The 57,671-nt window shown below is 63.7% G+C and carries 48 protein-coding genes and 1 other RNA gene (1 of these 49 running past the window's edge); 26 read left to right on the top strand and 23 right to left on the bottom strand.

What is annotated here, in order from left to right; translation table 11 throughout:
- Window positions 1-2,839, top strand: partial view of an autotransporter domain-containing protein gene (locus HFRIS_RS17160; RefSeq protein ID WP_161625983.1) — the 3' portion only. Its footprint begins 932 nt before the window's first position; 2,839 of the gene's 3,771 nt are visible here — the last part of the coding sequence; its start codon lies beyond the left edge, outside the window; the stop codon is at window positions 2,837-2,839.
- 25 nt (window positions 2,840-2,864) lie between these two features.
- Here HFRIS_RS17160 and HFRIS_RS17155 read toward each other — a convergent pair whose 3' ends face one another.
- From HFRIS_RS17155 to HFRIS_RS17150, 4 genes are all read right to left on the bottom strand, one after another.
- On the bottom strand, window positions 2,865-3,629 hold the full coding sequence (locus tag HFRIS_RS17155; RefSeq protein WP_006464692.1) for an SOS response-associated peptidase: 765 nt from the start codon (window positions 3,627-3,629) through the stop codon (window positions 2,865-2,867).
- Window positions 3,630-3,633: 4 nt separating this feature from the next.
- Window positions 3,634-3,792: a hypothetical protein gene (locus HFRIS_RS25605; RefSeq protein ID WP_166758255.1), complete on the bottom strand. Its 159-nt coding sequence runs from the start codon at window positions 3,790-3,792 to the stop codon at window positions 3,634-3,636.
- A gap of 235 nt (window positions 3,793-4,027) precedes the next feature.
- A complete protein-coding gene (locus HFRIS_RS25960; protein ID WP_255411918.1) occupies window positions 4,028-4,150 on the bottom strand; it encodes a hypothetical protein in 123 nt (40 codons plus the stop codon).
- A gap of 245 nt (window positions 4,151-4,395) precedes the next feature.
- Window positions 4,396-5,778, bottom strand: coding sequence for an iron-containing redox enzyme family protein (locus HFRIS_RS17150; RefSeq protein WP_039876190.1), 1,383 nt, complete (start codon window positions 5,776-5,778; stop codon window positions 4,396-4,398).
- A gap of 259 nt (window positions 5,779-6,037) precedes the next feature.
- Between HFRIS_RS17150 and HFRIS_RS17145 the strand changes: the two genes are divergently transcribed.
- Entirely contained in the window at window positions 6,038-6,286 is a 249-nt protein-coding gene (locus HFRIS_RS17145) for a DUF3297 family protein (RefSeq protein WP_006464690.1), read from the top strand.
- A gap of 188 nt (window positions 6,287-6,474) precedes the next feature.
- Here the strand turns inward: HFRIS_RS17145 and HFRIS_RS17140 are convergent, their stop codons facing one another.
- The 3 genes from HFRIS_RS17140 to HFRIS_RS17130 all read right to left on the bottom strand — a co-directional run bounded on the left by HFRIS_RS17140 (window position 6,475) and on the right by HFRIS_RS17130 (window position 9,426).
- On the bottom strand, window positions 6,475-6,855 hold the full coding sequence (locus tag HFRIS_RS17140; RefSeq protein ID WP_006464689.1) for a helix-turn-helix domain-containing protein: 381 nt from the start codon (window positions 6,853-6,855) through the stop codon (window positions 6,475-6,477).
- Between the two features lie 4 nt (window positions 6,856-6,859).
- Window positions 6,860-8,383, bottom strand: a complete 1,524-nt coding sequence (locus tag HFRIS_RS17135; protein ID WP_006464688.1) for a methyl-accepting chemotaxis protein — start codon at window positions 8,381-8,383, stop codon at window positions 6,860-6,862.
- Between the two features lie 233 nt (window positions 8,384-8,616).
- On the bottom strand, window positions 8,617-9,426 hold the full coding sequence (locus HFRIS_RS17130) for a substrate-binding periplasmic protein (protein WP_006464687.1): 810 nt from the start codon (window positions 9,424-9,426) through the stop codon (window positions 8,617-8,619).
- Window positions 9,427-10,057: 631 nt separating this feature from the next.
- On the opposite strand from HFRIS_RS17130, the gene HFRIS_RS17125 reads away from it, so the two are divergent.
- The 3 genes from HFRIS_RS17125 to HFRIS_RS17115 all read left to right on the top strand — a co-directional run bounded on the left by HFRIS_RS17125 (window position 10,058) and on the right by HFRIS_RS17115 (window position 13,203).
- The gene (locus tag HFRIS_RS17125; RefSeq protein WP_006464686.1) at window positions 10,058-10,384 is read left to right on the top strand and encodes a hypothetical protein; all 327 of its coding nucleotides are present in this window, start codon (window positions 10,058-10,060) and stop codon (window positions 10,382-10,384) included.
- A 215-nt stretch (window positions 10,385-10,599) separates the two neighbouring features.
- Complete coding sequence (gene rarD / locus HFRIS_RS17120) at window positions 10,600-11,511, top strand: EamA family transporter RarD (protein ID WP_006464685.1); 912 nt, start codon at window positions 10,600-10,602, stop codon at window positions 11,509-11,511.
- 111 nt (window positions 11,512-11,622) lie between these two features.
- Window positions 11,623-13,203 (top strand): sensor domain-containing diguanylate cyclase, encoded by a 1,581-nt coding sequence (locus HFRIS_RS17115; protein WP_051110933.1) that lies wholly within the window; start codon window positions 11,623-11,625, stop codon window positions 13,201-13,203.
- Window positions 13,204-13,229: 26 nt separating this feature from the next.
- Here HFRIS_RS17115 and HFRIS_RS17110 read toward each other — a convergent pair whose 3' ends face one another.
- On the bottom strand, window positions 13,230-14,231 hold the full coding sequence (locus HFRIS_RS17110; protein WP_006464683.1) for a class 1 fructose-bisphosphatase: 1,002 nt from the start codon (window positions 14,229-14,231) through the stop codon (window positions 13,230-13,232).
- 77 nt (window positions 14,232-14,308) lie between these two features.
- Window positions 14,309-17,005 (bottom strand): aminopeptidase N, encoded by a 2,697-nt coding sequence (gene pepN, locus HFRIS_RS17105; protein WP_006464682.1) that lies wholly within the window; start codon window positions 17,003-17,005, stop codon window positions 14,309-14,311.
- Between the two features lie 420 nt (window positions 17,006-17,425).
- Here pepN and HFRIS_RS17100 point away from each other — a divergent pair, with 420 nt between their 5' ends.
- Window positions 17,426-18,079, top strand: coding sequence for a DUF4136 domain-containing protein (locus HFRIS_RS17100; RefSeq protein ID WP_006464681.1), 654 nt, complete (start codon window positions 17,426-17,428; stop codon window positions 18,077-18,079).
- Here the strand turns inward: HFRIS_RS17100 and HFRIS_RS17095 are convergent.
- The 6 genes from HFRIS_RS17095 to HFRIS_RS17075 all read right to left on the bottom strand — a co-directional run bounded on the left by HFRIS_RS17095 (window position 18,076) and on the right by HFRIS_RS17075 (window position 24,423).
- Window positions 18,076-19,014: a DMT family transporter gene (locus tag HFRIS_RS17095; RefSeq protein ID WP_006464680.1), complete on the bottom strand. Its 939-nt coding sequence runs from the start codon at window positions 19,012-19,014 to the stop codon at window positions 18,076-18,078. The genes HFRIS_RS17100 and HFRIS_RS17095 overlap by 4 nt on opposite strands.
- 90 nt (window positions 19,015-19,104) lie before the next feature.
- Window positions 19,105-20,337 carry an ABC transporter substrate-binding protein gene (locus HFRIS_RS17090; RefSeq protein WP_006464679.1) on the bottom strand — a complete coding sequence of 411 codons (1,233 nt, stop codon included), beginning with the start codon at window positions 20,335-20,337 and terminating at the stop codon, window positions 19,105-19,107.
- 167 nt (window positions 20,338-20,504) lie between these two features.
- The gene (locus tag HFRIS_RS25600; protein WP_006464678.1) at window positions 20,505-20,675 is read right to left on the bottom strand and encodes a hypothetical protein; all 171 of its coding nucleotides are present in this window, start codon (window positions 20,673-20,675) and stop codon (window positions 20,505-20,507) included.
- Window positions 20,676-20,719: 44 nt separating this feature from the next.
- The gene (locus HFRIS_RS17085) at window positions 20,720-21,694 is read right to left on the bottom strand and encodes a quinone oxidoreductase family protein (protein WP_006464677.1); all 975 of its coding nucleotides are present in this window, start codon (window positions 21,692-21,694) and stop codon (window positions 20,720-20,722) included.
- 70 nt (window positions 21,695-21,764) lie between these two features.
- Entirely contained in the window at window positions 21,765-22,679 is a 915-nt protein-coding gene (locus HFRIS_RS17080; protein WP_006464676.1) for a DMT family transporter, read from the bottom strand.
- A 58-nt stretch (window positions 22,680-22,737) separates the two neighbouring features.
- Window positions 22,738-24,423 (bottom strand): helicase HerA-like C-terminal domain-containing protein, encoded by a 1,686-nt coding sequence (locus tag HFRIS_RS17075; protein ID WP_006464675.1) that lies wholly within the window; start codon window positions 24,421-24,423, stop codon window positions 22,738-22,740.
- Between the two features lie 231 nt (window positions 24,424-24,654).
- On the opposite strand from HFRIS_RS17075, the gene HFRIS_RS17070 reads away from it, so the two are divergent.
- The 14 genes from HFRIS_RS17070 to HFRIS_RS17005 all read left to right on the top strand — a co-directional run bounded on the left by HFRIS_RS17070 (window position 24,655) and on the right by HFRIS_RS17005 (window position 39,155).
- Window positions 24,655-25,380, top strand: a complete 726-nt coding sequence (locus HFRIS_RS17070) for a YebC/PmpR family DNA-binding transcriptional regulator (RefSeq protein WP_006464674.1) — start codon at window positions 24,655-24,657, stop codon at window positions 25,378-25,380.
- A gap of 51 nt (window positions 25,381-25,431) precedes the next feature.
- A complete protein-coding gene (gene purD, locus HFRIS_RS17065; RefSeq protein ID WP_006464673.1) occupies window positions 25,432-26,700 on the top strand; it encodes a phosphoribosylamine--glycine ligase in 1,269 nt (422 codons plus the stop codon).
- Between the two features lie 155 nt (window positions 26,701-26,855).
- Window positions 26,856-27,686 (top strand): mechanosensitive ion channel family protein, encoded by an 831-nt coding sequence (locus tag HFRIS_RS17060; RefSeq protein WP_006464672.1) that lies wholly within the window; start codon window positions 26,856-26,858, stop codon window positions 27,684-27,686.
- Between the two features lie 133 nt (window positions 27,687-27,819).
- Entirely contained in the window at window positions 27,820-28,740 is a 921-nt protein-coding gene (gene hemF, locus HFRIS_RS17055) for an oxygen-dependent coproporphyrinogen oxidase (RefSeq protein ID WP_006464671.1), read from the top strand.
- Window positions 28,740-29,408: a nicotinate-nucleotide adenylyltransferase gene (locus HFRIS_RS17050; protein WP_006464670.1), complete on the top strand. Its 669-nt coding sequence runs from the start codon at window positions 28,740-28,742 to the stop codon at window positions 29,406-29,408. Before hemF ends, HFRIS_RS17050 begins: the two co-directional genes overlap by 1 nt.
- Window positions 29,408-30,220 carry a ribosome silencing factor gene (rsfS, locus tag HFRIS_RS17045; protein WP_006464669.1) on the top strand — a complete coding sequence of 271 codons (813 nt, stop codon included), beginning with the start codon at window positions 29,408-29,410 and terminating at the stop codon, window positions 30,218-30,220. Before HFRIS_RS17050 ends, rsfS begins: the two co-directional genes overlap by 1 nt.
- Complete coding sequence (gene rlmH / locus HFRIS_RS17040) at window positions 30,220-30,690, top strand: 23S rRNA (pseudouridine(1915)-N(3))-methyltransferase RlmH (RefSeq protein ID WP_006464668.1); 471 nt, start codon at window positions 30,220-30,222, stop codon at window positions 30,688-30,690. The genes rsfS and rlmH overlap by 1 nt, the downstream gene beginning before the upstream one ends.
- Before the next feature lie 56 nt (window positions 30,691-30,746).
- A complete protein-coding gene (locus HFRIS_RS17035) occupies window positions 30,747-31,361 on the top strand; it encodes a Maf family protein (protein WP_006464667.1) in 615 nt (204 codons plus the stop codon).
- Complete coding sequence (gene rng / locus HFRIS_RS17030) at window positions 31,358-32,821, top strand: ribonuclease G (protein ID WP_006464666.1); 1,464 nt, start codon at window positions 31,358-31,360, stop codon at window positions 32,819-32,821. The genes HFRIS_RS17035 and rng overlap by 4 nt, the downstream gene beginning before the upstream one ends.
- 143 nt (window positions 32,822-32,964) lie before the next feature.
- Window positions 32,965-34,191: an O-antigen ligase family protein gene (locus HFRIS_RS17025; protein ID WP_006464665.1), complete on the top strand. Its 1,227-nt coding sequence runs from the start codon at window positions 32,965-32,967 to the stop codon at window positions 34,189-34,191.
- 47 nt (window positions 34,192-34,238) lie between these two features.
- Entirely contained in the window at window positions 34,239-35,981 is a 1,743-nt protein-coding gene (gene msbA, locus HFRIS_RS17020) for a lipid A export permease/ATP-binding protein MsbA (protein WP_006464664.1), read from the top strand.
- 8 nt (window positions 35,982-35,989) lie between these two features.
- A complete protein-coding gene (locus HFRIS_RS17015; RefSeq protein WP_152486717.1) occupies window positions 35,990-37,087 on the top strand; it encodes a glycosyltransferase family 9 protein in 1,098 nt (365 codons plus the stop codon).
- Window positions 37,087-38,073: a UDP-glucose--(glucosyl) LPS alpha 1,3-glucosyltransferase WaaO gene (locus HFRIS_RS17010; protein WP_006464662.1), complete on the top strand. Its 987-nt coding sequence runs from the start codon at window positions 37,087-37,089 to the stop codon at window positions 38,071-38,073. Before HFRIS_RS17015 ends, HFRIS_RS17010 begins: the two co-directional genes overlap by 1 nt.
- Window positions 38,074-38,114: 41 nt before the next feature.
- The gene (locus HFRIS_RS17005) at window positions 38,115-39,155 is read left to right on the top strand and encodes a glycosyltransferase family 9 protein (protein WP_006464661.1); all 1,041 of its coding nucleotides are present in this window, start codon (window positions 38,115-38,117) and stop codon (window positions 39,153-39,155) included.
- A gap of 16 nt (window positions 39,156-39,171) precedes the next feature.
- Here the strand turns inward: HFRIS_RS17005 and HFRIS_RS17000 are convergent, their stop codons facing one another.
- Entirely contained in the window at window positions 39,172-40,425 is a 1,254-nt protein-coding gene (locus tag HFRIS_RS17000) for an O-antigen ligase family protein (RefSeq protein WP_006464660.1), read from the bottom strand.
- A gap of 38 nt (window positions 40,426-40,463) precedes the next feature.
- On the bottom strand, window positions 40,464-43,922 hold the full coding sequence (dnaE, locus tag HFRIS_RS16995) for a DNA polymerase III subunit alpha (protein ID WP_006464659.1): 3,459 nt from the start codon (window positions 43,920-43,922) through the stop codon (window positions 40,464-40,466).
- A 239-nt stretch (window positions 43,923-44,161) separates the two neighbouring features.
- Here dnaE and HFRIS_RS16990 point away from each other — a divergent pair, with 239 nt between their 5' ends.
- Window positions 44,162-45,052, top strand: a complete 891-nt coding sequence (locus HFRIS_RS16990; protein WP_006464658.1) for a sulfurtransferase — start codon at window positions 44,162-44,164, stop codon at window positions 45,050-45,052.
- Window positions 45,053-45,146: 94 nt separating this feature from the next.
- On the opposite strand, the gene HFRIS_RS16985 is transcribed toward HFRIS_RS16990, so the two are convergent.
- Both HFRIS_RS16985 and HFRIS_RS16980 read right to left on the bottom strand, forming a co-directional pair.
- Window positions 45,147-45,722, bottom strand: a complete 576-nt coding sequence (locus HFRIS_RS16985) for a flavodoxin family protein (protein ID WP_006464657.1) — start codon at window positions 45,720-45,722, stop codon at window positions 45,147-45,149.
- Between the two features lie 128 nt (window positions 45,723-45,850).
- A complete protein-coding gene (locus HFRIS_RS16980; RefSeq protein ID WP_006464656.1) occupies window positions 45,851-46,552 on the bottom strand; it encodes a pirin family protein in 702 nt (233 codons plus the stop codon).
- Window positions 46,553-46,701: 149 nt separating this feature from the next.
- Here HFRIS_RS16980 and HFRIS_RS16975 point away from each other — a divergent pair, with 149 nt between their 5' ends.
- Both HFRIS_RS16975 and gluQRS read left to right on the top strand, forming a co-directional pair.
- The gene (locus HFRIS_RS16975; protein ID WP_006464655.1) at window positions 46,702-47,640 is read left to right on the top strand and encodes a LysR family transcriptional regulator; all 939 of its coding nucleotides are present in this window, start codon (window positions 46,702-46,704) and stop codon (window positions 47,638-47,640) included.
- A complete protein-coding gene (gene gluQRS, locus HFRIS_RS16970; protein ID WP_006464654.1) occupies window positions 47,637-48,527 on the top strand; it encodes a tRNA glutamyl-Q(34) synthetase GluQRS in 891 nt (296 codons plus the stop codon). The genes HFRIS_RS16975 and gluQRS overlap by 4 nt, the downstream gene beginning before the upstream one ends.
- 9 nt (window positions 48,528-48,536) lie before the next feature.
- Here the strand turns inward: gluQRS and HFRIS_RS16965 are convergent, their stop codons facing one another.
- Together HFRIS_RS16965 and HFRIS_RS16960 are read right to left on the bottom strand one after the other, a co-directional pair.
- Window positions 48,537-50,018 (bottom strand): DEAD/DEAH box helicase, encoded by a 1,482-nt coding sequence (locus HFRIS_RS16965; protein WP_006464653.1) that lies wholly within the window; start codon window positions 50,016-50,018, stop codon window positions 48,537-48,539.
- Between the two features lie 323 nt (window positions 50,019-50,341).
- Entirely contained in the window at window positions 50,342-51,025 is a 684-nt protein-coding gene (locus HFRIS_RS16960; protein ID WP_006464652.1) for a fumarylacetoacetate hydrolase family protein, read from the bottom strand.
- A gap of 285 nt (window positions 51,026-51,310) precedes the next feature.
- On the opposite strand from HFRIS_RS16960, the gene HFRIS_RS16955 reads away from it, so the two are divergent.
- A complete protein-coding gene (locus HFRIS_RS16955; RefSeq protein WP_006464651.1) occupies window positions 51,311-53,128 on the top strand; it encodes a tetratricopeptide repeat protein in 1,818 nt (605 codons plus the stop codon).
- Window positions 53,129-53,290: 162 nt separating this feature from the next.
- Entirely contained in the window at window positions 53,291-54,298 is a 1,008-nt protein-coding gene (locus HFRIS_RS16950; protein WP_039876179.1) for a glucokinase, read from the top strand.
- Between the two features lie 110 nt (window positions 54,299-54,408).
- Here HFRIS_RS16950 and ffs read toward each other — a convergent pair.
- Both ffs and ubiD read right to left on the bottom strand, forming a co-directional pair.
- Window positions 54,409-54,507: signal recognition particle sRNA small type (ffs, locus tag HFRIS_RS24960), an RNA gene on the bottom strand.
- A gap of 140 nt (window positions 54,508-54,647) precedes the next feature.
- On the bottom strand, window positions 54,648-56,132 hold the full coding sequence (gene ubiD / locus HFRIS_RS16945; protein ID WP_006464646.1) for a 4-hydroxy-3-polyprenylbenzoate decarboxylase: 1,485 nt from the start codon (window positions 56,130-56,132) through the stop codon (window positions 54,648-54,650).
- Window positions 56,133-56,595: 463 nt separating this feature from the next.
- Here ubiD and HFRIS_RS16940 point away from each other — a divergent pair, with 463 nt between their 5' ends.
- Window positions 56,596-57,597 carry a lytic transglycosylase domain-containing protein gene (locus HFRIS_RS16940; protein ID WP_006464645.1) on the top strand — a complete coding sequence of 334 codons (1,002 nt, stop codon included), beginning with the start codon at window positions 56,596-56,598 and terminating at the stop codon, window positions 57,595-57,597.
- The last annotated feature ends 74 nt before the right edge of the window (window positions 57,598-57,671 follow it).

Genomic DNA, 57,671 nt, shown 5'->3' with positions numbered 1-57,671 from the left:
GCGCCAGGACACCTCCAACAGCAGCGTCAATGTCAGCGGCGCCGGTTCTTCGCTGGCGGCGGGCAACCTCACCGTGGGCGGTGACGCCGGCTCCGGTTCCACTGGCGGTACCGGATGGCTCACCGTCAGCGGTGGTGCCAATGCCACCGCCGCGGTCGTGCATCTGGGTGACATCACTGGCGCGCGCGGTACGCTCACGGTCAACAATGCCAACTTCACCGCCAGCGATCGCCTGTCGATCGGCTACGGCGACGGCGCCAGCGGCAACCTCAGTATCAGCAATGGCGGCGTAGTCACCGATACCGGCGCCCTGGTCGGCCACCTGGCCGGCAGCAGCGGCAATGTCACCGTGTCCGGCAGCGGCAGCAAGTGGATCAACACCGGCGTGCTCTACGTGGGCAACGTCGGCAATGGCAACCTGACCATCTCGGGAGGCGGCAACGTCACCAGCACCGATGGCTATGTGGGAACCGAAGCGGGGTCCAACAGCAGCGCCCTGGTCACTGGCAGCGGCTCGGTCTGGAACCACTCGGGAGACTTCTTTGTCGGCCACAACAATGGCGCCACGGGCAGCGTAGTCATCTCGGCCGGTGGCCGTATCAACGATGTGCAGGGCTTGCTGGGCGACCTCAATGGCGCCTCCGGCACCATGACGGTGACCGGGGCCGGCTCCACCTGGAGCAGCAGCTCGGACGTCAACGTCGGTCGTCTGGGCAACGGTACGCTGACCATCTCCGATGGCGGCCAGGTCACCGGCAACCGCAGCTATATCGCCAACAATGCCAACAGCAACGGCAGCGTGACGCTGACCGGTGCCAACTCGGCCTGGATCACCACCAATGCCTTGCATGTCGGGGCCGGTGGCAATGGCACCCTGACCATCAGCGACGGTGCGCGCGCTACCGCCTCGGTGATCCGCATCGCCACCAGCAGTGGTTCCACAGGTACCCTCAACGTCGGTGCCGCGCCTGGCAGCACGGCAGCCGCGCCCGGCCAGCTCGACACCACATCGCTGGCTTTCGGCGCCGGCAACGGTACGCTGAACCTGAACCACAATGCCAGCGGCAGCAGCAACTACACGCTGGCAGCGGCCATCTCGGGCAACGGCACGATCAACCAGCTGGCCGGCGAAACGGTCTTCAGCGGCAACTCGACCAGCTTCGCCGGCAGCACCAATGTCAATGGCGGCAAGCTCAGCGTCAATGGCGTGCTGGGCGGCACAGTGCGCGTCAACAGTGGCGGCACCCTCTCCGGCACCGGCACGGTGGGCAGCACCACGGTGGCCGCCGGTGGCACGCTGGCCACGGCCGGCACTTCGACGCTGACGGTCCAGGGCAATCTGAACCTGCAGGACGGCGCCACCACCCAGGTCAGCACCAGCGCCGACGGCAGCGGCGGCCTGATCCAGGTCAACGGCAATGCCGCCCTGGCCGGCAGCCTGTCCATCGCCGCCGGCAGCGGCGCCTATGCGCTGAGCACGCCCTATACCATCCTGTCGACCAGCGGCACCGTGAGCGGCAGCTTCAATGCCGTGCGCAGCGACTTCGCCTTTGTCTCGCCTACGGTCAGCTACATCGGCAATGCGGTGCAATTGACGATGGCGCGCAATGGCAACAGCTATGCCTCGGTCACCACCACCGGCAACCAGGCCAGCGTGGCCAATGCCCTGACCCAGGCCGGCCAGTTGGCAAGCCTGTCCAGCGCCATGCGCGCCAAGCTGGCGCTGATCGACGGCCTGTCGGCGGCGCAGGCGCGCAGCGCCTTCGAGAGCCTGGGGGGGCGCGCCTATCAGGGCCTGTCCACGCTGGGCCTGATGGGCCAATCGCTGCAGACCCTGGGTAACCGCAACATCGGCGGCGGGTCCGCCTTCTCCGGCGGCAGCGGTTTTGCGATGAGCCAGCTGCAACTGGCCTCCGCCGAGACGGATCGCTATGACTACCAGTACAGCGCCGCCACCATGACCGACAGCAGCAATGGCAGCAGCGGTCTGTGGCCCCTGCGTGTGCGCGAGGATGGCGGCGCCTGGGCGCAGGTTGCGGGCGGCCATGGCAATACCCGCTCCGACGGCAATGCCGCCGGCTACACCAGCAACAGCAATGGTCTGCTGATGGGGGTGGAACGGGTGCTGGATGATCGCTGGAGCATGGGCCTGGCCTATCACTACGACAATACCCGCCTGGCCTACAACACCGCCGGCGACAGCGCCAAGGTGGAAGGCCATCAGGTCGCCGTGTACGCGCAGTACCAGAGCGGTGACTGGCGCTTCAAGGGCATCGTCGGTTATGGCCGCAACCAGTACGCTACCCAGCGCAGCATCGTGATCGGCAATGATGTCTCGCGCGCGGCCGGTGACTACAACGGCGATGAACTCGGCCTGCATGCCGAGGCCAGCTATCGCATCGATCGCGGCAGCTACGTGTTCGAGCCGCTGGTCTCGCTGCAAGGCACGCTGCTGCGCCAGGATGCCTTCTCCGAAACCGGTGCCGGTGCGCTCGGCCTCAATGCCAGTGCACAGACTTCACGCTCGGCGGTGTCGATGGTAGGTGCCCGCTGGCACCTGCCCCTGCGCGAAGATGGCAAGCTGCAGAGCGAGCTGCGCGCCTTCTGGAGCCATCAATGGCTGGATGCCGGCGGTAGCCTCAATGCCTCCTTCCAGGGCGCGCCGGGCGTCAACTTCCAGGTCGCCGGCCTGCAACAGAAGCGCGACGGCCTGGTGCTGGGAGCGGGCCTATCCGGCAAGCTGGGCCAGGCGTCGAGCCTGTTCCTTGACTACAACCTGGGCCTGAACGACCTGCAGACCCAGCACGCCGTGGTGGCGGGCTGGCGTTATCGCTGGTAACTCCCTGGGCAGCAGTGCGAATCACTCAGAACAGGAAGCCGCTCTGCTGCCCGCCGGCCTGCGCCTTGGGCGCGGGCCACGCCTTCATCTGCGTGGCCGGATAGTTCAGCAGCATCGCCACTGCGCGCTCGGGCGTGCCGGCATTGAGCCATTGCTGATAGTGCGCGCGCGGGATGATGACCAGGTTGCGCTTTTCCTCTCCAGGCTTGTGAAAACGCTTCATCAACGGATGCTGGTCAGCGTTGATGGTGATCTGCGTAAACGAAAAAGCATAGCCGCCCTCGGCCTCTTCCCAGGCGCGCCAGAGGCCGGCCACGCAGAACGGTTGGTCGTCGGCCATGCCGATGGCCCAGCGCTGGGCGCGGCCGGATTCATAGTTCGGTTCATAGAAGCACTGCATCGGCAACAGGCAGGTATGGCCCTGGCGCCAGGGGCCGGCATAGCTGCGCTTCTCGCCGATGGTTTCGGCACGGGCATTCATGGTCGATATCTGCAGGCCGGGCTGCAGCTTGCGCCGGGGCATCATGCCGTAGGTACCGACGATGAGTTCGGGCTCCCCTTCCAGGCCGGCACGCACCATCGGCGCGGCATAGTCCTGCCAGGTCTCGTCGGGCCAGTCCGGGGTAGCGCTGGTATCGGCCCCGGTCAGGGTGGTGATCTCGGATCTGGGAGTGGGCTTGTAGTTGACGCACATGCGGGGTGGTTTCTCACGCTGAAGGCGGCTGATTGTGCCATAGCAGACCAGGTCCGGGGCGTGGGCCGGCACGCGGCCGGCCATGGCACCACCCATTGCCTCAGCTGAAGAGCCGGCCGATCAGGCGTCCGCCGACGTGCAGGATCATGGGCAGCGGCGACTCGTAGTCCATGGCACCGGTGAAGATGCTGTCGGCGCGGGCAGCGGTGGCAACCAGGGTCAGGATCAGGCCGGTGAAGAGGGTGCTGAAGATGCGCATGATGTTCTCCAATTCAATGTCAATGTGGTGACGGGTCGTCAATGTGGGGCTTTGCTGCCGATATGCATCCGGGCTTGCGTTTGCGTTTCGGCATGGGTGTATCTTGAGGCGACGCAGTTACACATCGATGTCAGGAGTTCACGCGTTTGTTTCAATTGACATCAGGCGGGGATATCCGGCCAGGCAAGAAAAAACCGGCCTCTCGGGCCGGTCTTTTCTGGGCGTATTGGAACGCTTACGCTGCCTTCTTGGCTTCCAGCGTGGCTTCTTCCAGCGCCATCAGCGCTTCAATGGCGGCAATGAGCATGCCGATGCGGTGGCGACGATAGACCAGGCGTTTTCTGGAACGGATGTTCATGATTTCTCCTACGACCGGCGCGGGGCCGATCCAATGACAGATGTGGGGTAGGCCGCGACTTGCGGCGCGGCGATCAGGCATGGTCCGCTGTGACCGTTGCCGCGTGGGAACGCTGACAACCTGACTTGAGCGGATCAAGGCCGGCAATTATAGCCGAGCCGGGGCGATGCCCGTCCGTTTCCTTGAGGACGACACTCCCGCTCGACGGGAATTGCGCATGCCATCCGTGCTTTCCTGCCACACCGTCATGCCACACATGCTGTCCGGTAGAGGGCGCTGAAGCGCCGTGTCGCTTCCAGTCCTGGCACGAAGTGATGGCGGCCAGGCGACATCTGCTCCACCAGCGCATCGAGCTGCTGGGTTGAGCCAACGACGCCGCGTGGCCCGCCCTGCGGCGCCATCGACTCCACCTGGCGCCCGCGTGCCAGCGCGCGATAACTGGGCTGGCGCTTGGCGTCACTCCAGCCTGTTTCTATCCATTCACGGATGGTTTGCTTTTCGTAATCGTCGAAGACACCGAACATCTGCCCACCCGGCGCATCGATGAGTCGCCAGAAGCGGCTTTCCTCTGCCGGCGCCGCCCGCACTATCCAGCTGGCCTTGGTCAATTCTTCCAGGAAACGCGCCATCCCGTCCGGCTGTTCCAGCCATTGGTTGACGGTCTTGCCACCGATGCGGCAGTAGTCGGAATGCATCATCCGGCCGAACTGCGCCTTTTCCTGCATCACGCTCACCACCTCCTGCTCAAGGTCGAAGGAATTGATCACATCCATCGTGCTCAGGCCCAGGTCGTTGAGCAGGTAGCCCCGCCGCACGCCCTGCAGGAACTGTTGCGGATCGGCTGCCTGTGTTGCTGCCTGGGCCACGGCGTCCGCGGCCTTGCGCGCATGTCCGCTGGCAGCATTGTCGATGGTGACGTGCAGGGTGAAATAGTAGGGATCGATCCCCAGTTCGTTGAGCTCGTAGGCGGTAATGAGCAGATGCAGGGGCAACTGTTCATAGCCCAGGTTGAAGCCGAACATCTCCGCTTCGTATTGCCCGCCGTGGTAGGCCAGCGCCAGCTGGAGCGCGCCCTGCACGTAATGAGGTTCGGACAGGGGCAGCGCCGGTTCTCCGCCATGGGCGGCCAGCAGGCTGCGGTACAGGCTGACGTGGTTCATGGCAGGGTCGCCATCACCCAGCTCTTCGAGATAGGTCAGGATCAACGGGCGGAACAGCGGGTCGCGCCAGCGTTCCAGAGCGCTGTAGAGCCAGGCGCCATCGACCAGCTTGGTCGGGGCCACGCGGCGCAGAAAATTGAGTGCATGCGCCTTGCCGCTGAAAAAGCGACGCGGCGCCCCAGCCTGACGCTTCTGAAGATAAGCGGCATAAGCCTGGCCGACATCAGCCGCGCGCCGCTCCATCCACCCAGCCAGCGCGTGGGCATCTTCCGGGAGATCACAAGGCAGCGCTTCGGCGGCCCGCAATTGCTGCTCCAGATATTGACGGGCCGACGCCAGCGCGTCTGCATCGGGAGCGGGCGCCAACAGCTTGCCATGCAGCAGGCTGGGCACAAGCTCATCGGCCTGTGGACGGTAGGCCCGGGCGGCCGATTCGGCGGCCTGCATTTCCTCGACAGTAGATCGCATACATCCTCGCGCAAGATCAGAGGCCCCAAGGATGCGATGCCAGGGGCGGCAGCGCTATCGGCGAGCGGCCAGCCTTGCTGTCGGAAAATGCCCTGCGGATAGTAGGACGACGTCACGCCTGCGCAGCGAGCTCCGTCAGTGGGAAGGAAGACCTGGGACTGGAAGGTGCGAGAGCAAGGCTTGGCACGACGGCAATACAGGCCTGCTTGCGGATATGAAATAATTGTCTTGCCCGTTTTTATATCCGATAATCGCGCCCATGAACGATACCGCACAACGCCCCGCCCTCCCCGACCGCCTCAGCGTCGATCCCCGCAGCCCGCATTACGATGCCGCCATCTTCGAGCACGACATCGGCATCAAGCTCAACGACAAGGAATTGAACAACGTCAGCGAATATTGCATCAGCGAAGGCTGGGTCAAGATTCCCGCCGGCCGCGCACTGGATCGCAAGGGCAATCCGATGATGTCCAAGCTCAAGGGGCGGGTCGAACCCTTCTATCGTTGAGATCGCTGATATCGTTGATATTGCCGATCACAGCCATTCCAGCTCAACAACACAAAGGCCCGCAACGCAACTGCGGGCTTTTTTGCTGGCTAGGCGAACCGCAAGATTAATCTCTGCTGCAGATGAATCAATGCCCGCGCATCGATTCCGTCGATTCGTCAATCTGGCGATCCGGGAAACAGGCGACGTCATGTCAGCGACCGCTGGCGCCACTCCTGTACCGTCGTTCCCGTGATGCGCTTGAACTGGCGCAGGAAATGGCTCTGGTCATGAAAACCCACGGCGATGGCCACATCCACCACCGTGCGTCCCGGCTCCGCCAGCAACACCTGCGCGCGCTGCAATCGCTGGCGCATCATCCACTGGCAAAGTGTGTAGCCGGTGCTGGCCTTGAAGACCCGGCTGAAGCAACTGGATGAAAGATGACACATCGCCGCCAGGGTGGACACGGTGATATTGCGCTGCAGGTTGGCATCGATATAGTCCAGCACCTGCTGCACCTGCTCGGGTGAAAGCTGGCGATAGGCCGGTGCGCCGGAGCTGCCAGAGGCGAGAGGACGGGAACCCACCGACTCAACCCGGCAGACGGAACACCGTCACCAGTTGCGCCAGCTGGGCCGCCTGGTCCTGCATGGAGGCCGCCGCTGCTGCGGCCTCCTCCACCAGCGCGGCATTCTGTTGGGTCACCTGGTCCATCTGCGTGATGGCGCGGTTGACTTCCTCGATGCCGGCACTCTGCTCGCGGCTGGCGGCACTGATCTCGGCCACCACGTCGGCCACATGGCGCACGCTGGTGACGATTTCCTGCATGGTGCGGCCGGCCTGCTCGACCAGATGCGAACCGTTGTCCACCTTGCCGACCGAATCCTCGATCAGGCCCTTGATTTCCTTGGCGGCCTGGGCGCTGCGCTGGGCCAGATTGCGCACTTCCGATGCCACCACCGCAAACCCGCGCCCCTGCTCGCCGGCCCGTGCCGCTTCCACCGCTGCGTTCAGGGCCAGGATGTTGGTCTGGAAGGCAATGCCGTCGATCACGCCGATGATGTCGGCAATCTTGGTGGAGGCGCTGTTGATGTCGGCCATGGTGCCCACCACCTGCTCGATCACCTTGCCGCCATCGGCCGCCACGCCGGAGGCGGTGATGGCCAGCTGGTTGGCCTGGCTGGCATTGTCGGCATTCTGGCGCACGATGGAAGTGAGTTCTTCCATTGAGGAGGCGGTCTCCTCCAGCGCGCTGGCTTGCTGCTCGGTACGCGACGACAGATCCAGATTGCCGGCGGCGATTTCGCCGGAAGCGGTGGTGATGGTGTCCGTCCCCTGACGCACGCCCTGGACGATACCCGAGAGGCTGCGCCGCATGGTTTCAATGGAATGCAGCAGGCTGTGGCGGTCGTTGGCCTTCAGCGCCACGGCGGTGGACAGGTCCCCTTGCGCGATCTGCTCCACGATCTCCACCGCCCGTGCCGGCTCGCCGCCCAGTTGGCGCAGGATGGAGCGCAGGATGAAGGCGGCCATGGTGGCAATGGCACCCATCAGTACCGCCCCCAGCAACAGCAGGACCAGGGCATTGCGATAGAAGGCCTGGTTGATGTCATCGATGTAGGCGCCGAAGCCGATGGTCCAGTCCCACGGCGCGAAGCGGGTCACCGCATACAGCTTCTGCACCTTCTCGGTGGTATTGGGACGCGTGCCTTCGGCGATGAGCAGGCCGATTTCCTTACCCTGCAGGGCGGCGCGGTAGCGATCACCATCTTCCTTGGCGGTCTTGTCCTGGATACCCACGCGCTTGGGATTGGGGTGCACGTAGTTGAAGTCGTCGCTGTAGCCACGTACGAAGTAGTAGTTCTGCTCCTTGGCAAAACTGCCGATGACCATCTTGGCCTGGGCCTGGGCCTGCTCGCGGGTCAGCTTGCCGGCCTGCTCCTGGGCCTGCGCCTTTTCGGCCGCCGCCTTGGCCAGGGTCACCAGCAAGGACAGCTGCGCCTCGCGTTCTTCCATCATGGTGCGCCTGAGCGTGGTCAGCGAGACCGCGGCGATCACCAGGATGCCGATCAGGGTGGTGGCACACAGCCAGATGATTTTGGTACGCAGCTTCAAGGGGCCTCTCCGTCTCTTGGATTCTTGGATAAATGGCAAGCTCGCACTGCCTCGTTCTGTGGCGAGGCTTGCGTGTGAGCATTGATGTGGATGTGGACGCTTCCGCGCCCTGCCGGGGACGGCAGCGTCCGCGCTGATGACAATGTAACCCGGCAGCAACGGTGGCCTTGGGCGGAACAAAGCCGCTTTCCGGCTTCAAACCGGGATTTCCCGCGCCGGCACCGGGTGCTGGTCTATCGCGGCCGTGGTGGCTCGTCCTGATTGGCCGGATCGATGCGCAAGTCAGTCTCGAAGCTCTGCAGGACGGCGCGCAATTCGCCGCGCTTTTGCATTGCCTCCAGTTGCGCGTTGATGCGTGGCAGGTATTTCACGCAGGGGCTGGCCTTGCTCATGGCGATGTAATTGTCGGTCTCGCTGACGAAGGGGCGCAGCGGCATGAAGTTCTCGGACTGGCCGGTCTGGTTCAGGTAGATCATGCCGCTGTAGTAACCGGTGATGAGATAGTCGATACGGCCCGAATCGAGCTTGCTGAAATTCATGTAGACCTTCTGCGCGGTCTCGATGATGAGGTTGTCGCGCATGAATTCGTCGAAGCCGCCACCGAACTGGTTGCCTAGCGTAATGGCCCCGCGCTTGCCGATCAGGTCCTTCCAGCCGCTGAAGGAGAAGCGATTGTTGCGTGCCACGAACACGGCGATCGGGTTGCGGAACAGCGGCACCGAGGCATAGGCCAGGTATTGCTGGCGTTCGGGCGTGTTCTTGAGGGAAGAGACCAAGGCGACTTCACCGCTTTCGGCCTCCTTGAGGACGCGGTGAAAAGGCCCGACATAGCGGACCTCATAGGGAATGTTCAGCGCACTGAGTGCGCGGGTGGCGATCTCGATGCTGGCGCCGGTCAGGCGCTTGCCGTCGTACCAATGCAAAGGTGCGTAATCCGAATCGGCAGAGATGACGACCTTCGTGCATTCGGCGGCCTGCACCGACAGCGGCAGGACCGTGACGGCCATGGTCGCCAGCAGCATCGCTGGCAGGAATCTATGCATGCTGTCCCCCTTCCTTGCATCATCATGACGTCCCCCGTAGCGGCGTCATTGGCTGGTGTGATCAGGTCAGCATAACCCGATTGCAGCAGGCGTCGGCATGAATTTGATCAAGGAAGTCAGTACGGCGATGATTTTGCGACAGCCGTGTTTGTCGCCTGACGGAGCTTGCAGACCCATCAGGGCGCACCAGATCCGGGCATGGATACGTTTTGTAACGAATCGTCCCGGTCCTGTCAGCCTGTGCGCTGACATTCATTCCGGCCTCCTCTGTTCATTGCACGCGCGGCACCCGGGGGGCCAGGCTCCGCTACCCTGCAAGGATTGCGCTTGATGAGCTTCAGGAGTCGTGCTTTCCTGCCGGCTTTTTCCCTTGACCGACATGCGCATCCTGACCCGCCGCGACTGTCGGACACGCGAGAAACGTCTGACAACAACATGCTGGGCTTTCCGACTGTTGGCGCGGCCACAGCTTCCTATGATGAAGCCAAGTTTTCCACAAACGCCAACGGCCTCGGGGAAAACGATTCTTCCGGACTGCCTGCCCGTGCAACCTGCCATCGCCTGGCGCAACACTGCAACACTTGCCCATGGGCAGCAAGCAATGATCAATCAAGGATAAAGGAGAACAGCCATGACCAAGACTTTCCTCACCGCCGCCGTGCTGGCCGCCGCCACTTTCGCCACTGGCGCCTACGCCCAATCCTATGACCAGGGTGGCAACGGCATGCAGGGTACGCAGCAGCAGCAATACGATGCGTCGCCATCGTCCTCGTCCTCTTCGTCGCCGCAGTACTACAACTACCAGGGTCAACCAACCGGCTCGCCGGCTGGCATGCAGGAAAGCGGCCAGAACGGCCAGTATGTGGATCCCAAGGGGTATGAGGTCCCCAATGGTCGTCCCAACAACTATGCCCGCGAACTGAAGGACGGCCCCATGGGCACCTCGCCGGGCGCCTGATTGCTGGCTGGGCAAGGACTGAAGGTCCTGGCTTAGCCAAGGTTTGACCAGTGACCATTTGCACCATCGCCCCCCTACACACTCGTACCCTCGCACCACTGCCCCGGCCTCGGCCGGGGCTTTTCATTGTGCGATCCGCGCAGCGCGACGGCATGCCGTAGAATCGCGCTTTTGCCGGCGCCTTTCCCTGGCGCGGGCCGTCCTCTGGTCTTGCAATGAATCCTCAAGAAATCGGTCGTGGCATCGGCTTGTCCGTGCTGGCGTCCGCGCTGTTCGCCTTCCTCTCCGGTTATACCCGCCTGCTGGCCCCGCTGGACGGTACCGACATCTTTGCCTGGCGCATCCTCGGTACCCTGTTGACCGTGGTCGGCCTGCTGGCCTGGCGCGGCGAGCTGCCACGGCTGCGGGCGGCCGTGGCGCAGTTGCTGGGGCGTCCCGGTACCTGCCTGGTGACACTGGCGATGGCGGCCTTGCTGGCCCTGCAACAATGGCTGTTCCTGTGGGCGTCGGTGAACGGGCGGGCGCTGGAAGTCTCGCTCGGCTACTTCCTGCTGCCGCTGTCGATGGTGTTGGTGGGACGCTTCTACTACGGCGAGAAAATGAACCTGCTGCAGCGCCTGGCGGTGCTGTGTGCATGCATCGGCGTTGCGCACGAACTGTGGATGACGCGTGCCTTTTCCTGGCCGACGCTGGCCGTGGCATTTGGCTATCCGCCCTACTTCATCCTGCGCCGGCGCATCAAGCTGGACTCCCTGCTGATCTTTGCGGTGGAGCTGATGGTGCTGGCGCTGCCTTCCCTGGTCGCCGTGCTCATGAGCGCCTCGCTGGCGGCCACCGTGCGGACCCCGTCCATGTGGCTGCTGATCCCGGGGCTGGGCGTGATCAGCATGATCGCCCTGACCAGCTACCTGCGCGCCGGAAAACTGCTGCCGATGGGCCTGTTCGGCATCCTGGGCTATGTGGAACCGGTGCTGCTGGTGCTGGTGGCCATGGCGGTGCTGGGTGAATCGCTGCACCTCTCACAGCTTGGGACCTATGGCCCGATCTGGCTGTCGGTGCTGCTGACGGCCTTGCACAGCGTGCGGCTGATGCGGCGGCCGGCGCTGCCGTCCCAGCCGTTGAATTGAGGGCGTTTTCGTGGACTGATCGCGACGCGGTGCCGCCCGCCTTCTCCTTATACTGGTCAAAACGGCCTCCCCTGCGCGGGGAAAGTGCCGCCGGGAGGGGAGAGACTTTACATGCGGCCCATATTGGCAAAGGCGGGACGGGTTGCGCGCCATTCGGTGGCGCGCCGGGCGCGACTTTTCGTGATCCTGATCTGCATTGCCATCGCCGCCGGCCATACCTGGCAAAGCTTGAGCGCCCGTCTGGCCCAGGTGGAAAACACCCGCATCTATTCCGGCAATATCGCCAAGGCGCTGGCGCGTCATGCCTATGACGTGTTCCAGGCGACCCATGGCTCCCTGATCAACATCAGCGACCGCATCTACGAAACCGGCGTGGACCCCGCCCACACCCGTGGCATGTCCCCCCTGCTGCGCCAGCTGTCCAAGGAAATGCCGCAGCTGGACGGGCTCTACATCTACGATGCCGCCGGCAATCGCATGGCCAGTTCATCCACACCACGGCCGGCTGATGCCAACAATGCCGACCGCGCCTACTTCATCTACCATCGCGACCACGAGGACAGCGAACCCCACATCAGTGCGACCCTGGTCAGCCGCAGTACCGGCAACTGGATCATTCCCATGTCGCGCCGGCTGAACCACCCCGACGGCAGCTTTGCCGGTGTATTGCTGGCGACCCTGCGGGTGGACCACTTCAACGCGCTGTACCAGACGGTGGATATCGGCAAGAGCAGTTCCATCCTGCTGGTGCTGCGTCCGGGCACGGTGCTCACGCGCCAGCCCTTCGAGGCCGGCTACATCGGCCGCGACATCACGGCAGATGCCAGCATCCGTCAGTTGCTGGGCGGCCCGGCCAGCGGCCACGCGGAAATCCTCTCACCGCTGGACGACACCTATCGCTACCTGTCCTACCAATCGGTGCAGGCATTCCCGCTGGTGGTGACAGTCACCATCGCGCGCGACGAAGCCCTGGCCGACTGGCGCCAGCAAACCATTGTCTATGGGGCGGCCGTGTCGCTGCTGTTGTTGATCATCGCCATGTTCGGCTGGCGCCTGATCGGCCAGATCGAGCTACGCCTGGCCGCCGAGGACCGTGCCCTGCAGGCCATGGGCGAACTGCGCCAGGCCAACAAGCAGCTGGAGTTGCTGGCGCACCAGGATGGCCTGACTACCCTGGCCAACCGGCGCCATCTGGACATGGTGCTGGATGCCGAATTCCGGCGTGCCACGCGCAGCGGCGCGGCCCTGTCGCTGGTGATGATCGATGTCGATTTCTTCAAGCAGTACAACGACCTGTATGGCCACCAGGCCGGCGATGAATGCCTGCGTCGCATCGCCCTGGTCCTGAAGGAGCGCCAGCGGCGCCCGGGGGATCTGGCGGCGCGCTATGGTGGCGAGGAAATGGTGATGCTCCTGCCCGAGACCGATGCCGAGGGTGCCATGGTGGTGGCCGAGAAGATACGCGCCGGCATCCAGGCGCTGGACCTGGGGCATCGTGGCAATCCGGTAGGCGTGGTGACGGTCAGCGCCGGCGTGTGCGCGCTGGATCTGCTGGAGGGCGCTTCGCGCTCGGTGGAAGAACTGCTGGGGCGGGCCGATGCCGCGCTCTACGAAGCCAAGCGCGGTGGCCGCAATCAGGTACGCATGGCGCAGGCGGGTATGCCTGCGCCGGCCCCCGTATCAGCTGACTGAGGCTGGCCGGGGGCCAGCATCAGTACTTACTGCTGGTGGTAGGAGGTGACGCGGTCGACTTCGTTCTTGGAACCCAGGAACACCGCTACGCGCTGGTGCAGCTTTTCCGGCTGGATATCCATGATGCGCTGTTGACCATCGGTGGCGGCACCACCGGCCTGTTCGACGATGAAGGCCATCGGGTTGGCTTCGTACATCAGACGCAGCTTGCCCGGCTTGCCGGGTTCGCGGGCGTCGGCCGGGTACATGAAGATGCCGCCACGATTGAGGATGCGATGCACGTCGGCCACCATGGAGGCGATCCAGCGCATGTTGAAATCCTTGCCGCGCGGACCGGTGGTGCCGGCCAGCATTTCATCCACGTAGCGCTTGACCGGCGGGAACCAGTGACGCTCGTTGGAGGCGTTGATGGCGAATTCCTTGGTGTCTTCAGGAATGCGGATGTCCTTCTGGGTCAGCACCCAGGCGCCCATTTCGCGGTCCAGCGTGAAGCAGTGCACGCCGTCGCCGGTGGTCAGTACCAGCACGGTCTGCGGGCCATACACGGCGTAGCCGGCAGCGACCTGTTTGGTGCCGGGCTGCATGAAGTCCTGCTCGCTCGGCTCGGTCATGCCGTCGGGTGCCTTCAGCACGGAGAAGATGGTGCCGATGGAGACGTTGACGTCGATGTTGGAGGAGCCGTCCAGCGGATCGAACATCAACAGGTATTCGCCCTTTGGGTAGCGGTTGGGGATGCGGTGGATGGTCTCCATTTCCTCGGAGGCCATGGCCGCCAGGTGACCACCCCACTCATTGGCTTCCAGCAGGATTTCATTGGAAATCACATCCAGCTTCTTCTGCACTTCGCCTTGCACGTTTTCGCTGCCGGCGCTGCCCAGCACTTCGCCCAGCGCACCCTTGCCGACGGCATGCGAGATCGACTTGCAGGCGCGACCGACGACTTCGATCAACAGGCGCAGTTCGGACGGAATCTTGTTGTGCAGGCGCTGCTGCTCGATCAGGTGTTGCGTGAGGCTGATGCGTTTCATGATGGTCTTCCTTGTGGGTGGTTTTATGATTTATGAATGAGGGAAATAAAAGATCGTCGAATCATCTTTTCCGGTGATCAATCGGCCAGCGCCTTGGTGATCACTTCGGCCACGTCGCGCGACAGCTTCGGCGTGCCTGCCACCTGCTGCAGGGCCAGACGCATCTTTTCCTGCAGCGCCGGGGTGTACTTGCGCCAGCGGTCCAGGCTGCGCGCCAGGCGCGCTGCGACCTGGGGATTGCTGCCATTGAGGGCGATGACCTGCTCGGCCCAGAAGGCGTAGCCGTTGCCATCCAGTGCATGGAAGGCGGACGGATTGCCGTTGCAGAAGCTGAAGATCAGGCTGCGGGCGCGATTGGGGTTCTTCAGGGTGAAGGCCGGGTGTTCGGTCAGGGTGCGCACGGTGTTGACGTCGGCATTGCGGGCCGTGGCCTGCAGCGTGAACCACTTGTCGATGACCAGGGCTTCCTGTTCGAACTCGGTATAGAAGCGCTGCAGCGCCTCGCTCTTGCCCGATGCAGCGCTGTTGAGGATGGCCGACAGCGCGGCCAGGCGGTCGGTCATGTTGTTGGCATCCTCGTCCTGTTGCCGGGCCAGGGCCATGGCCTCTTCGTCATCCAGTTCGGCCAGGTAGGACAGGGCCACGTTCTTGAGTGCACGACGGCCGGCAGAGGCGGCATCCGGGCTGTAGGCACCGGGCGTCTGGTGGCTGCGGTAGACGGCCAGCAGCTCGTCGCGCAGTTCGCGCGCCAGCGAGCGGCGCAGGAACTGGCGCGCCACGTGGATGGCGTGCGGGTCGATGACTTCCATCTGCTCGGCGATCATGGTCTCCGACGGCAGGGTCAGTACCAGTTCGCGGAAGGCCGGGTCCAGCGATTCGTCCTGCAGGGTGGCGCGCAGGGCATCGGCCAGGGCGCCATCATGTTGCAGGTTGTTGAGCACGGTGTCGACCGCCACCACATGACCGGACTGGCGTGCCGCCTGCACGGCCACGGTGAGGTTCAGCAGGCGCCGGGTGGCCAGGCGCTGGCCGGCTTCCCAGCGGTTGAAGGCGTCGCTGTCGTGGGCCATCAGGAAGGCCAGCTCGGCATCGCTATAGTCGAACTGCAGCACCACCGGTGCGGAGAAGCCGCGCAGCAGCGAAGGCACCGGCTTCTGGTCGACGTTGATGAAGCGGAAGCTTTGCTTGGCCTTGGTCAGTTCCAGTACGCGGGTGGTGGCACCGGCTTTCTTTTCCCCCTCCAGGGTCAGTGCCAGGTCGCGGCCCTGGGCGTCCAGCAGGCCGACGGCCACGGGGATGTGGAAGGGCTGTTTCTTCTTCTGGCCGGGCGTGGCCGGGCAGCTTTGCTCCAGGGTCAGTGTCAGGGTCTTGCGCTTGGCATCGTAGTCGGCGGCGGCTTGCAGCAGCGGCGTGCCGGCCTGGCTGTACCAGCGCTCGAACTGGGAAAGGTCGCGGCCATTGGCGTCGGCCATGGCGGCGCGGAAATCGTCGCAGGTGACGGCCTGGCCGTCGTGCCGTTCGAAGTACAGGTCCATGCCCTTGCGGAAGCCCTCGCGGCCCAGCAGGGTCTGGTACATGCGCACCACTTCGGCGCCCTTTTCATAGACGGTGACGGTGTAGAAATTGTTGATTTCCACGTAGGAGTCGGGGCGCACCGGATGCGCCATGGGGCCGGCGTCTTCCGGGAACTGCGCCTGGCGCAGCACGCGCACGTCGTCGATGCGCTTGACGGCGCGGCCGCTGTCGCTGCCGATCATGTCGGCCGAGAATTCCTGGTCGCGGAAGACGGTCAGGCCTTCCTTCAGCGAGAGCTGGAACCAGTCGCGGCAGGTGACGCGGTTGCCGGTCCAGTTGTGGAAGTATTCGTGGCCGACCACGGCTTCGATGTTGGCGAAATCCACATCGGTGGCGATACGCGGGTTGGCCAGCACGAACTTGGTGTTGAAGATGTTCAAGCCCTTGTTTTCCATGGCGCCCATGTTGAAGTCGCCCACCGCGACGATCATGAAACGCTCCAGGTCCAGGTCCAGGCCGAAGCGTTCGACGTCCCAGTCGATGCTGTTCTTGAGCGAATCCATGGCGTGCTGGGTCTTGTCCAGGTTGCCCTCTTCCACCCACACCTGCAGCAGCGCGTCACGGCCGGAATGCAGGCGGACGGTTTCTTCCTGGCAGACCAGCTGGCCGGCCACCAGGGCGAAGAGATAGGAGGGCTTCTTGAACGGGTCTTCCCACTTGGCGTAGTGGCGGCCATCGGGCAGGGCGCCCTCTTCGATCAGGTTGCCGTTGGACAGCAGCACCGGGTAGCGGGCCTTGTCGGCGCGCAGCATGACGGTGAACCGGGCCATCACATCCGGACGGTCGGGGAAATAGGTGATCTTGCGGAAGCCCTCGGCTTCGCACTGGGTGAAGAAATTGCCATTGGACACATACAGGCCCATGAGCGAGGTGTTGCGGTCGGGGTGGATCAGGGTCTCGATTTCCAGTTCCACGCTGGCCGGCGCGGCGGGGATGGTCAGCACGCCGGCGGCAATGCGGAAATCCCCCTTGTCTTGCGAGAGCGTCTTGCCGTTCAGGCGCAGGGCCACCAGTTCCAGTTCCTCGCCGAAGAGCACGAGGTCGCGGCCCTTGGCGGCCGGGTTGCGGGTCATCGTGATACGGGTGGCCACGCGGGTGTCGGCGGGATCAAGGTCGAAGCCCATCTCGACGGTGTCGGCCAGATAGTTGGGAGCGGCGTAGTCTTTACGGTAGATCGTCTGAGGCGTATCGGTGCGCATGGAGGCCTGTCCAGAGTGGAAATGGAGATAATGGAGATGAGGTGAGATGAAGGCGACGACAGTCGCAATCTAAATCAGGTGCAGCAAAAACCCGATTTTACCAATCATCCCGCATCACGCGGATGCTATCGGGCTGAAAACGGGCTGAAAAACCAGCCGGGAATCGGGGACGCGTCCGGTGAAAGACCACCGCCGACCGCCATGGTTCGCCAAGGCAGCACGGCGGCACTACAATAGCGACCGTGGCGCGCGCCCCAGGATGGGGCAGCACTGCGCAGGAAGCGGCCGGACGGTGCGCCCGGGATAGAAAGTCCCGGCCCCTTGTCCTACTGCTTCCCGGCGGCCCTGGTCATTGACCTGGCGTCCGCAGAGAGCCCAGCCATCCGCCCGGCGCCTGGCCTTTTCCACTGGAGCATCTTCATGAAACGCTGGCTTTACCCCTTCATCGCGGCGGCGGGTCTGCTGCTGTCCGGTTGCGCCTCGGTGATCGAGAGCAATGTCACCTCCTTCCACGCCTGGTCCCCGGCCGACAACGACAAGGCTTATGCCTTCGCCCCCACCCCGGCACAGGAAAACGACCTGGAATACCAGAACTACGCCGGCCTGATCCGGCAGGAACTGCAGTTCCTGGGCTTTACCGAAGCGGCCCAGCCGAAACAGGCCCAGCTCAACGTCAGCTTCAGCTACGGCATCAATACCGAGCAGGTGGTGGTCAGCCGGCCGGCCTACGATCCCTTCTTCTACGGCCCGGCACCGGGCTGGGGACGCTTCGGGCCACGGCCGTTCGGCTTCTATGGTCCCTACGGTCCATTCTATGATCCGTTCTGGTATGGCGGCCCCATGCAGACCACCAGCTACCCGGTCTTCCTGAGGCGGCTGCAGATCGGCATCAGCAATGTGGCCGACGGCAAGAAACTGTTCGACGTGGTGGTAGACAGCGAAGGCAATCGCGCCGGACTGGCGGCGGCCATGCCCTACATGGTGCGCTCGGCCTTCGAGGACTTCCCCGGCCCGAGTGGCGTGACGCGCCGCATCCGCATCAAGGTGGACAAGGACGGGCAGCCGGTCGACTAGGTTTGCTCTGATGGGGTGGGACGCGACAGCCTCCGCCCCAGTCCCCAGATGCTCAACAACAGCAGCACGCCGCCGGCCCACTGGCTGGCGCCCAGCCGCTCACCCAGCAGCAGCGCGGAGAGCACGACCGCGGTCAGCGGTTCGATCAGGGTGGCCACCGTCAAGGCAGTGGGAGTGAGGCGCGCCGCGCCCCAGCTGAAGACCAGCAAAGCCAGCGCCGCCGTGACCACGCCCAGATAGAGGAACCAGGCCTGGGGCGGAATGCCGGACGGCCATTGCAGGGGGCGCGCGAGGGTCGTCAGGCCCATCACCAGCGCGGCCACCACGGTCAGGCAGGTGGCCGCCTGCCCTGCGCCCAGGGCTGATGAGAGGCGCCCGCTGACCAGTGTGAAACCGGTATAGAGCAGCGCCGAGGCCACCGAGCACAGCAGGCCGATGATGAGGTCAGCCTGACCGGCCTCCCCCATCCCGCCATGACGGGCGACGATCAACACGGTGCCGCCCAGGGCGGCGGTCAGGATCACCGCCAGTGACAGGTCCAGCCGCTCCTGCCCGCGTGCCAGCGCGATCAGGGTGGAAAAGACTGGCGGCAGGCAGAGCGCGATCAAGGTCGGAATCGCCGCGCCGATACGTTCGATGCCGAGGAACCAGCACAGCACGTAACCGGCCATGGTGGCGCCGGCCAGCACCACCGGCACGAGCAGCGTACGCAAGGTGGGCAGGTGGATGCGGGTGCCGAAGATCAGGCACAGGAAGATCGCGCCGACGGCGAAGCGCCAGAAGGAGATATCGCCCGGGGCAAAGCCGTAGCGGGCGATCAGGATATTGACCACCAGCGCGCCGGTCCCCCACAGGAAGCCTGCCGAGCAGGCGGCGATCAGCGCCACGCCCGAATACGGAGCAGCGGCAAGCGTGGCATAGCGGCTAGCAGTCACGGCAAATCCTTGAGGCGGATGAGAGAAGGCCGGATCGGCCGAAGGCTGCAGTGTAGCGCAAACCCGCCCCGGCCCTGTGGGACGGGGCGGCTAGTTGATGAAGCGTCCGCCGGCGCCGATGGCGGTCAGGTCGACGAAATCCGAACCGCTGTGGTCGGTCGGCGTGAAATGCAGGCTGAAGCCACCACCCTCGTAGTTGGCCGGGGTGATGCTCTCCAGGGCCCGGATCAGGCCTTCACGGGTGAGATCGCGGCCGGCGCGGCGCAGGCCTTCCACCAGGGCGCGGGCGGCGATGTAGCCTTCCAGGCCGGTAAAGTTGCAGTCGATCCCGGGGGTATGGGCCATGGCCTGCTGGTATTCGTAGACGATGCGCAGGCGGGCCTTATTGGGAAAGGGCACGACCTGGGTGACCTCGGCGCCGACGCCGGCGTTTTTCAGGCGCGCCGACAGGGAGGTGCTACCAACGAAGGAATAGTGCGAGAACCCGCCCAGGTAACCACCAGCGCGCATGCGGTTGATCATGGCCGCCGCTGGCTGGTAGGACACCACCTGGATCACCACGTCGGGCCGCGCCCGGGCCAGCTCGGCAGCCGCCGCAGCCACAGCATCACTGTTGCGTTCGATACCGGCGCTACCCACCAGCGTGAGGCCGTAGAGCGGCACACGCTGGCGCAGGATATCCAGCAGGCCCTTGCCGAGTTCGTCGTTCTGGTAGAACACCGCCACACGGCGGCGACCGGTGCTCTTCAGCTGGCGCAGCAGGAATTCGGTCTCCTGGACGTAGCTGGCACGGATGTGGAAGAGCAGGCGATTGAAGGGCTGGCGCAGCGCAGACGAGCCCGACAGCGGTGCAAACAGGGGAATGCCGGCCTCGCGGATGACCGGCAATGCCGCCAGTACCGTGGGCGTGCCGGAGTAGCCGAACAGGGCGAACACCTTGTCGCGCCAGATCAGTTGCTGGGTATTGGCCAGTGCCCGCTCGGGTTCGTAGCGATCGTCCAGGCTCAGCAGCCTGACGCGACGGCCGTAGACGCCGCCACGCGCATTGACCCGGGCAAAGTAGCTTTGCGCCCCCTCCTGGAAATCCCGTCCAAGCTCGCCGGCCGGACCGGAAAACGGCGCCGACTGGCCGAGGATGATCTCGGTCTCGCTGACCCCGGGAACGCCGTGTGCGCTGGTCCGGGTGATTGCGCTGCCGCTGCTGCCCATATTGCCCGGCGCAGCTGCCACCGCACCTGCGCACAGCAACAGGACCAGGCCCCAGATCCGCCACGGATAACCGGGTGCGCCGCTATAGCGGCCCCGGTGCCATTTCCATCCCATCTCCCACTCCCGTCAAAATGTTCGCCCCTGACGGCGCCGACGCGAATATTCGCGCAGGCGCAGAGGCTGCATTTGACGATCAAGACGGGAAGAAATGCGCTATCGGCGCATTGTTGATGTGATTTATGGATATCTTGCGAGATTCACACCGAAGAATTTCGAGTTCGCTATGAAAAGTAGGCTTCGCTCGCGAAGGTGATGACGACGATCAGCAGTACCGCGCAGATCAGCACCGCCAACAGCCGCCCGAACTTGGGCGAGCCGTCGGCGCCGCTATCCTGCTCGGGCGGATGATCCATGGGATTGCGGCTGCCGGGATCGTGGCGGGGCTGGTCCATGGCGGCTCCTGGTCGGTGAGATGGTGGATCAGGGGATCAGGGGATCAGGGGATCAGGATGGTGGAGCCGGTGGTCTTGCGCCCCTCCAGGTCGGCATGGGCCTGGGCCACGTCCTTCAGGGCGTAGCGCTGGTTGATCTCGATGCTGATCTTGTTGCTCTGGACCATGTCGAACAGGTCGCCGGCGGTGGCGTCCAGTTCGGCGCGGGTGGAGGTGTAGTTGCCTAGCGAAGGCCGGGTCAGGAACAGCGAGCCGCGCGAGGCCAGTTCGGACACCCCGAACGGCGCCACCGGACCGGAGGCATTGCCGAAACTGACCATCATGCCGCGTGGACGCAGGCAATCCAGGGAGCCGATGAAGGTGTCCTTGCCGATGGAGTCATACACCACCTGTACGCCACGCCCGCCGGTGATGTCCTTGACGCGTTCGACGAAGTTCTCGGTCTTGTAGTTGATCACGTGGGCCGCGCCGTGCTGCCTGGCCAGGGCCGCCTTCTCCTCGCTGCTGACGGTACCGATCAGGTTCACGCCCAGCGCACGGGCCCACTGGCAGGCGATCAGGCCGATGCCACCGGCGGCGGCATGGAACAGGATGGTGTCGCCCGGTTGCAGCGCATAGGTCTGGCGCAGCAGGTATTGCACGGTCATGCCCTGCAGCATCATGGCCGCAGCCGTGTCGAAGCTGATCGCGTCGGGCAGCTTGACCAGGATATCGGCCGGCATCACGCGCTCTTCGGCATAGGCGCCGTTGGGGCGCCCGGCATAGGCCACCCGGTCACCAACCTGGAAGCCGGTCACGCCGGCGCCCAGTTCTTCGATGGTGCCGGCGCCCTCCTGGCCCAGACCGGCAGGCAGCGGTTGCGGATAGAGACCGGAGCGGAAATAGCAATCGATGAAGTTCAGGCCGACGGCGGCGTGACGGATGCGGACCTCGCCCGGCCCGGGCTGGCCGACTTCGACGTCCACGTATTCCATCACCTCGGGGCCGCCGGTCTTGCTCATGCGGATTGCTTTTGCCATCTGGGTCTCCTTGATTTGCGGTGAGCGGACTGTCTGGAAATTCAGTTCCGGTGGGGCAGTATAGAACGCCTTAGCGCTTCTTGCGCGACAGCAGCCACATGCCGGCCAGCACCAGCGCGGTGCCGACCAGCTGGATGCCGGTGATGGGTTCGTCCAGCAGCGCCGCGCCCATGAAGAGCGTGGATACCGGCCCGACCAGGCCGGCCTGCGCCGCCGTGGGCGCGCCAATGCGGGCCACCGCCACCATGGTGAGGAACACCGGCAATACGGTGCAGAACACCGCGTTGAAAAGTGAAAGCTGGTACACCGGGGCTACCTGCGTAAACAGCTCGGCCGGTGCACGCAGCACGAAGAACTGGATCACGCAGGCCACGCTGGAGACGCACATGGCATAGGCCACCAGCCGCATCGCGCCAACCCGGCGCACCAGTTCGCCGGAGGAAATCAGGTAGATCGAATAGCTGAAGGCCGAGCCCAGTACCAGGGCACTGCCGAGGAGGACGTCGCTGCCACCGGTATGCAGGTCGTGCTGCAGCACCAGCACGGTACCGAAGTAGGACACCAGCAAGGCGGCCCATTCGATCCAGCCGACCTTGCGCTTGAAGAAGAAAAAGGCGATCAGCATCACGAAGGACGGCGTGAGGAACAGGATCAGCCGTTCCAGCCCGGCGGAGATGTATTGCAGGCCGAGGAAGTCGAGGAAGCTCGACAGGTAATAGCCCATCAGCCCCAGCACCACGATGCGCAGGTAGTCGGCCCGCGCCAGCGGCGGCTGGGTACGCGCCTTCCAGATCGCCACGACGGCGAACATGGGGAAGGAAAAGAGCATGCGCAGCGTGATCACCATGACCGCATCGACCTGGTAGCGGTACATCAGCTTGGCCACGATGGCCTTGGCGGAAAAGAAGATGGCGCCGACGATGGCGAGCAGGAGGCCGCCCAGGAAAACCTGGCGCGGCGTGGAGTGGGAGGTGGCGGCTGTCATGGCCGCGATTGTAATGCCTGCGCCCGCCCTCCGCCGGCGACGGTCGGGCGCGGGCGCATCAGCGCTTCTTCATCAGCGAACCCAGTACGCCGCGAATGAGTTCGCGACCGACCTGCGAACCGATGCTGCGGGCGGCCGACTTGACCATGGCCTGCAGGGGCGAATCGCTGCGGCGATTGCCGCCACCGCCATTACCGAAGATGCCGCCGGCGGCATCCTTCAACAGATCGCCCAGGCCGCCGCCGTCGTTCTGTTGCGGGGCCGGTTGCTGCTGTGGCTGCGGCTGCGGCTGTGTCTGCGACTGGCGGGGCGACATGCGGGTTCCCCCGGCGGGACGCGACGACGGCGTCGGCGACGGCGCGCTGCGGCCGGCTGACGCCCCCCAGGCGTTGTCGTCCACCGGCGGTGCCGAGGACGGGGCAGGGGCCGCTTGTGGCGGCGCTTGCGGAGCAGCTTGCGGTTGCTGCACGGCGCGGCCCTTGAGGCGCTCATAGGCCGATTCGCGGTCGATCACCTGTTCATAGACGCCGGCCACCAGCGACGACGCGATCAGCGCCCGGCGCTCGTCATCGGTGACCGGGCCGATCTGCGAAGCCGGGGTCAGCACATAGCCGCGCTCGACCACGTTGGGCCGGCCCTTTTCATCGAGGAAGGACACCAGCGCCTCGCCCACACCCAGCTCGGTGATGGCCTTGGCGGTATTGAGCATGGGATTGGGACGGAAGGTCTCGGCCGCCGCCGTGACAGCCTTCTGGTCGCGCGGGGTATAGGCGCGCAGGGCGTGCTGTACGCGGTTGCCGAGCTGGCCCAGCACGGTGTCGGGAATGTCCAGCGGGTTCTGGGTGACGAAATAGACGCCCACACCCTTGGAGCGGATCAGGCGCACCACCTGTTCGATCTTCTGCAGGAGTGGCTTGGGGGCTTCGTCGAAGAGCAGGTGGGCTTCGTCGAAGAAGAAGGCCATCTTGGGCTTGTCCAGGTCGCCCACTTCGGGCAGGTGTTCGAACAGTTCCGAGAGCATCCACAGCAGGAAGGTGGAATACAGGCGCGGCGCATTCATGAGCCGGTCCGCAGCCAGGATGTTGATGATGCCGCGCCCCTGGGCGTCGGTCTGCATCCAGTCCTCGATGTTGAGCATCGGTTCGCCGAAGAACTGGTCGCCGCCCTGCTCGTCGATGGCGATCAGGCCGCGCTGGATGGCGCCCACGCTGGCGGCCGAGATGTTGCCGTATTCGGTCTTGAACTGCGCCGCGTTCTCGCCCACATGCTGCAGCATGGCGCGCAGGTCCTTGGTGTCGAGCAGCAGCAGGCCATGGTCGTCGGCGATCTTGAACACCAGTTGCAGCACGCCCTGCTGGGTGTCGTTCAGGTTGAGCATGCGAGCCAGCATCAGCGGCCCCATGTCGGAAATGGTGGCGCGCACCGGATGGCCCTTTTCGCCATAGACATCCCAGAAGGCGACCGGGGCCGCGGCCCAGGCCGGTTCGGGCAGGCCCAGCTGGGCCAGGCGTGCGGTGGTCTTGGGCGAAGCACTGCCGGCCTTGCCCAGGCCGGACAGGTCACCCTTGACGTCGGCCATGAACACCGGCACGCCGATATCGGACAGCGCCTGGGCCAGCACCTGCAGGGTCACCGTCTTGCCGGTGCCGGTGGCACCGGTGATGCAGCCATGGCGATTGGCCAGTTGCGGCAACAGGCACAGTTGCCCGTCGGAATGGGTGGCAATGGGAAGGGGATTAATCATGTCAACTCGGCTTCGAAGGCAAAAATCACAGGGTGGCGGTATGGTAAAATGCCCGCCCGATTATAGTCAGAACATGGCGGCAGGAAAGCATTATCGGTCCTGTCCGAACCTTGTCCCCGTCCGCGCCGATCCGTCGTCCGCGCCTGCCGGCCCTGCCGCAGCGCCTGCCGATCATCACGGATTGCCGCACAGGGACGGTTCTGCCCTCACCATCTTGCAGGAAGATTCAACATGGCTGGACACAGCAAATGGGCCAATATTCAGCACCGTAAAGGCCGTCAGGACGAAAGGCGTGGTCGTATCTGGACCCGCCTGATCAAGGAAATCACCGTGGCCGCCCGCATGGGTGGCGGCGACCCGGACGCCAACCCGCGCCTGCGCCTGGCGGTGGACCGCGCCTCCGACGCCAACATGCCCAAGGACAACGTGACCCGTGCCATCCAGCGCGGCACCGGCGCCCTGGACGGCGTGAACTACGAGGAAGTGCGCTATGAGGGCTACGGCATCAACGGCGCGGCCATCATCGTCGATTGCATGACCGACAACCGCGTGCGCACCGTGGCCGAAGTACGCCACGCCTTCTCCAAGTTCGGCGGCAACATGGGGACCGAAGGCTCGGTGGCCTTCCTCTTCAAGCACTGCGGCCAGCTGATGTACGCCCCCGGCACTGACGAGAACGCCATCATGGAAGCGGCCCTGGAAGCCGGCGCCGAAGATGTGGTCACCGACGAGGAAGGCGGCATCGAAGTGCTGACCGCGCCCAACGACTTCGCCGCCGTCAAGGCCGCCATGGAAGCTGCCGGCTTCAAGGCCGAAGTCGCCGAGATCACCATGAAGCCTGCCACCGAAACCGTGTTCGCAGGCGAAGACGGCGTCAGGATGCAGAAACTGCTGGATGCGCTGGAGAACCTGGACGACACCCAGGAGCTCTATACCAACGCCGTGATCGAAGAATAATTCTCCGCTTTTGCCCATTTTGCCCATTCGCCACTTTTACCTCCCTATCCCATGAAAATCCTAGTTGTTGGCTCCGGTGGCCGTGAACATGCGCTGGCCTGGGCCATCGCCAAGTCGCCGCGCATCCAGACGGTCTACGTCGCTCCCGGCAACGGTGGCACCGCACTCGACGAGCGCCTGCAGAACATCGCCATCACCGATCCGGTGGCCCTGGCCGACTTCGTCGAGCAGGAACACGTGGCGCTGACCGTGGTCGGCCCGGAAGGCCCGCTGGCAGCCGGCATCGTCAACGTCTTCCGCGCCCGTGGCCTGAAGATCTTCGGCCCCACCAAGGAAGCGGCGCAACTGGAAAGCTCCAAGGACTTCGCCAAGGCCTTCATGCAGCGCCACGCCATTCCCACTGCCGAGTACCAGACCTTCTCGGACGTGGCGGCCGCGCATGACTACATCGCCAAGAAGGGCGCCCCCATCGTCATCAAGGCCGACGGCCTGGCCGCCGGCAAGGGCGTGGTGGTCGCCATGACGCTGGAAGAGGCGCATTCGGCGGTGGACATGATGCTCTCCGACAACAAGCTGGGCGATGCCGGTGCACGCGTGGTGATCGAGGAATTCCTGGCCGGCGAAGAGGCTTCCTTCATCGTCATGGTGGACGGCAAGAACATCCTGCCGCTGGCCACCAGCCAGGACCACAAGCGCCTGCAGGACAACGACCAGGGTCCCAATACCGGCGGCATGGGCGCCTACTCCCCTGCCCCCATTGTGACTCCGGCGCTGCATGCCCGCGTGATGCGCGAGATCATCGTACCGACCGTGCAGGGCATGGCCAAGGATGGCATCCCCTTCTCCGGCTTCCTGTATGCCGGCCTGATGATCGACGCCGAAGGCAACCCCAAGACGCTGGAATTCAACTGCCGCATGGGCGACCCTGAAACCCAGCCCATCATGGCGCGCCTGAAGACCGATCTGCTGACGGTGTTCGAACACGCTGTGACCGGCACGCTGGACAAGGTCGAGCTGGAATGGGATCGCCGCACCGCGCTGGGCGTGGTGATGGCCGCCCACGGTTATCCGGAAGAACCGCGCCGTGGCGACCTGATCACCGACATCCCGGCCGAAACCGTCGATTGCGTGACCTTCCACGCCGGCACCACCCTGACCGGCGACAAGCTGACCACCTCGGGCGGCCGCGTGCTGTGCGTGGTGGGCCTGGGTGACAGCGTGAAAGTCGCGCAGAAGCACGCCTACGACGCCGCCGACCTGATCCACTTCGCCGGCTCGCAGATGCGCCGCGACATCGGCTGGCGCGCCCTGAAGCGCTAAGCCGAACACCGTACGACCCACTGTCCCCCGCAACGCCCGGTGTGTTGCGGGGGACAGTCGCTTTATGCTTCATGCACGCCACCCGCCGACTGCAACAAAAGCCCATGCCGGCAGACTAAGCACGACACGCCACCACCGAAGAAAAGGAAGCCCCGATGCCTGAACACCTGCTCAACTTCGACACCCTCATCAACCTCTACCTGGTGCCATTCGGCCTGAAGGTCATCGCCGCCATCGCCATCTGGATCATCGGCGGCATGTTCATCAACACCCTGTCCAAGGTGGTGCGCCGGGTGCTGACCGTGCGCCAGTTCGAGACCACCCTGATCAACTACGCCAGCTCGGCCATGCACGTGATCCTGCGCATCCTGCTGGTGATGGGCATCCTGGAAGTCTGCGGCATTCCCACCACCTCCTTTGCCGCCATGATCGGCGCGGTCGGCGTGGCGCTGGGCGTGGCCTGGTCGGGCCTGCTGTCGAACTTCGCGGCCGGCATCTTCCTGGTGGTGCTGCGTCCCTTCAAGGTGGGCGACTACATCACCGCCGCCGGGCAGACCGGAACGGTTTCCGACATCGGCCTGGTGACCACCATCATCACCACCGACAACAACCTGCGCGTGATCATCGGCAACAACAAGCTGTTCTCGGAAAACATCATCAACTACAACGTCAATGCCACGCGCCGCACCGACCTGCGTTGCCAGATTGCCTACAGCGTCGATCCCCAGGTGGCCATCGCCAAGCTGACCGAGCGCATCAAGGCCATTCCCAATGTGCTGCAGACGCCGGCACCGGGCATCGTGATCCAGGAATTCAACGCCACCGGCACCCTGATCGCCCTGCGCGTACATGCCCCGACACCCAATTTCGGCCAGGTCTATACCGATGTGCAGAATGCCATCGCCGAGGTCTGCCTGAAGGAAGGCTGGCCGGCACCCGCTACCTACCAGGTGGCCGTGCCGCTGGCGCAACCACCGCAAACCTGAGGCTAACGCCCCACACCGCCGGTCCGTGGCGCCCGCCGGACCGGCTTTTGCCGCCCCACGAAGGGGCGGGCAAGGTACAATCGCGGGTTGGAACGCATTTCCGCCCAATAACCGTGCACCAGAGCGACCCGCCGTGACCACCCATTCCAACGCCTCCACCCACACCGCCGCCGTCAAGGCCTACCTGCAAGACCTGCAACAGCGCATCGTCGCGGCCCTGGAAGCCGCCGATGGCAAGGCCTTCCTGTCGGATTCGTGGGAACGTCCGGAAGGCGGCGGCGGCACTTCGCGCCTGCTGGAAGAAGGAAACCTGCTGGAGCGCGGCGGCGTGGGCTTTTCGCACGTGATGGGCAAGAACCTGCCGCCGTCGGCAGCCGCCAACCGCCCGCAGCTGGCCGGCCGTGCCTGGGAAGCCATGGGGGTGTCGCTGGTGCTGCATCCGCGCAATCCCTATATCCCGACGGTGCACATGAACGTGCGCTTCTTCACCACCCATGCAGAGGGAGAAGAAGCGGTCTGGTGGTTCGGCGGCGGCATGGACCTGACGCCCTACTACGGGGTCGAGGATGACGCCCGCCATTTCCACCGCACCTGTCGCGATGCGCTACAGCCATACGGCGACGATCTGTACCCGCGCTTCAAGACCTGGTGCGATGAGTATTTCTACCTGAAGCACCGCAAGGAGCCGCGTGGCGTGGGCGGCATCTTCTTCGACGATTTCAACGCCCTGCCCTTCGAGCAGGCCTTTGCCATGCAGCGCAGCGTGGGGGACGCCTTCCTGGAGGCCTACCTGCCCATCGTGGCGGCCCGCCGCGAGACGCCCTATGGCGAACGCGAGCGTGACTTCCAGGCCTATCGTCGCGGACGCTACGTGGAATTCAACCTGGTCTTCGACCGTGGCACCCTGTTCGGGCTGCAGTCGGGAGGCCGCACCGAATCCATCCTGATGTCCATGCCACCGCTGGTGAAATGGCGCTATGACTGGCACCCGGAAGCCGGCAGCCCGGAGGCCGCACTGTATTCGGACTTCCTGGTCCACAAGGAATGGCTGTAATGGCGCCGCCCGCGGCGCAGCGCTGCATTGCCGTGCTTGGCGGCAGCTTCGATCCTGTCCACAATGGGCATGTCAAGCTGGCCGAGCACTTCGTGGATCTGCTGCATCCGGACGAATTGCGCGTCATTCCCACCGGCAACCCGTGGCAAAAGCACGGTCTGCAAGCCGCGCCGGCGGACCGGGTGGAGATGGTGCGCCTGGCCTTCGATCGCCAGCGGGTGCCGGTGGTCATCGATGAGCAGGAAATCCGCCGCGCCAGCGCGACCTATACCATCGATACCCTGCGCGCCCTGCGTGCCGAACTGGGGCCGGAGGTGTCCATCGTGTTCCTGATGGGCGCCGACCAGCTGCAGCACCTGGACACCTGGCAGCACTGGCAGGAACTGTTTGAACTGGCGCACCTGTGTGCCGCCTCTCGGCCCGGTTTCGAGCTGGCCGACGCCCACGTGCCGCCGGCCGTGAGGGAAGAATTCAAGCGGCGCAACGCTGCGCCGCAAGAGATCCGCAGCACCACGCACGGATACGGCTACCTGGCCCTCGGGCTGGCGGTCGATATCTCGTCGACTGAAATCCGTGCCCAGCTGCAACGCGGCATCCGACCCGATTCGCTGATCCCGGGCAGGGTGCTAGACTATATCGAACAACAACATCTGTACCGAACTCAATAATGGACATCAAAAAACTGCAAACCCTGGTCGTGGACGCTCTGGAAGACGTCAAGGCGCAAGAAATCCGCATCTATGACACCACCCACCTGACCAGCCTGTTCGACCGCGTGGCGATCGCCTCCGGTACCTCGAACCGCCAGACCAAGGCGCTGGCCGCCTCGGTGCGCGACAAGGTCAAGGCCAAGGGCGGCAACGTCGTGAGCATCGAAGGCGAAGACACCGGCGAGTGGGTACTGGTCGACCTGGGTGACATGATCGTACACATCATGCAGCCGGCCATCCGCACCTACTACCGCCTGGAAGAAATCTGGGGCGACAAGGAAGTGAAGCTGGGCGCGGCCAAGCGCACCGGTACCTCGGCCTCCGCCAAGCGCGCTGCCGCCGACGAGGAGCCGGCCCCCAAGATCCGCCGTACGCGTGCCCAGGCCGAAGCGGTCGAAGCCAGCCAGGCCCTGGACGACGACGAGGATGCACCGAAGAAGCCGGCCCGCAAGCCGCGCGCCACCTCGACCAGCACCACCACCGGCACCCGCGCTGCAGCCGGCACGACCCGTACCACCCGTACCACGGGCGCTACCGGTGCGAAGACTGCTGCCACCAGGACCACGCGCACCACCGGCACCAAGACCACCGCCGCCAAGACCACCACCACCCGCACCGCTGCCGGCAGCAAGACCGCCGCGCCCAAGGCTGCGACCACCCGTAGCAGAACCGCTGCCCCCAAGACCCCGACCGGCAAGACCGTGCGCGTGGCGCCCGCCAAGAGCGAGACCGCCAAGAAGCCGGCCGCCAAGCGCACCAGCAAGGCTTGATGCAACTGGTGATTGCTGCCGTCGGCCACAAGATGCCGGCGTGGATCGAGACCGGCTTCCAGGAGTATGCCAAGCGCATGCCACCGGAATGCCGGATCATCCTGAAGGAAATCAAACCCGTCGAACGCTCCGGCAGCCGCACGGCCGAGACCGTGATGGCACAGGAACGCGAAAAGATCGAAGCCGCGCTGCCCAAGGGCGCGCGCGTGATTGCACTGGACGAGCGCGGACGCGACTGGACCTCGGTACAGTTGTCGCAGCAGCTGGTCCAGTGGCAGCAGGATGGCCGCGACGTGGCCTTCGTCATCGGCGGTGCCGATGGACTCGATCCCGGCTTCAAGGCCGGCGCCGACACGCTCATCCGCATCTCCAGCATGACCTTGCCACATGGCATGGTGCGGGTGATGCTGGCCGAGCAACTGTACCGCGCGTGGTCGATTACGCAGAACCACCCGTATCACCGCGCCTGAACCCGTCCACCGCCGGCCTCGCCTCCCGGGCAGCGGCCCTTGACATGCATGGCTCAATGAAACAAGCGGACCACAAAATCTACCTCGCCTCGAAAAGCCCGCGCCGCCGCGAACTGCTGCGCCAGATCGGCATCGATTTCGAACTGATGCTCTCGGACAAGGAAGTCGACGAAAGCGTATTGCCCGGGGAAGCCCCGCTGGACTACGTCGCCCGCGTCACCCGCGCCAAGCTCGACAGCGCCCAGCAGACCATGATGCTGCGCCAATTGCCGCACCGGCCGCTGCTGTCGGCCGATACCACCGTGGTGGTGGACGACCTGATCCTGGGCAAGCCGGCCGACCATGACGAAGCGGTGCGCATGATCACCCTGCTCTCCGGCCGTACGCACCAGGTCCTGACCAGCGTGGCCGTGGGCGTGACGCTGGGCGTGGAAACCGAGGTCTGGCAGATCGTGCAGCAGTCCGACGTCAGTTTCGCGCCGCTCACCGCCGAGGCCATCGCCGCCTACTGCAATACCGTCGAACCCTACGACAAGGCCGGCGCCTATGGTATCCAGGGTCTGGCGTCGGTGTTCATCAGCAATATCGTGGGCAGCCATTCCGGTATCATGGGACTGCCGCTATTCGAGACGGCTCAACTACTACAACAAGCGGGCGTTCGAATCCTATGAGCGAAGACATCCTCATCAACATCACGCCGCAGGAGACGCGGGTTGCGCTGATCCTGCAAGGGGCCGTGCAGGAGTTGCACATCGAGCGCACCCTCTCGCGCGGCCTGGCCGGCAACATCTACCTGGGCAAGGTGGTCCGGGTGCTGCCGGGCATGCAGTCAGCCTTCATCGACATCGGTCTGGAGCGCGCCGCCTTCCTGCACGTGGCCGACATCTGGGAAGCCCGTCCGCACGATGGCCAGAACGCGCCTGCCATCCCCATCGAGAAACTGCTGCACGATGGCCAGACCATCACGGTACAGGTGATCAAGGACCCGATCGGCACCAAGGGTGCGCGCCTGTCCACGCAGATCTCCATTGCCGGGCGCATGCTGGTCTACCTGCCGCAGGACAAGCACATCGGCATTTCCCAGCGTATCGAGAACGAAGCCGAGCGCGAGCTCTTGCGCAGCAAGGTGCAAGCCCTGCTGCCGGCCGAGGAAAAAGGCGGCTTCATCATCCGCACCATGGCCGAGGATGCTTCCGACGCCGACCTGCAGATGGACGTCGAATACCTGCGCACCACCTGGGCCACCATCACCAAGCAGGCCAAGACCAAGCCGGCGCCCACGCTGCTGCATCAGGACCTGTCGCTGGCCCAGCGTGTGCTGCGTGACTTCGTGTCCGACCAGACTGCCACCATCCAGGTCGATTCACGCGAGAACTTCCACATGCTGCAGGAGTTCGGCGCCATCTATACCCCCTCGGTGCTGCCCAAGCTGATGCACTATCGCGGCGAGCGTCCGCTGTTCGACCTGTATGGCGTGGAAGAGGAAATCGAACGCGCCCTGGGACGTCGGGTGGACCTGAAGTCGGGCGGTTACCTGATCGTCGACCAGACCGAGGCGATGACCACCATCGACGTCAACACCGGCAGCTTCGTCAATGGTCGCAACTTCGACGACACCATCTTCAAGACCAACCTGGAAGCGGCACATGCCATTGCCCGCCAGCTGCGGCTGCGCAACCTGGGCGGCATCATCATCCTGGACTTCATCGACATGGAGAGCACGGAGCACCGCCAGGCGGTGCTGGCCGAACTGGGCAAGGCGCTGCAACGCGACCGCACCAAGATCTCGGTGTCGGGCTTCTCCACGCTGGGCCTGGTAGAGATGACGCGCAAGCGCACCCGCGAATCGCTGGCCCATATCCTGTGCGAGACTTGCCCGGCCTGCAAGGGGCGCGGCCAGGTCAAGACGCCGCGTACGGTGTGTTACGAAATCCTGCGCGAGGTCATGCGCGAGGCCAAGCAGTTCAACCCCCGTGAATTCCGCATCCTGGCCTCGCAGGTGGTGGTGGACATGTTCCTCGAAGAAGAGTCGCAGCACCTGGCCATGTTGGGGGACTTCATCGGCAAGCCGGTGTCACTGCAGGTCCAGAGCGATTATCAGCAGGAGCAGTACGACATCATCCTGATGTGATCCGGCCCCAGGTCGCCCGGCGCGGACGGGCGCAACACGTATCGCAGAATTGCCGGGCACCACGCCCCGGCGCAAGGCGATGGCCGCAGCGCATCGATTACAATGCGCACTTCGCGGCCCGCCTGCGCGTTCTTTCGCTTTCCATGCCCACCTATACCTCACTGGCTGTCTTCCTGCTGTCGGCAATTTCGCTGGTCATCGCAAGCGGTTTTTCCCTGGGTGCGGGGATGCTGGTGCTGGGTGCGACGGTATTGTTGCGGCCCGCCTCTCCCCGCCTCCGCCTGGCAGCTCCGGATTACCTGTTCATCGCCGCCCTGGGCTTCTATTTCCTGTTGCATGTGGCCCTGAACCTGATACATCACGCACCGGGGCGGGAATACGATGCGCCCTTGCGCTTCCTGCTGGCGATCCCGGCACTGCTGCTGCTGTGCACGTTCCCGCCCCGGCCGGGCGCGCTGTGGTCGGGTGCGGCGGTCGGCGCCATCGGCGCCGGGCTGTTGAGTCTGTGGCAATGGCTGGCCTGGGGCATGGACCGTCCGGGCGGCAGTACCAATCCGATCCAGTACGGCAACATCAGCGCGCTGCTGGCGGTACTGTCGGCCCATGGGCTGGCGCGTGCGCTGGCGCTGGGCCACGGGCTGCGCTGGAAACTGCTGCATGCCACCGGCGTTCTGATGGCCCTGGTCGCCACGCTGCTCAGCGGCAGCCGCGGCAGCTGGCTGGCCCTGCCCTTCTGCGCGATCCTGGCCGCATACCTGCTGATACGTGCCGGCCAGGCCCGGCGCCTGCTCAAGCCAGCCGTGCTCGCTCTGGCCGCACTGGCGGTACTGGCGCTGCTACCCCATTCGCCGCTGACCGCACGCTACCGGCAGGCCGTGAGCGAGGCCGGCGGTTACCTGCAACACGCCGATGCCCAGTCCTCGGTGGGCGCGCGCCTGGAGATGCTGCGTGTGGGGCTGTACCTGGCGCCCCGCCACCTGCTGCTGGGCTTCGGCAAGGAAGGCATGATGCAGGCCAAGCAGCACATGGTCGAGGAAGGACTGGCATCGACCTCGGTGGCAGAGCATACCCACCTGCACAATGAATACCTGGATGCCCTGGTCAAACATGGCATCCCCGGCTTGCTGGCCGTGTTGATGCTGTACCTGCTGCCATTGCGGCTGTTTGCCGGGCGGGCCGTCCCTGGCAGGAGCATCGAGGCTCGTATGGCCGCCGGCGCCGGCATGATGCTCATGCTGAGTTATCTGGCCTTCGGGCTGACCCAGGCTTTCCTGACACACAACAATGGCGTGATGATGTTCGCCTTCCTGGGGGTCATCCTGTGGTCATTGGCACGGCAACAGCCTGCTGGACCGGCGAACACGGCATAATCTCACCTTTTCGTTACCCGCATTACCTGCACGCAAGGATTCTCCCGATGCTGTCCTACAACATGAAACGCCTGGCGGCCCTGCACTTGCCCTACAAGAAGCGGCTGGCCGTGGCATTCATCGCCATGATCGTCACCGCCGCCACCGAACCGGTGGTGCCCTACATCTTCCAGGTGCTGCTGGACAAGGGCTTCGTGGGCAAGCCGACCTTCTCGCTCTGGCTGGTGCCGGCGGCGGTGATCGGCATCTTCTTCATCCGCGGCATCGCCACCTTTACCAGTTCTTACATGATGACCTGGGTGTCCACCCGCATCCTCAACGAACTGCGCCGCCAGATGTTCGCCCGCATGCTGGACCTGCCGGTGCAGTTCTATGCCACCAATACGGTGGGCAAGGTGATCAATTCGATGATGTTCGAAGTGCAGCAGATCATCGACATGGTGACCAAGGTCTTCACCTCCATCCTGCGTTCGGCACTGACCGTGCTAGGCCTGCTGGCCTGGCTGCTGTACCTGAACTGGGTGCTGACCATCGTCACCCTGGTCCTGCTGCCGCTGGTGACCATCGTGGTGCGCACCACCGGCAAGCGCCTCAAGAAACTGAACCGTGATTCACTCAACGTCAACGCCGAGATGACCCAGGTCATCGAGGAAACCACCCGCGCCCAGCAGGTCATCAAGATCTTCGGCGGCCAGGACTACGAGAAGGAGCGCTTCCATCGTCGTGCCGAGAACCTGCGCAGCTACACCATGCGCATGACGGCCGCCTTTGCCTCCACCGTTCCCATCACCCAGCTCATGACCGCCACCGCGGTGGCGATCGTCATCGTGATGGCCCTGATCCAGTCCGGCAACGGCCAGATCACCGTGGGCGGCTTCGTCTCCTTCATCACCGCCATGCTGATGCTGCTGGCACCGTTGAAGCAGCTGGCCGAAATCAACGGCCCCCTGCAACGCGGCATGGCCGCTGCCGAAGAAGTCTACAACCTGATCGACAAGACCACCGAACGCACCACCGGCCAGCCACTGACCGCACGCGCGACCGGCAAGCTGGACTTCGTCGATGTCAGCTTCGCCTATCCGGGCCACGAGCAACTGGCGCTGAAGAACCTCAACCTGCAGGTCGAAGCGGGCGAGACCATCGCCTTCGTGGGCATGTCCGGCGGTGGCAAGTCCACCCTGGTGAGCCTCATCCCCGGCTTCTATTCCAGCACCTCGGGTGAAATCCTGCTCGACGGCCGCCCCATCGAAACCATCTCCCTGCCCAGCCTGCGCCAGCAGATCGCGATGGTGAACCAGAACACGGTGCTCTTCGATGACACCCTGGCCGCCAACATCGCCTATGGCGACCCCAGCCCCGACGCAGCGCGCGTGGCCGCAGCCGTCGAGGCCGCGCACCTCAACGATGTGGTGGCGGGCTTGCCGGAAGGCCTGCAGACGCGTATCGGTGACAACGGCTCGCGCCTGTCCGGCGGTCAGCGCCAGCGTGTAGCCATTGCCCGCGCCATCTACAAGGATGCGCCCATCCTGATCCTGGACGAAGCCACCTCGGCGCTGGATACCGAGTCCGAACGCGCCGTGCAGGCGGCGCTGGATCGCCTGATGCAGGGCCGCACCACCTTCGTCATCGCCCACCGCCTGTCCACCATCGAACGTGCCGACCGCATCGTGGTGCTGTCGCACGGACAGATCGTCGAAGTGGGCAACCACCAGGCACTGCTGCAGAAGGAAGGGGTCTACGCCAACCTGTACCGCCTGCAGTTCTCCCAGCAACAGGAAGCCTCCGTCTGAGCATGCCCATGCAAAACTGCCTGATCCCCGCCGACCTGCTGAAGAAATCCGACAAGATCCTCTTCATCGCCCATCTGGCCCTGGGCGACTTCACCTATCTGCAGAATTTCTTCAAGGCTTTCGCCGCGCAGAATCCGCATCTGAAGGTCCACCTGTGGGTCGATGAAGTGCGCCGCACGGCTGACGCCAGCCAGTGGCCGCACCTGAAGAAGTATTCGCTCTACGACTGGACGGCCGCCTGCTCCTTCTTCGACAAGGTCTACACCCGCACCTACAGTCCGGAGCTGTATCGCGCCTCCATCGCCGAGGCGCGTGGCGAGCACTATCCCATCGTGGTATCGCTGGCGACCCTGCGCCCGCACCTCTACGCCGGTCTGGCGCGCGAGATCAGTCCGGAAGGCTGGGTGGTCGGCATGCGCAAGAAGGTCTCGCTGTTCCAGCCGCATCATCTGCTGGCCTACCGGCAGCTGGATGCCGAGATGCCGAGCTACCGCAGCAACGATCCGGAGCATCACATCAGCGATGTGTATGCCTTCTGGTTCCGTCAGTTGAGTGGACTGGAGGTCAAGGACGAGGCGCGGTTCCCGTTCGTGGACATCCCGCTGCAATGGCACCAGTATGCGCAGGAGCAACTGGTGCGCTGGCAATTCGCCGCACGCAGCGGCAAGCTGGTGTTCATCAATCCCTACGCCAAGACCAGGAAGCGCTGCTGGACGCTGGAACAGGTGGCCGCGCTGATCCAGGCCATGCAGGCGCGCGAGGGCTGGCAGGATGCCTGCTTCATCGTCAACGCGGTACCGCAGGAACTGGCCAATGCGCGCGAGGTGATCGGCCGCTACCAGCTGCAGCGCACGCAACTCTTCAGCGCCGAAGAGAACTTCTTCCAGTTGCCGGCCATGCTGGCTGAATGCGACCTGATCATCTCGGTGGAGACGGCCGTGATGCACCTGGCCAACGCAGTACGCGTGCCGGTGATCGCCCTGATGCGGCAGAAGAATCCGGAATGGGTACCGGTCGATCGCGCCAACAGCGTCGTCATCACCGCCCCGGGCCGCCGCGACTGGGTCAAGGCGGTCAGCGTCGAACAAGTCATGAAAGCCATCTGATGAACGTCCCAAGCCAAGCAGAAATCCAGGCGCAGCCCGGTAACGGCAAGCCCTCCTTCCACATTGCGTTTTGCGTGGACAACAATTATTTCCGCGCCATGGGTGGCACCATTGCTTCCATCGTGGCCAATAATCCGGGGCAGCATTTCACCTTCCACGTGCTGGCCTTCGAAGTATCGGAAGACCATCAGCGGCGCCTGAAGCAGCTTGAGTCGATGTATCGGGTCAAGACCGAACTACACCTGCTGGACCTGAACGATTTCACCCAGTTCTCGCACTTCCTGGGCCATTCGCATTATTCGCTGTCGATCTTCACACGCCTGGTGATCCCCACCGTGCTGGCCGAGGCGACCGATCGCGTGCTGTATCTGGACGCCGACATCCTGTGCTTCAACCGCGTCGATGAACTGGTGGACATGGATATCTCCAACGACATCGCAGTGGTGGTACCGGACGCGCCGGTGACGCTGCAACGTCGGGTGGCGGCACTGGGACTGGCACACAACGAATATTTCAACGGTGGGGTGATCTTCATCAACATCCGCAAATGGCTGGCCGAAGACATCACGCCCAAGACGCTGGAAGCGCTGCTGGACAGCAAGACCGACATGCGTTTCAACGACCAGGACGCGCTCAACATCGTCCTCAACGGCCGGGCGCGATATCTGTCACCGAAATGGAACTACCTGTACGACCTGATCCACGACCTCAACGTCAACAAGTTCGCGCTCAAGCCGGTGGGCAAGGCCATCTTCGTGCACTTCGCCGGTGCCGTGAAACCATGGGCGGCATGGAGCCGGCATGAGGCCTGCGACCTGTTCCGCCGCTACCTGGACATCTCGCCCTGGACCGACATGGCACTGGACCAGGAGCCGCGCAACACCAAGGAACTGCGCATGCATTCGCGCTTCATGTACCGCCAGGGACGCCCGCTGGAGAGCCTGAAGTGGTATGTGCGCTATCTGCGCAAGCGCCGCGCCCGCTAAACTCGCCCACCAAGAAGAACAGACTCACTTTCGTTCCTGCCATGCCGATCACCAGCAAGCACATCCTCATCAGTCGTACCGACAACATCGGCGATATCGTCCTGACCCTGCCGATGGCAGCGCGCCTGAAAGGACTCAACCCCGGGGTCAGGATCAGCATGCTGTGCCGCCGCTATGCGGCCGACGTGGTGCGCTATTGCGACGACATCGATGACGTCGTGGAAGAAGAGGATGTGGGCGAGAAGCTCTATGGTTTCCTGCGTGCCAGCGACATCGACACCGTGATCCTGGCCCAGCCCAACCGCGACCTGGCCAAGGCCGCCTTCTTCGCACGGGTGAAGCACCGGATCGGCAATGCGCGGCAGAAGGTATACCAGCTGATCTACTGCAATGACAGGGTGCGCTTCAGCAAGGGCTTGTCCGAGAACCACGAGTCACAGATCAACTTCGAGTTCCTGCGCCCCTATGGCGACAGCCATATTCCGACTCGCGAACAGATTGCCGACAGCTATCATTTTTCGATTCCGGTTGACGCCGGGATCGCGGCAGAGTTTGCGCCCCACGCGTTCAACCTGATCCTGCACACCAAGTCCAACGGCCACGGCCGCGAATGGCCGGTAGAGCGCTATACGGCGCTGGCACAGACACTGCAACAGCAACCTGGGCTGCGTATCTGGCTCACCGGCAGCGCCGACGAAGGAAAGTGGCTGGAGCAGCATGCCGGCGCCCTGCTGGCTCTGCCGCACGTGGTCAATACCTGCGGCACGATGAGCCTGGCGCGGTTGACGCAATTCATCGCTCAGGCCGACGGCCTGATTGCCAGCGGTACCGGTCCGCTGCACCTGTCGGCAGCGATCGGTCAGCGTACCCTTGGCCTGTTCCCCCCGACGCGCCCCATGCACCCCGGTCGCTGGGCGGCACTGGGCAAGCGCGCCAGCAATCTGTGCACCGATCAACCGTCCTGCCAGGGCTGCGAAAAACTGCGCATCATGACCTGCGATTGCATGCTCGCCATCAGCGTGCAGAGCGTGCTGGACATCGTCCAAGGCTGGATCGCCGACCGACAGGCATCGCCGCAATAGCGGCTGACCAGCGCGGCTAGGCGTTCGCGGGCAGGCCGGCCGAAGCCTGCTTGCACCGCCCTATCGCGCAGAAGAAGATGGCCAGGTTGATCGTGTAGAAGCCATTGAGGATCACCCAGAAGAACATCACATCGGTAAAGTCGAATACCCAGTAGCCCAGGCACAAAGCCACGCCCATGGCGGCGTAGGTCCTTACCTTCACGTCGGCGTGCCCCAGTTCCCGCCAGAACATCACCAGCGGGACCAGGTAGGTCAGCACCCAGGCCACCAGGCCGCCAGTCCCCCACAGCGCCATCTGGAACAGCATGCCATTGTGCGAGTGCGGAAGCTCGGCCACGGCGTTGGAGATCTCTCCCTTGTCGGCCAGGCGATGCAGTTCCGGCTTGAATCCTTCCCGCCCCACGCCGAATCCAGGATGCTCGCGATAGAGCTGCCAGGAACCGAGCCAGATCTGCAGGCGCTGGCCCACGGAAGTTTCGCGGTCACTGCGATCGGAATACGCCTGGATGTCATCACCGATGTCGTAGATGCGATGCTTCACCATGTCGCTGGAGAGCATGGCAACGCCCACCAGTACCAGCGGCAGCAGCAGGATCAGCATCTTGCGCATCATGCTCAGTTGCTTCAGATACAGAATCAGGAAGACCGCATAGAACGGCAGCACCAGCCAGGTGCCGCGGGTCTTGACCATGAAGGTCACGCCCAGGGCCAGGACGATGGCCACGATGCGCAAGCCGCGCTGCAAGGTCGACATCGGCAGTTGCAGTGACAATAACAGCCAGGTGCCGATGAGCATGGCCGCGTTCGAAAACGCAATCCCTGCCATGAAACCCAGGCTGCCGGAATTGGGCAGGCTGCCGCCATCGGTGATCATCCAGGCCTTGGCGAAACACAGGACGCAGGCCAGCATCCAGGCCCATGGCAGCCAGTCCAGCGCCATATCGGTCACGCGCCAGACCGCCAGGAACACCATCACGAAGAAGGCCAGCCGCAATGGGCGGTCATAGTCACGGAAGGTGAAGTGCCCCACACCCACCTGATGGATCAACACTGCCAGGGCCGGCAGGGCCATGACGATGAAGAGCACTTTCATCGATGGCAGTTGGGCTTGCCACCCGGGCGTCTGGTGGCGATAGACGAACAGGGTCACGATGCCCAGGAGGACCAGCAAAAACAGACTGGCATTGGACAGGTTGGGCAACACCAGGCCTAGCGAAGAAAAGGCCAGAAGGACGGCGAGCGACGGCAGCCGACACGAGGAAATCTGCATGGTAATTATGTTGTTTTATGTGACTGGGACCCGACAGACTAGTATTCGACCACCACCGCCTCCTTGCCGAACGACGCCACCAGGGTCGATTGCAGGCTGTCACTGGGATTGACACGCCAGGCGTCGCCCAGCACCACCTCGCAGGCCGCATCGGATTGCTGGTAGCGCATCACGAAGGGCAGGCCCTGCTCCTGGCGGTGTGCCGACAGCGTGTCCCGCAGCTGGTTGGGATCAACCGCCTTGTTCAGCGACACCACCATGCGCACGCCATATTGGATACGCGCCGCGCCCAGGTCCATGACCTTGTCGGCGGCCACCCGCAGGCCACCATTGAAGCGGTCTTCCGAGACCTTGCCCGAGACCACCAGCAACTCATCTTCCTTGATGAGATGCTTGAAGGGTTCGAAGAGTTCGTTGTAGATGGTGGCTTCGATCACGCCGGTGCCATCGTCGAGCGTGCAGATCACCAGCTTGCCGCGCTGGGTCATCTGCACCCGCACGCCGGTGATGATGCCGGCCAGGCTGCGCGGCTCCCAGGAGGGTTCCAGGCTGGCGATCTTGGTGCGTACGAAGCGGCGCACTTCCTTTTCATAGGCCGAGAACAGGTGACCGGAGAGATAGAAGCCCAGCGCGCCCTTTTCCTCGGTCAGGCGCTGCTTGTCGCTCCAGGGCGGCACTTGCACGTATTCCAGCGGGGCTTCCAGGTCGCTGTCGTCGCCGCCGAAGAGGCTGACCTGGTTGGCCGATTTCTCGGCCTGCTCGGCGCTTTCCCAGGCCAGGTTGACCGAGGCTTGCAGGATGGCGCGATCGACCTTGAAGCAGTCGAAGGCGCCGGCACGGATCAGCGAATCGATGGTGCGACGGTTGATCTGTTTCTTGTCCACCCGCTTGGCGAAATCGAACAGGTCCTTGAAGGGGCCGCTCTTGCGTGCTTCCAGGATGGCTTCGATGGCATTCTGCCCGGCGCCCTTGACCGCGCCCAGACCGTAGCGGATCTGGGTCGCCTTCTTGCCGGGCTCGCCCACCGGCATGAAGCGGTAGTCGGACTTGTTGATGTCCGGCGGCAGGATGGCCAGCTTGCAGATGTCGATCGCATCTTCGATCAGGATCTTGACCTTGTCCGTGTCTTCCATGGCCAGCGACAAGTTGGCGGCCATGAACGCGGCGGGGTGGTGGGCCTTGAGGTAGGCGGTGTAGTAGGACAGCAGCGCGTAAGCGGCCGCGTGCGACTTGTTGAAACCGTAGCCGGCGAACTTTTCCATCAAGTCGAAGATCTCGTCGGCCTTGGCCTGGTCCAGCCCGTTCTTGGCCGCGCCTTCGCGGAACAGCTCACGGTGCTTGGCCATTTCCTCGGCCTTCTTCTTGCCCATCGCCCGGCGCAGCAAGTCGGCGCCGCCCAGCGAGTAGCCGCCGATCACCTGCGCCATCTGCATCACCTGCTCCTGATAGACCATGATGCCGTAGGTCTCGGAGAGAATGTCCTTGGTACGCGGGTCGGGATAGTCGAAGGCTTCGCCGTGCTTGCGTTTGCAGAAGTCGGGAATCAGGTCCATCGGGCCGGGACGATACAGCGCCACCAGGGCGATGATGTCCTCGAAACGGTCGGGGCGTGCGTCCTTCAACATGCCTTGCATACCGCGGCTTTCCAGCTGGAACACGGCGACCGTCTTGGCCTTGGTCAGCAGTTCGTATGAGGGCCGGTCGTCCAGCGGCAGCTTGGCTAGGTCGAACTCGGCCATGGCCGGGTCCAGCATGCGGATGTAGCGCACCGCGCGATCCAGGATGGTCAGCGTGGTCAGGCCGAGGAAGTCGAACTTGACCAGGCCGACGGCTTCGACGTCGTCCTTGTCGTACTGCGATACCACGCCGGAGTCGCCACCCTGCGTGTAGAGCGGGCAGAAATCGGTGAGCTTGCCGGGGGCAATCAGCACGCCACCGGCGTGCATGCCGATGTTGCGGGCGATGCCTTCGACCTGCTGGGCCAGGCCCATCAGCTGCTTGACCTCTTCTTCGTTCTCCAGCCGCTCCTTCAGCAGCGGCTCTTCCTCGATGGCATCGGCCAGCGTGACCAGCTTGCCCGGCTTGAAGGGAATCAGCTTGGAAATGCCGTCGCAGAAGTTGTAGCCCAGGTCCAGCACGCGACCCACGTCGCGTACCGCGCCCTTGGCCGCCATGGTACCGAAGGTGGCGATCTGCGAGACCGCCTCCTTGCCGTAACGATCCTTCACATATTGAATCACCCGGTCGCGGCCTTCCTGGCAGAAGTCGATGTCGAAGTCGGGCATGGAGACGCGTTCCGGGTTCAGGAAGCGTTCGAACAGCAGGTTGTAGCGCAGCGGGTCGAGGTCGGTGATCAGCAGGCAGTAGGCCACCAGCGAGCCGGCACCCGAGCCCCGGCCGGGGCCGACCGGCACGCCATTGTTCTTGGCCCACTGGATGAAGTCGGCCACGATCAGGAAGTAGCCCGGGAACTTCATCTTGATGATGGTGTTGTTCTCGAACTCCAGGCGCGCTTCATAGCGGGCACGCTCTTTTTCGCGCTCGGCTTCGTTGGGGAACAGTTCCTTCAGGCGCACTTCCAGCCCGGCCTTGGTCTGGGCCACCAGGAAGTCGTCGATGGTCATGCCGTCCGGCGTGGGGAAGTCCGGCAGTTGCGGCTTGCCCAGCTGCAGCACCAGGTTGCAGCGCTTGGCGATTTCGACGGTATTGGCAATCGCCCCCGGCAGGTCGGCGAAAAGCTCGGCCATCTCGGCCTGCGACTTGAAGTACTGCTGTTCATTGAAGCGCTTCACCCGGCGCGCATTGGCCATGATCTCGCCTTCGGCGATGCAGGTGCGGGCTTCGTGGGCGATGAATTCTTCCGGGCTCTGGAACTGGACCGGATGGGTAGCCACGCAGGGCAGGCCCAGCCTGGCGCCCAGGGCCACGCTCTGGCGCACCTGTACATCCATGTTGGGTTGGCCGGCACGCTGCAGTTCCAGGTAGAAGGCACCCGGGAAGATATCGGCCCAGCGGCGGGCGCATGCTTCGGCCTGGGCCAGGTTGCCGTTGTCGATGGCCTGGCCGATGTCGCCCAGACCAGCGCCGGACAGGGCGATCAGGCCATTGCCACCTTCCTGGTGGCGCAGCGCCTCCAGCCACTCCATGCGCACTTCGGCGCGGCCCTTGTACTGGTTGTTCAACCAGGCCTGGGACAGGACTTCACATAGCTGCAGGTAGCCATGACGGCTCTTGATCAGCACCAGCAGCCGGAACGGCTTGTCGCGATCGGCGTCGTTGGTGATCCACAGGTCACAGCCGGCAATGGGCTTGACACCCTTGCCACGCGCTTCCTTGTAGAACCGCACCATGCAGAACAGGTTGGAGAGATCGGTCACCGCCAGAGCGGCCTGGCCATCCTTGGCAGCGGCCTTGACGATGTCGTCGATGCGCACCAGGCCGTCGACGATGGAGTACTCCGAGTGCATTCGGAGATGAACAAATTGCGGGGTAGTCATAGGACGACATTTTACCGGAGCTTGGGATGCACTTCGGCTTTGCGAGACCAGCTTTTCACAGGAATTCAACTGCCTGTGAACAATTTACACAAATCTGCTCGAAATATTGCTAGAAGCCGCCTTGATCTGCATCAGAGAAGCGACATCCAGCCGGGCAGGCGCCGGCAAATTGCTGCGAACGCCTGGGCCGCGCGTATATAATGCTGACAATTCAAAGACTTAGAGCTGAGTAACGAACCATGCAGTCCCCCGATACACCCTACGTCAACATCGCCGCCTACAAATTCGTCAGCTTCGACGATACCGCTGAAAAGCGTCCCGAATTCCTCGCGTTTTGCCAACAACACAACTTGCGTGGCACGGTGATCCTGAGCCCGGAAGGCATCAACCTGTTCCTGGCCGGCCTGCGGCCGGACATCGACGCCTTCCTTGCCTGGCTGCGCGCCGATCCGCGTTTCGCCGACCTGATCGTCAAGGAAAGCTATTCCGAGAAGCAACCGTTCACGCGCATGCTGGTGAAACTGAAGGCTGAAATCATCACCATGAAGCATCCGCTGATCAAGCCCGAGCTGGGCCGGGCGCCCTTCGTGGAACCCAGGGAGCTCAAGCGCTGGCTGGACCAGGGCCATGATGACGAGGGCCGTCCGGTGGTGATGGTCGATACCCGCAATGGCTTCGAGGTCGATGTCGGCACCTTCGAGAACACGGTCGACTACCGCATCAGCAAGTTCACCGAATTCCCCAAGGTCATCGAGGACCACAGGGCCGACTTCGAAGGCAAGACCGTGGTCACCTTCTGCACCGGCGGGATCCGCTGCGAAAAGGCCGCCATCCACATGCAAAACATCGGCTATGACCATGTCTACCAGCTGGAAGGCGGCATCCTGAAGTATTTCGAGGATGTCGGCGGCGCCCACTACAACGGCGACTGCTTCGTCTTCGACTACCGCACCGCCCTGAGCCCGGAACTGAAGGAAACCCAGACCGCCCAGTGCTTCGCCTGCCGCGCCGTGGTCACGCCACGCGAGCAGTTGTCGCCAGACTATGTGCCGGGCAAGTCCTGCCCGCATTGCGCTTCGGCGCAGCGCAAGGGTGAAGAAACACAGGAAACCGCGTCCGCCCAGGCCTGATCGCCCGTCCTGCAGCAATGAAAAAGCCGGCCCCAGTGAACTGAGGCCGGCTTTTTTGCGTCCGCCGTGGCGGTTGCTGGATGCTTCCTGCTGCTTACTTCTTGAACTTGGCTGCGGTTTCCACCACGCGTGCACCGAAGAGCTTGGCGGTTTCCAGGTCGCCCGGCAGCGGGCCTTCTTCCGGCGAGGAATCCGACGGGCTTTGCGCCATCAGGCCCGAGAAGGAACCGACGAAGTTGATGTCGTTGCGTTGGGCAGCCTTGCTGTTCGATGGCATCAGGCCGGTGCCGACCCAGATCATGCTGTGCTGCATGCCCAGGGTGAACAGGTAGTGCAGGGTCGAGAGCTTGTCGCCGTTCATGGTCGCCGAGTTGGTGAAGGCGGCACCGACCTTGTCCTTCCACTTCTGGCTGAACCAGGGCTTGGAGGATGCGTCGGCAAACTTCTTGAACTGCCAGGACACGGTACCCATGTAGGTCGGCGAGCCGAAGATGATGGCGTCGGCCGCATCCAGGCTGGCCCACTGCGCGTCGGTGATGGTGCCTTCGGCACTGATGGCGATGAGTTCGACATCGGCGCCGGCAACGCCAGCAGCGCCGGCCTGCACGGCTTCAGCCTGCTTCTTGGTGTGGCCGTAGCCGGAATGGTAGACGATGGCAACTTTGGTCATGACGGGTATTCCTTCTCTAGAGAGTGAAGTGACACGGTGGAAAATCCGCCGGTGTGATCGGTACCGGCGGGCAATGCGACTACGGGACTACAGAATCATGGGGCTGCCGCAGCAGACACCCGAATCCATCAGCGCGGCAGGTCGAACAACAGGACTTCCGCCTTGTCGCCGTCGCTGATCTCGATGCGGTCGACCGCACTGAGCTTGACGGCATCGCCGGCTTCCAGGGCCTGGCCGTTGACGCTGACCTTGCCACGGGCCACGTGAATATATCCGAGGCGGCCTTGCGGCAAGGCATAGTCGGCACGCTGGGCACCGTCGAACAGGCCGGCATACAGCTGGGCGTCCTGATTCAGGCTGACCGAACCATCGCGACCGTCGTCGGAAGCCACCAGGCGCAACTTGCCATCCTTGTCGGCGGCCGAGAAATGCGCCTCCTGGTAGCCAGGATCGGCACCGGCGCGGTCCGGCATGATCCAGATCTGCAGGAAGTGGGTGGTACCGTCCTGGGAGTGGTTGTACTCCGAGTGCCGTACCCCGGTGCCTGCGCTCATGCGTTGTACGTCACCCGGACGGATCACGCTGCCGTTACCCATGCTGTCCTTGTGGGCCAGCTCGCCTTCGAGCACGTAGGAAATGATCTCCATGTCGCGGTGGCCGTGCGTACCAAAGCCCTGGCCAGCGGCCACGCGGTCCTCGTTGATCACGCGCAGCGGGCCGAAACCCATGTGCTTGGGATCATAGTAATCCGCGAAGGAAAAGCTGTGATACGAATCCAGCCAACCGTGGTTGGCGTGGCCACGATCGTTCGCTTTGCGAAGTTCCATCATGTCAACACCTCTTTCTGAAGTAACGTACAGACCGGAAGTGGTTTGTACAAAATGTTTGTCGATGGCGTCACTATAGTGGCTAACTTTTCCCGAGATAAGGTCTAAAATCCGTAGTGTTCATTCAAAAATTTTAAACAAGGGAAAGCGACGTGAACCTGACCCTGGAATCCCTGCTGATCCTGGACATGATCGACCGCAAGGGCAGCTTTGCCGCCGCCGCCGTGGCACTGGACCGCGTGCCCTCGGCGCTGACCTACAGCGTGCGCAAGCTGGAAGACGATCTCGACGTGCTGCTGTTCGACCGCCGTGGCCATCGAGCCCAGTTGACACCGGCCGGGCTGCAATTGTTGCAGGAGGGCCGGCACCTGCTGCTGGCCGCCAGCGACCTGGAACAGCGTGTCAAACGCACCGCCACCGGCCGCGAGACCGAGCTGCACATCGTGCTCAACAGTCTGATCCCCTTCGACAAGATGCTGCCCATCATCGAAGCCTTCGATCGCGAACAATCCGGCACCCGCCTGCGCTTCACGCCCGGGGTATTGACCGGCGCCTGGGAAAAGCTGATCGAAGGCCGCGCCAACCTGGTCATCGGGGTGACCCTGGATGGGCCGGAGGTCGTGCGCACCAGTGGCCGCTTCCAGATGCAGGAACTGGGCGCCGTGGACTGGGTATTCGCGGTAGCGCCGCAGCACCCGCTGGCCACCGCCGACGAGCCCTTGTCGGCCGAGCTGGTACGCAGCCACCGCGCCATCGCCGTGGGGGACAACAGCCAGTCGCTGCCGACCCTGACCATGGGCCTGCTGTCAGGCCAGGAAACCCTGACAGTGGCCACCGTGGCCGACAAGCTGCAGGCGCAACTGGCGGGCCTGGGCTGCGGCCACCTGCCCCGCATCTGGGCGGCGCCCTACCTGGCCTCGGGGGCGCTGGTCGAAAAACAGACCCTGGCCGCCAAACCCAACGACAATTTCATGGTGGCCTGGCCCAAGGCTGAACAGGGCAAATCGCTCAAATGGTTCATCCAGCACCTAGCCCAACCGCAGGTACGTGCATCGCTGATCGGGCCGGTCGCCGCGCCGGAGCCAATGTGAGCGCCTGCGCCTACGTCGGCCGCTTCGCGCCCTCCCCGTCCGGGCCGCTGCACGCCGGTTCGCTGGTGGCTGCACTGGCCAGCTACCTGGATGCACGCGTCCACGACGGACGCTGGCTGCTGCGCATCGAGGATATCGACGAAACACGCACCGTGCCGGGTGCTGCCGATGACATCGTGGCGACCCTGGCGGCGCTGGACATGCATGCCGACGGCCCGGTACTGGTCCAGAGCCAGCGCAAGGCGCGTTACCAGCTGGCCCGGGAGAAGCTGGGCACGATGGTGTATCCCTGTGGTTGCAGCCGCAAGGAAATCGCCGATTCGCGAGTGGGCACTGCCAGTGACGGCGCCGCCATCTATCCCGGCACCTGCCGCCACGGCCTGGCACCGGGCAAGCAGGCCCGCACCCTGAGGCTACGCGTGCCGGATGCCGGGCAGCCTGGGGAACGGGTGCAGTTCGAAGATCGCTGGCTGGGGCCGCAGACGCAGCACCTGGCCTCGGAGGTGGGGGATTTCGTATTGCAGCGAGCCGATGGCTTCTGGGCCTATCAGCTGGCGGTGGTGGTGGACGATGCCGAACAGGGCGTGACTGACGTCGTGCGCGGGGCCGACCTGCTGGACTCGACGGCACGGCAGATCTACCTGCAAGGCTTGCTGGGCTATCCGACCCCGCGCTACCTGCATGTACCGCTGCTGGTGAATGAGACGGGGGAGAAGTTTTCCAAGCAGAACGGCGCGCAGGCACTGGACCTGGGACAGCCACTGCAACAGTTGCAGCAGGCCGCTGCTTTCCTCGGACTGGCCAGCGAAACAGGCCAGGTCCGCGACCGGGAAGGATTCTGGAATGGCGCGCTCACCGGCTGGCAAGCGCGTTTCGGCTCGCGCTGAAAGAAGCGCTCAGCGCTTGGGCATGCCGCCCAGCAGGGCGGCCACCTTGGGCTTGGGACGGTTGTTCTTGGGCAATTCCGGCTTGGTGGACACGGTTTCGACGGCGCTGGGCTCGTAGGGCTTGAGGAACCAGGGATCGACCTTCTCGCGACGCGGTGCAGCGGAATAGCCATCGCGGCTGCTGCGGCTGCGTTCGCCGCGGTCGCTACGATCACCACGGTCACTGCGCTCGCCACGGTCGGCGCGCTCGCCGCGTTCGCTCCGATCGCCACGATCACTGCGTTCACCGCGTTCATGACGCGCGCGGGGAGCAAAACCAGCCAGCTCGGCACGTTCGAATTTCTTCTTGATCAGCTTCTCGATGTCGGTCAGCAGACGGTCGTCCTTGTCGCAGAACAGCGAGATGGCGTCGCCCGAGGCACCGGCACGACCGGTACGACCGATACGGTGCACGTAGTCTTCGGCGTTGTAGGGCAGATCGTAGTTGATCACACAGGGCAGCTCGGCGATATCCAGGCCACGTGCAGCCACGTCGGTGGCCACCAGCACTTCGATCTGGCCCTGCTTGAAGGCTTCCAGCGCGGCCATGCGCTCGCCCTGGGTCTTGTCGCCGTGGATGGCGGAGGCCTTGACGCCTTCGGCCAGCAGGGTACGCGCCAGGCGCGATGCGCCGATCTTGGTGTTGGAGAAGACGATCACTTGCTTCAGTTCGCGCTGGCGAATGATGAAGCTCACTGCATCGGCCTTGGCCGCCTCATCCACCTTGTAGATGGTCTGTGTGACGTTTTCGGCGGTGGCGTTGCTGCGGGCCACTTCGATGGTGACCGGGTTGTTCTGGAAGCTGGCGGCCAGCTTCTTGATTTCCGGCGAGAAGGTGGCCGAGAACAGCAGGTTCTGGCGCTGCTTGGGCAGCAGGTTGATGATGCGCTGCAGGTCCGGCAGGAAGCCCATGTCCAGCATGCGGTCGGCCTCGTCCATCACCAGGATCTGGGTCTGCGACAGGTTCACCGTCTTCTGCTGCACGTGGTCCAGCAGGCGGCCCGGAGTGGCGATGACGATTTCCACGCCGGCGCGCAGGATGGCGGTCTGCGGCGACATGTCTACACCACCGAAGACCACGGTGGACCGCAGCGGAGTGAAGCGGCAATAGGCGGCCACGTTGTCGGCCACCTGGTCAGCCAGCTCGCGGGTGGGCGTCAGGATCAGGGCGCGCACCGGGTGGCGGGCCGGTGAAGCGCTGTGGCTGGCGTGTTGCAGCAGGCGCTGGATGATGGGTAGCGAGAAGCCGGCGGTCTTGCCGGTACCGGTCTGGGCAGCGCCCATCACGTCCCGGCCTTGCAGCACCACAGGAATGGCCTGGGCCTGGATCGGGGTGGGATGGACATAGCCTTGCTCGGCCAGGGCTTTCAGGATATCGGGCGAGAGGCCGAAATCTTCGAAGCGGACGGCGGGTGCAGCCGGTGCTGCGGACGCGGACGTGGTGTCGGACATGGTTTATTGCGAACGGTGCGACAGCGCCGCGGCAGCCGCCAGGCGGCTCCGGTGCATGGGGTGCATGCGCACGGGTTCTGATTGCTTTCTGTGTTGATGTGTTACGGGCGAACCGGCCAAACCTGAGCGGCCGGGCGCTTCGGATGATGCAAAAGATGCTGACCGGGACGACGACCTGCCACGCCCGGAACTCCCTATTATACGCCGCATCGCCAATCGCTTCATGACAGTTTGGTTTCCGCCCCGACCCGCCGGGGCCGGCAGGCCGGAAACCAGGTCAAACAGCCGCCCGCAAGAACCGGCTGGCGCAGCGGTACGAAGGCTTAGCCGATGGTGATGTTGATATCGGGCAAGCCGTCGACATGCCCCTGCAGGCGATCGCCCTTGACCACCGCGCCCACCCCTTCCGGCGTGCCGGAGAAGATGATGTCTCCCGGGAACAGCTCGACAAGACCCGACAGGTAGGAAATGGTCTCGGCCACGCTCCAGATCAGGTCCGACAGGTCGCCTTGCTGGCGCACTTCGCCGTTGACCTTGAGCCACACCGCGCCGCGCTCTGGATGGCCGGACTGGGCTACCGGCACGATCGGTGCGCAGGGTGCGGACTGGTCGAATCCCTTGGCCATGTCCCAGGGGCGGCCCAGCTTCTTGGCCTGCGCCTGGATGTCACGGCGGGTCATATCCAGGCCGACGGCATAGCCGTAGACCAGATCCAGCGCCTGTTCCACCGGGATATCGCGACCACCCTTGGCCAGCGCCACCACCATCTCGATCTCGTGATGGTAATCGGCGGTAGCGGCCGGATAGGGCAGCACGGAGTCGGTCGGCACGATCGCATCAGCCGGCTTCATGAAGAAGAATGGCGGCTCACGGTCCGGGTCATGGCCCATTTCGCGGGCGTGGGCGGCATAGTTGCGACCGACGCAATAGATGCGGCGGACCGGGAATGGAGCACCACCCACCACGGGGATCGTGGTCTGGGCGGGTGCGGGGATGGCGAAACTCATCGGGAAGACTCCGTAGTGGCGTGATCGTTGTGGCGCAATACCTGCATGAGCACAAATGAAGATAAGCGGTCGATGCCGGCTTGCGTCGACCGTCAGTTGTCTGACGTCGTCCTAGTGTAAAAGAAAAGCCACATTGCCGCTTGCGGCGACCCAAGCAGCCGCAAGGAAGATATAGGCGGCAATTCCACCTGTAATCCGCTGGATAAATCGGAATGAATTTGGGACACTTGCTGCACGCTCAGGCCGGCCACGCCGCCTGCCCCCTTTTCTCTCCCGAACCAATCCATGCGTCAGCAAGCCAATCCTTCCCTCATCCTGCTGCAAAAAGCCCTCGCGCTGCATCAAAAAGGCGATCTGGCGCCGGCCGAGGAGCTGTACAAGAAAGTCCTGCTCAAGCTGCCCCGGCATTTCGAAGCCAATTACCTGTATGGCATGCTCAAGCTGCATCAGGAAGACTGGGCCGCCGCCGAGGCGCAACTGGCGAAGGCCATCGACCTCAATCCCGGCCACCTGGATACCTACTTCGACCACGCAGGGGCGCTCGAACAACTGGGCCGGGACGAGGAAGCCGTCGCCCGCTACGACCACCTGATCGCCGCCAAACCTGATTTTCCCGACGCCTTGCTGCGGCGTGGTACAGCCTTGCGGCGTCTCGGACGTTCCGCCGAAGCCCTGGAAGACTTCGCGCGGACGCTGAAGATGAACCCGGACAATCCCGATGCCTGGTTCCAGCAAGGCAATGCGCAGCACGACCTGTTTGCCTACGCCGACGCACGCCAGTCGTATAGCTCGGCCCTGACCCTGCGCCCGGACTTCATCGAAGCCTGGTTCAACCTCGGCAATACCTGCAAGGACAGCTACCTGCTGGAAGAAGCCCTGGCCGCCTACGACCGCGCACTCACGGTAAAGCCTGATTTCTACCAGGCGCTGTCCAACCGGGGCTATGTCCTGGTGCAGCTGCAACGCCCGCTGGAAGCGCTGCAAGCCTATGACCAAGCCCTGGCGCTGGACGATAGCTCGGCCGACCTGTGGTTCAATCGGGGCTCGACCCTGGAAACCCTGCGTCGCTTTGACGAGGCCACCGACTCCTATGATCGCGCCCGCCAATTGAATCCAGACGCCTCCTCCGCGCCGTGGAACGACGCCCTCATGCAATTGCTGCAAGGGGACTACCAGAATGGCTGGCGCGCCTACGAGGCGCGCTGGTACACCGAACAGATGCAAGGTCAGTTGCGCCACTTCACCGAGCCGCTCTGGCTGGGCGATTTTTCGCTGGAGGGAAAGACTATCCTTCTGCACGCCGAACAGGGCTTTGGCGACACCCTTCAATTCGTACGGTACGTGCCGCTGGTGGCGGCCATGGGTGCGCGCGTGATCCTGGAAGTGCAACCTGCCCTGGTCAAGCTGCTGGGCAATGTCCCCGGGGCGGCGGAGGTCATCAGCAGCCAGCGCTTCATGCGCCCGGCCTTCGATGTGCACTGCCCATTGATGAGCTTGCCGCTGGCGTGCCAGTCATTCAGCGAAGAAGACATTCCGCGCGCGCCCTACCTGTTGCCTGACGCCAGTGCCTGGAGCGACTGGGCGCAACGCCTGCCGCACAACCGCGCCCTGCGCGTGGGACTGGTCTGGGCCGGCAGTTCGGCGCAAACCCATCCGGACGCCGTGCGCATCGACGGTCAACGATCGCTCCCCTTCGATGCGCTGGCACCGGTGGTGGAACTGGCACGCGAGCACGCTCAGCTGGAATTCTATTCGGTGCAGGTCGGCGACACGGCGCTGGCCCAGTTGCACAGCCATCCGCTGGCCAGCCACGTCAAGGATTGCTCTGGAGCACTGCGTGACTTCGCCGACACCTCGGGGCTGCTCGCCCATCTGGACCTGCTGATCAGTGTCGACACCTCGGTATGCCACTTGGCCGGCGCCCTGGGCAAGCCGGTGTGGCTGCTCAATCGCGTCAATACCTGCTGGCGCTGGCAGCTGGACCGTAGCGACACCCCCTGGTATCCCTCCTTCACGATCTTCCGCCAGACCCAGACGGACGACTGGAACGAGGTCATTGCCCAGGTCCGCTCAGCACTCCAACAACGCCTGACCCAACACTGATACCATGCGCGCCGTCGCGGATGGACGACCATCCGTCGGAACCTGGCGCGCCGGTCTGCCTCATACCCTTCAGGCAGGCCTCAATGACCCGATGCATTCCGACCGGCGGCGACGCCCTGCGTGCTGCCGCCCCTACGGAACGAAGACAACAAGGACAACCCTATGCAAACCGGAGCCCCCTCTCCTTCTACTTCCAAGGCGCAGGCCGACGGGCCGCGCTTGTTGGCCGATATCGGTGGCACCAATGCCCGCTTCGCGCTGGAAACGGCACCAGGCCGCATCGAACAGGTACAGGTGCTGCGCGGTGCCGACTATCCGGAATTCACCGATGCCGTACAGGCCTATCTCCAGCTGGCAGGCCAGCCACCGGTCCGGCACGCCGTGGTGGCCATCGCCAATCCGGTACAAGGCGACCAGATCAAGATGACCAACCACGACTGGGCCTTTTCCATCGAGGCTGCACGGCAATTGCTGGGGCTGGACCTGCTGCTGGTGGTCAATGACTTCACCGCGCTTTCAATGGCGGTCCCGCAATTGCGCGCCGACGAGCTGCAGCAGATCGGTGGCGGTGCGCCCAAGAGTGGTGAGCCGATCGGCCTGGTCGGCGCTGGCACCGGGCTGGGTGTGGGCGGTCTGGTCCGCGGTGACGGCCACTGGTTGCCGCTGGCCAGCGAAGGCGGGCATGTGGCCTTCGCCCCGGCCAATCCGCGTGAAGCGGCGGTGCTGGCCTATGCCTGGCAATTCCATGAGCACGTATCGGCGGAGCGCCTGGTGTCCGGCCCGGGTCTGGAGTTCATCCATCGCGCCCTGCTGGCCATCGACGGCCATCCCGCTGCCGAGTTGAAGGCGGCTGACATCGTGGAAGGTGCGCTCCAGCAAGGCGATGCCATCTGCCGCGAAACGGTGGACCTGTTCTGCAGCATGCTGGGTACGGTGGCAGCCGACTTGGCGCTGACGCTGGGTGCGCTCGGCGGTATCTATATCGGTGGCGGCGTGGTTCCACACCTGGGGGATTATTTCGCCCGCTCACCCTTCCGGGCGCGCTTCGAGAACAAGGGGCGTATGTCGGTCCTGACCCAGGCCATTCCGACCTATGTGATCACGGCGGAGTATCCGGCTTTCACGGGCGTGTCGGCCATCCTGGCAGATCGCCTGGACGCCCGCCGATAGCGAGTATCCAACATGCAGGCCGCCGCACATGGAGCGGCGGTGTAGTCTCTTTGGAAGGGGGGGACTTACAGAAAGCCGTCATGACGAACATAACGGCTGAGATGAGATCAAGAGGCGAGCCTTGTCTGCGGCACTTGTGGGAAATAGCTGTGGCTGCTTCGTTCCCGACCTGACCAGGTTGACCATGCCACAATGCGCAGGGGCCCGCCGGGGAGCATTGTATCCCAATTCACATCACCCCGGCCAGCTAATTCATTGCACCGCATCAGAAACTGCAAGGCCGCGCAAGTGCGTCAACAATGTGCGCGGCCTCCGGATGCTGATCCACTGCTTCAGTGACGCCGGCACATCAGATGCCGAGATCCTTCCAGATGGTATCGACGCGTTTCTTCACCTCATCGCTCATCACGATCGGCGTTCCCCATTCGCGATTGGTTTCGCCGGGCCACTTGTTGGTCGCATCGATGCCCATCTTGCTGCCCAACCCGCTGATGGGCGAGGCGAAGTCCAGGTAATCGATCGGCGTGTTATCGACGAGGACGGTATCGCGTACCGGGTCCACACGCGTGGTGATGGCCCAGATCACTTCCTTCCAGTCGCGGATGTCCACATCCTCATCCACCACCACGATGAACTTGGTGTACATGAACTGGCGCAGGAAACTCCACACCCCGAACATCACCCGCTTGGCGTGGCCGGCATAGGACTTCTTCATCTGCACCACCGCCATGCGGTAGCTGCACCCTTCCGGCGGCAGGTAGAAATCGGTGATCTCGGCGAACTGCTTCTGCAGCAGCGGCACGAACACTTCATTCAAGGCCACGCCGAGCACGGCCGGCTCGTCAGGCGGCTTGCCGGTATAGGTGGAGTGATAGATGGCATCGCGTCGCATGGTGATGCGGTCGATGGTGAAGACCGGGAACCAGTCCTGCTCATTGTAGTAACCGGTGTGATCACCATACGGACCTTCCAGCGCGTGCTCGAATCCGGATGCATGTTTTTCGTCCGGATAGATATGCCCTTCCAGCACGATCTCGGCCGAGGCCGGCACGCGCAACTCGCTGCCCATGGCCTTGACCAGGTCGGTGCGACTGCCGCGCAGGAGACCGGCGAACTGGTACTCCGAGAGGTTATCCGGCACCGGTGTGACTGCTCCTAATATAGTAGCCGGGTCGGCACCCAGGGCAACGGCCACCGGATAGGGTTTTCCGGGGTGCGCGATGCAGTGTTCGCGGAAATCCAGCGCACCACCGCGATGGGCCAGCCAGCGCATGATGACCTTGTTCGGACCCAGCACCTGCTGGCGATAGATGCCCAGATTCTGACGCTTCTTGTGCGGCCCCTTGGTAATGACCAGCCCCCAGGTGATGAGCGGTGCAATATCGCCAGGCCAGCAGTGCTGGATCGGCAGGCGCGACAGGTCCACGTCCTTGCCTTCCCACACCACATCCTGGCACGGTGCCGAGCCGCGCTCCTTGGGCGCCATGTCCCACAACGACTTCACCAGCGTGCCCAGATCCAGCACATCCTTGATGCCCTTGGGTGGCTCCGGCTCCTTCAGACGCGCCAGCAGATGGCCGATGCGGCGCAATTCACTGATGCTTTCGGCCCCCATACCGAGTGCGACGCGATGAGGAGTACCGAAAAGATTCGCTAAAACGGGGATATTTTTCTGATCAACCTGCTCAAAAAGGAGCGCCGGACCTTCGGCTCGCAGGGTGCGATCGGCGATTTCGGTCATCTCCAGATGCGAGGAAACCGGGTGCGCGACCCGTTTGAGCTCCCCTTTTTGTTGCAACTGGGAAATAAAGTCACGCAAATCAGTGTATTTCATACTTTTTAACAAATTTCTTTTTGCATCACAGCCGGCTCAACTATCCCCGGCAAACGCTTGATTCTATTGATTTTTGAAGGAAGGCCACGTTGAATATGATACACAAAAGTTATAAAGAACTAATTTCATAGTATTGACTCGATATAAAGTGGCTTCTACAATTCGCCCACTCTAAACCGAAGAGGTGAGCCGTGGGCTCGTAGAGGCTTGAAACAAAACAGTCAAGCCAAGCAAGGTATCCAGGGATCCGGGGTCCCAGCAACTCAAGAAGTGTGTCCAGGGCGTCAGCCCTACCCCCCGAAACATGCCATCCGACGGCAGGGCCAGCAGGCCTCGCGGATGGCCTTGCCGTAACGCCTTGCGACGGTAACGTAATAGATTGCAGCGACGACAGTTCAGCCGTTTGGTCTTCACTTCTTGGCCAGGCGCGCCCTGTTTTTGCCGCAATAATGCAGGAGGTTCAATGTCCAACCAAGCTTCCGAGGCGCCTTTATCAGGCGTCCCGCAGGTGCTTCGCCGCGTGAATTTCCGGAATCTCTCCGGCAACTCGCGCATTGCTCAATTTTTCGGCATCGCCCATCGTGTTCTGACGATACTCGGCATTGCCGCGCTGTTCGTGCTGGGCCTGATGTTCTTCAATCCGGACCTGGCCGACAAGCTGATCAGCATGTCCCCCTTCTCCGATGCCACGGAAGAAGTCCAGCAAGCCGACGCCCCGGCCACCCCGGGTCTGGCCGAACTGATGTCGCCCACGGCACCCGTGGCTCCTACCACCGCCCTGGCAGGCGTGATGGCGGCCGATACGGTGCAGCCTGCGCCGATCACCCCGCTGGCAGCGCAGAACCTGTCGGCCGAAGATCGCCAGCTGCTGGGCAACCCGCGTCAGCAGAAGCTGGTCACCAACTGGCTGGCCAAACGCTATCGCGTGGCCAGTGACGCTGCCGACATGCTGGTGTCGGCCGCCTACCTGACGGCCCGTGACATCAAGCTCGATCCGCTGCTGATCCTGTCGGTGATCGCCATCGAATCGCGCTTCAACCCCTTCGCCGAGAGCCCGATGGGTGCGCAGGGACTGATGCAGGTGATGGCCAAGGTGCACCACGACAAGTTCCAGGAGCTGGGCGGCATCAAGGCAGCCCTCAATCCGGTCGCCAACATTCGCGTCGGTTCGCAGATTCTGAAGGAATATGTCACCCGTGGCGGCTCCGTCGAAGCAGGTCTGAAGAGCTACGTCGGCGCGGCCGATATGGCCAACGACGGTGGTTATGGCATCAAGGTATTGTCCGAGTACCAGAACCTGAAGCAGGTCGCGATGGGCAAGAACATCTCCATCTACACCACGGCAACCGTCAAGCTGCCGCCGGCCTCGGGTGTGGCCGCCAGCGCCGAGCAGCCCAAGCCGGCCAACAACAACGTGGCATCGGCTGCCAAGCCGAAGGCGGAAGAACAACTCGCTGCCCTATAAGGGCCAGTGCGTTGCGATTTGGATATTACCGGTATTCAGAACGCAAAAAAGGAGCCCTCGGGCTCCTTTTTTTT

Source organism: Herbaspirillum frisingense GSF30 (genome assembly GCF_000300975.2).
GTDB classification, from domain to species: domain Bacteria; phylum Pseudomonadota; class Gammaproteobacteria; order Burkholderiales; family Burkholderiaceae_D; genus Herbaspirillum; species Herbaspirillum frisingense.
This window is presented reverse-complemented; position numbering and strand designations above follow the sequence as displayed.

What these genes read in the sequence shown, in the direction of transcription:
- HFRIS_RS17155 (WP_006464692.1), bottom strand. Translation starts at nt 3,629, where the DNA reads ATGGGTGGTGCCATGGCCGGCCGCGTGCCGGCCCACGCCCCGGACCTG.
- HFRIS_RS25605 (WP_166758255.1), bottom strand. Translation starts at nt 3,792, where the DNA reads ATGCGCATCTTCAGCACCCTCTTCACCGGCCTGATCCTGACCCTGGTT.
- HFRIS_RS25960 (WP_255411918.1), bottom strand. Translation starts at nt 4,150, where the DNA reads ATGAACATCCGTTCCAGAAAACGCCTGGTCTATCGTCGCCACCGCATC.
- HFRIS_RS17150 (WP_039876190.1), bottom strand. Translation starts at nt 5,778, where the DNA reads ATGCGATCTACTGTCGAGGAAATGCAGGCCGCCGAATCGGCCGCCCGG.
- HFRIS_RS17145 (WP_006464690.1), top strand. Translation starts at nt 6,038, where the DNA reads ATGAACGATACCGCACAACGCCCCGCCCTCCCCGACCGCCTCAGCGTC.
- HFRIS_RS17130 (WP_006464687.1), bottom strand. Translation starts at nt 9,426, where the DNA reads ATGCATAGATTCCTGCCAGCGATGCTGCTGGCGACCATGGCCGTCACG.
- HFRIS_RS17125 (WP_006464686.1), top strand. Translation starts at nt 10,058, where the DNA reads ATGACCAAGACTTTCCTCACCGCCGCCGTGCTGGCCGCCGCCACTTTC.
- rarD (WP_006464685.1), top strand. Translation starts at nt 10,600, where the DNA reads ATGAATCCTCAAGAAATCGGTCGTGGCATCGGCTTGTCCGTGCTGGCG.
- HFRIS_RS17115 (WP_051110933.1), top strand. Translation starts at nt 11,623, where the DNA reads ATGCGGCCCATATTGGCAAAGGCGGGACGGGTTGCGCGCCATTCGGTG.
- HFRIS_RS17110 (WP_006464683.1), bottom strand. Translation starts at nt 14,231, where the DNA reads ATGAAACGCATCAGCCTCACGCAACACCTGATCGAGCAGCAGCGCCTG.
- pepN (WP_006464682.1), bottom strand. Translation starts at nt 17,005, where the DNA reads ATGCGCACCGATACGCCTCAGACGATCTACCGTAAAGACTACGCCGCT.
- HFRIS_RS17100 (WP_006464681.1), top strand. Translation starts at nt 17,426, where the DNA reads ATGAAACGCTGGCTTTACCCCTTCATCGCGGCGGCGGGTCTGCTGCTG.
- HFRIS_RS17090 (WP_006464679.1), bottom strand. Translation starts at nt 20,337, where the DNA reads ATGGGATGGAAATGGCACCGGGGCCGCTATAGCGGCGCACCCGGTTAT.
- HFRIS_RS25600 (WP_006464678.1), bottom strand. Translation starts at nt 20,675, where the DNA reads ATGGACCAGCCCCGCCACGATCCCGGCAGCCGCAATCCCATGGATCAT.
- HFRIS_RS17085 (WP_006464677.1), bottom strand. Translation starts at nt 21,694, where the DNA reads ATGGCAAAAGCAATCCGCATGAGCAAGACCGGCGGCCCCGAGGTGATG.
- HFRIS_RS17080 (WP_006464676.1), bottom strand. Translation starts at nt 22,679, where the DNA reads ATGACAGCCGCCACCTCCCACTCCACGCCGCGCCAGGTTTTCCTGGGC.
- HFRIS_RS17075 (WP_006464675.1), bottom strand. Translation starts at nt 24,423, where the DNA reads ATGATTAATCCCCTTCCCATTGCCACCCATTCCGACGGGCAACTGTGC.
- HFRIS_RS17070 (WP_006464674.1), top strand. Translation starts at nt 24,655, where the DNA reads ATGGCTGGACACAGCAAATGGGCCAATATTCAGCACCGTAAAGGCCGT.
- purD (WP_006464673.1), top strand. Translation starts at nt 25,432, where the DNA reads ATGAAAATCCTAGTTGTTGGCTCCGGTGGCCGTGAACATGCGCTGGCC.
- HFRIS_RS17060 (WP_006464672.1), top strand. Translation starts at nt 26,856, where the DNA reads ATGCCTGAACACCTGCTCAACTTCGACACCCTCATCAACCTCTACCTG.
- HFRIS_RS17050 (WP_006464670.1), top strand. Translation starts at nt 28,740, where the DNA reads ATGGCGCCGCCCGCGGCGCAGCGCTGCATTGCCGTGCTTGGCGGCAGC.
- rsfS (WP_006464669.1), top strand. Translation starts at nt 29,408, where the DNA reads ATGGACATCAAAAAACTGCAAACCCTGGTCGTGGACGCTCTGGAAGAC.
- rlmH (WP_006464668.1), top strand. Translation starts at nt 30,220, where the DNA reads ATGCAACTGGTGATTGCTGCCGTCGGCCACAAGATGCCGGCGTGGATC.
- HFRIS_RS17035 (WP_006464667.1), top strand. Translation starts at nt 30,747, where the DNA reads ATGAAACAAGCGGACCACAAAATCTACCTCGCCTCGAAAAGCCCGCGC.
- rng (WP_006464666.1), top strand. Translation starts at nt 31,358, where the DNA reads ATGAGCGAAGACATCCTCATCAACATCACGCCGCAGGAGACGCGGGTT.
- HFRIS_RS17025 (WP_006464665.1), top strand. Translation starts at nt 32,965, where the DNA reads ATGCCCACCTATACCTCACTGGCTGTCTTCCTGCTGTCGGCAATTTCG.
- msbA (WP_006464664.1), top strand. Translation starts at nt 34,239, where the DNA reads ATGCTGTCCTACAACATGAAACGCCTGGCGGCCCTGCACTTGCCCTAC.
- HFRIS_RS17015 (WP_152486717.1), top strand. Translation starts at nt 35,990, where the DNA reads ATGCAAAACTGCCTGATCCCCGCCGACCTGCTGAAGAAATCCGACAAG.
- HFRIS_RS17010 (WP_006464662.1), top strand. Translation starts at nt 37,087, where the DNA reads ATGAACGTCCCAAGCCAAGCAGAAATCCAGGCGCAGCCCGGTAACGGC.
- HFRIS_RS17005 (WP_006464661.1), top strand. Translation starts at nt 38,115, where the DNA reads ATGCCGATCACCAGCAAGCACATCCTCATCAGTCGTACCGACAACATC.
- HFRIS_RS17000 (WP_006464660.1), bottom strand. Translation starts at nt 40,425, where the DNA reads ATGCAGATTTCCTCGTGTCGGCTGCCGTCGCTCGCCGTCCTTCTGGCC.
- dnaE (WP_006464659.1), bottom strand. Translation starts at nt 43,922, where the DNA reads ATGACTACCCCGCAATTTGTTCATCTCCGAATGCACTCGGAGTACTCC.
- HFRIS_RS16990 (WP_006464658.1), top strand. Translation starts at nt 44,162, where the DNA reads ATGCAGTCCCCCGATACACCCTACGTCAACATCGCCGCCTACAAATTC.
- HFRIS_RS16985 (WP_006464657.1), bottom strand. Translation starts at nt 45,722, where the DNA reads ATGACCAAAGTTGCCATCGTCTACCATTCCGGCTACGGCCACACCAAG.
- HFRIS_RS16980 (WP_006464656.1), bottom strand. Translation starts at nt 46,552, where the DNA reads ATGATGGAACTTCGCAAAGCGAACGATCGTGGCCACGCCAACCACGGT.
- HFRIS_RS16965 (WP_006464653.1), bottom strand. Translation starts at nt 50,018, where the DNA reads ATGTCCGACACCACGTCCGCGTCCGCAGCACCGGCTGCACCCGCCGTC.
- HFRIS_RS16960 (WP_006464652.1), bottom strand. Translation starts at nt 51,025, where the DNA reads ATGAGTTTCGCCATCCCCGCACCCGCCCAGACCACGATCCCCGTGGTG.
- HFRIS_RS16955 (WP_006464651.1), top strand. Translation starts at nt 51,311, where the DNA reads ATGCGTCAGCAAGCCAATCCTTCCCTCATCCTGCTGCAAAAAGCCCTC.
- HFRIS_RS16950 (WP_039876179.1), top strand. Translation starts at nt 53,291, where the DNA reads ATGCAAACCGGAGCCCCCTCTCCTTCTACTTCCAAGGCGCAGGCCGAC.
- ubiD (WP_006464646.1), bottom strand. Translation starts at nt 56,132, where the DNA reads ATGAAATACACTGATTTGCGTGACTTTATTTCCCAGTTGCAACAAAAA.
- HFRIS_RS16940 (WP_006464645.1), top strand. Translation starts at nt 56,596, where the DNA reads ATGTCCAACCAAGCTTCCGAGGCGCCTTTATCAGGCGTCCCGCAGGTG.